This is a genomic window from Roseateles sp. UC29_93 (assembly GCF_042695725.1).
GTDB lineage: Bacteria > Pseudomonadota > Gammaproteobacteria > Burkholderiales > Burkholderiaceae_C > Roseateles > Roseateles noduli_A.
Window position 1 is genome coordinate 4,864,005 of the sequence record NZ_CP170545.1, and the last position, 57,671, is coordinate 4,921,675.

Genomic DNA, 57,671 nt, shown 5'->3' on the forward strand with positions numbered 1-57,671 from the left:
GGACATGTCTCTCGACGAGGTCCGGGTGTTGCTGCGTTTCCGGGATGAGCCCGCCGCCGCGTGTGGCGACGTGAACGCGTTGTTGGACGAGCACATTGGTCACGTCTCAAAACGCATCGCAGAGCTGCGGCTGCTGGAAGAGCAGCTCCTGGATCTGCGCAGACGATGCGACGACGAGCGGACGGTCCAGCACTGCGGCATCCTTGCCGGGCTGAACGAAGCTGCGCAGGAGGCGTCTCCGACGGTCGGTCCCAAGCGACGCGCCGTTCACGGGCACTGAGCTGAATTGGCCGTCACCCGTTCGCTCCAATCTCATCGCCGGCCTGCTCGGGAAAGATGGTCGCCTGCGCCGAAAGCAAGAGGGGCGTAGCCCTCCTCGAACGCCGCGGTCGATGCACAAGATGACCTGTTGACCAGGCGTTAGCAGCCGAAGTCCGAGGTATTCGGGGAGGCCTCTGCGCGAATGCCGCTGAAATCCGATGACCTGAACCCGTACACCGCTCTCCAGCGTTACGAGTGCCATCAAGCAAGGCTGTCGCTTGGACCACACCAAGCCGTCCAACTTGCCCTTGAACTCTCCTTCCCCCAGTGCGTCAAGCGCGTCGCTGCGATATGTGATCGGTTCCAGACCGGCGTCGAGAGCTGCCGCGTACGAGAGTTCGTTCATTGAGGCGAAGGTGATGAAAGAGGGACAGACGGCCCCGCATGGCCGCGCCAATCGAAGCAACAGGGACATGCTACCGAAAGGAGTCCTGTCGAGTGGCACTCGCTCCTCAGCGAGAGGTGCCCTTTTGTCCGATGGAGCTGGCAGCCAGCGCACGTTCAATCTTGGACTTCACCGCGTCTTGCGGGACATCGATATAGCGCATGGCTGAACTCAAGTCGCGCCACCCCACGTGTTCCATGAGTTCCTTCAAGTCCCACCCGTTGGCGCTCGCCCAGCCTGCGAAGCCGCGGCGCAGCGAATGGCTGGAATAGGTGTCGGCTTCTTGAACCTGCGCATCCTTGAGGATCCGTCGCAACAGCGGGAGCACCGCCTGGCTGGCCATGTGCTCATGAGCAATATTCCCCACCTGTCGATAGCTGGGAAGACAGGCCCGGTGGTTTTGCCGCTGAGTTCGAGCCAGTCCAGGTAGGCGTCGACGGGACATAGCCGCGACAGCGCCGGACAACGGAATGCTCGATCGTCTTCCTCGTCTGAAGTCTTCGTTCGTCCTGGCCTGCACGTTAGCCCTTGACCGCGTACGGCTTGGACTTCCTCGATGCGCATCCGCGCTAGCTCGTCCGACCGGAACGCTCGCCAGAATCCGAGCAGCAGCAGGGATCGATCGCGCGCGCGGCGCAGCGCTTCAGCACGGCGACCACTCTCAACCGCTGCGACTTGCGCTTGCAACAGCCATTCGGATGCCTGCTCCAAGACGTCTAGTTGAAGAGGCCGTGCTTGACGCTGCGGAGCAGCGTGTTTAGCCCGGATTCCTCGGAGCACTTTGAGCACGAGCGGCGATCTGGTCGGATCCGCAAAGCCGTTGTCAGCGTGCCACCGCGCCAACGCAGCGAGATGCAGCCGCAAGGTGCTGATCTTGTAGATGGTGGCGTGTTCCGCCAGGTACCTGGCGACGGTATCGATCGTCGCTGGGAGCAGCCCCTTCCACTCCACTTCGAAGTGGCGAAGCGCCGAGGCGTAGCTGCGTGTCGTGTTCTCACGATCGGCGGCATCGATGTACTGCTGGACGTTGGCGTTCATGAAGAAACAACCGTGTTATCGCCTTGCATTGGCTGCTGCATCATCTGCACAACTTGGCGAAGGTCGTATCGGGCGACGCTGTGCGTCTGGTAGTCGACCGCGTAGAAGACGTGAAAGTCAAAGTTCTGCGCCGGCAGGTCTTCAGTGAGTAGAACGATCCGGGAAACGCCGCCATAAAAGCTACAGCCGAAGGCAAGCCCATGCCCGTGCGTCGCTGGGTTAGGCATGGGCGCCAGCATCATCCAGTGCCGCTGAGCGAAGATTCGCCGCAGCATTGGCAACAGGCCTTCGGTCTCCCTCCACTCCGACATGAGAAGTTCAGGGCTGCCCGTGCGAACGGCCGAGCGAAGGACGTCGAACCGCGGGTGTCGGCAGAATTCCGCGCCTTGTTCCAGGGCGAGGAGATTGAAACCGATCTTGGCGATCAACCGGGCCACGTCTTCCTCCAGTGGAGAGTGGCCCGTGACCCTGATCTGCGGCTGCTGGATGTCAGTCTCTCGCGCCACGGACGACAGGGACTTCTGGAGCGTGGGCAAGTTGCGACGGAGGAGCGTCGCCAACGTCGCCGCCGCACCCACATCGCGCTCCTTGACTTGAAAAACGATGGAGCCGTTCTGGCGCTGAAGAGCCCTCGGAAGGCTGCCTGTGTCGGGCTGCGGTGATTCCATCCAGATCGCGTCCTTGCCTGGCTTGCCTTCAGTCCGCGCGCCGACGTGCTCATAGGCGCCGCCGTTCCAGCGCAGATCCTCAAAGGTGAGCGACTTTTCAGACTCCAGGCGCTTAAGCACGAGCTCGACGCGCTCGCCCAACACCCGGTCCAGGCGCTGCAAGAACGCATCCACCTTGGCGCGATCGCTTCCGTTGCCCTCCAACTCCCGGCCGTGAAGGGTGAGCTGCGGCAGGATCTCTGGCGCCAGACCCGTCCCCAGCGCGATCTCCAGCGCGCGCCCATCCTCGGTCAACAGCTTGGCGGAGGACATCTCAAAGGTTGGCGCGCGCGTCTTGCTTCCCCTTGACCGCCCGTGCGGCTGCAGCGCCAGGCGCCCCAGTCCGATATCACCGCGGCGGAGCACTCGCACCTCAAGGTCTCGCGAGAAGAAGTCGTTGCACGCCTTGCACACCAAATCTTCGAGCACGAGCTCGTCACCCGCGCCCAAGCCGGCCGGGATCGCATGCTCGGCGTTGAACGGCCCATCCTGGCCACAGTAAATGCATCCTTGGTGTAGGAGCGTCATCGTGCCTTAGTGCCTTCGTGAGTGATGCGTTGCCGTGTTGACCTACTGACCGCCTTGCCCCATTGCTGCGATGGCGGCGCGGGCGGCGGCGCGCGCCTCGTCCGCAGTGGGGTGCTCGCCTGTAAGAGGGATGCGGATCACATCGTTGTCATCGCCCAAGCGCGTTCTCAATCCCAATACCAACACCGCCCGAAACTGGTCCGGTTCGACAGCCTCGACATCCACTTCGGCCCAGAAGTCTTCATCCATCCCTGTGGTCTCGTCAGCCTCAGAAATTTCAAGGGCGCCCTGTGCGGGGCACTTGCTGAACGGCATACGCGCGCGTAGAGCGCTTCGCCCACTAACTCATGGGCTTGCGATAGGTCCCGCATGGATTATCCGATTTGAGGCCGAGGTCGGCTGGGAGTCGTCGGGTAGCGCATTAGCTGCGCCTCACCGTCGCGAGAGCGCAAGGCGACCACGCATGCGAGTCGATGGCGAAGCTCGGGGTGGATCACGGACTAGTCCCTCTGAATTATGGCGTTTTCCCATAATTTCTCTTCCCTCTGATCCTGTGCTGTTGCAGTCGCTGCCGCAACAGGATGAGAAGCCCGCTCCATAGTGAGAAGTACCAGTTGTTCCTTGAGGAGCTGAACGCCCTCAGGGCTGAGGCCGGCCTCAGCCAGATGGAGTTGGCGGAGCGCATGCAGATCGGCCAGGACATCGTCAGTCGTTGCGAGTCCGGGCGTCGGCGCGTCGACGTGTTCGAGCTGGGCCTATGGACGCATGCCTGCGGAACCACGCTCGAAGCGTTTGTCAAACGTCTTGACGAGCGAATTCAGCGTCATCAATTTCCCAGCCTCCTGTAGCCGCAGACCGGTTATGGAAAGTGTCGGAGCACGACCCGAAGGCTGTATGCGCGTTGCTCGGAGCAGCAGGAACTGGCCAGCACGCGGCTGAATAGCATTCGCACCTGAAAGAGTACGCCGGCGTAGGGATCGAGCTCGCTGGGCTCAGTGGCGTCGAAGTGCCGCAGGAAGTCCAGCGACGGATAACTGGCCAGCAGCACGCCGGCAGCTGCGCGCCAGTCCGACGTCAAGCCGGTGTCCAAGCTGAACTCCTTCAGCATCTCACGCCCCCACAGAAGGTTGCGGCGCCGCTCGTCCGGAGTAGTCATCCCCAGGCCTCATCGGATCGTCGTGCGGGTCGATGGCCGGGGCGATTCATTCGTCGCTCACGGGACCGGCAAGAAGCAGTTGGCTGAGCTGTGTTCGAGCCGTCCGCGCCGCACGCTTGCCCGGCTTCCCCGCCTTGGGACGCATCCTCAGCGCATCCAGTCGGCGCAAGTCTGCGTCGAGTTCCTTGAGGAAGCGCAAGAAGCCATAGTCCAGCGCTTCCAACCAGTCTCGCAGGCCGATGATGTCCAGGCGAGTTTGACCGCTCTCGACGTAGCTCACCGCGCCTTGGCTACGGCCGATCAGAAGCGCGAGATCAGCCTGGCGCAAGCCGCGGGACTCCCGAAGCTTGCGCAGCTTTTCCAGAAATATCTCGTTGTGTCGGCTGTGCAGAGTTTTGGCCATGTATCGCTCTCAGCCTCGCACCGTATCCGAGCCCGCGCCGTATCAAAAATTTGGATATGGACGGGGGCCGCGAACAATTGTCCGCATGTCAACAATCGCGCCGCCCAACCCTCGTTGTTTGCGGCATCAGACTGATGTTTCTCTCGCTTCCGCAGTACGAGTTTCAGATGCCCGCAGGCCTCAACGTCCCGGGTGGCAAGCACTGGCGGGTCGTCGAGATGACGCTGCACGCCCCCTGGTACTTGTTGACCGTAGAACAGGCCGATACCGGCAACCTAGATTCGGGCGACTAGCCACACCCTGTGCATCGCCTGGGAGACCGATTTGGCCGACGCGATCAAGTCCATCGAGGCCTCCCGCATACGAGGACTCGTCGCCATGATTCCGGCCTGGGCATCGCCGACGGGCCAATGGTCGTCGCGGCAGATCAACGAAGTCTGGCTCGACAGCAGCGAGGCCGGCAAGTTCGTCACCCTCTTGGATGCGGCCGGAAAGAAGCTAGAGGCCGGCATCCTGATCGAGCCGCCGAAGGCTGGCCCCAGCGGAGAACTGCTGCTGCGGTTGAACGGCGGCTCCCGAGCGCTACGGCCAAGATCGGCTGGATCGGGACGGACCAGGCGTCGTTCATCCCATGCGAAATAGGCGACCGCTCTCATGTGGGCCGCGGCACGTGCGCTTCATGCCCGGCGCTAGAACGGGCGCCAGTTCACCAACGTCACCGTCCACTTCTCCGAGATGAACGCGGAGCGTTATTTCGAGATCCGTAAAGGGATCATGTTGAACTTCATGACCGCTCGAGACCAGTACGACGAACTGATCGAACCTGGCCAGGGACATCTGATGTTCAACGGGGAGGCCATCCACTGGGTTATCGATGGCGAGCGGCGCATGTCCATCACGATCAACTGGGCCATCCAGTTCTGGCTCAACGATGGCAGCATCGTCGAGAACCAAGCATTGGGCAGCGGGCCGGGCGCAGCTTGATCGCGGGGCTGCAAGGCATCAAGCCATGGCGTCCAATGCCTCAAGGAGGCGACGCACTTCCGGGCTGCTTACCGTGGACGGTGGTGCTTCTTCCTTGATCTCCGGAGGCATGGGCCAGGCCCACAGCACTTGCACATGCGAGGTCTTTTGCTTCCTGTTCCAGAACTCTTCGTGGCCTCCAATCAGGAGGCCGCGTGATTCGATGCGCAGGAGCCGCGCCGAGAACAGCTCGACGATCGGGACGGCACTGCCTGAGGGCGGCATCAGCAGGCAGACCTGCTGACCGCGTCCGTCGCGGCCTTGATATGCGCTTTCCCGCATCAAAAGATGGCCTGCAAGCGGAACTTCCGCCCGCAGCTCTTCAATAGGGAGCCTGATCCCTTGGCGCCGAAGTCGAAGTGCCCGAACCAACATGACGAATACTGTATTTGCATACAGTATAGTGGCACACCACCTTCAAAGGGCTCGCATGCTGCTGGACCTGAACGACGCGTCGACGATCGTCGAGTGGTGGGCTGTCTACCCGCAACGTCATGGTGCGCTTCTTGCGGACTGGGCCCAGCGACGGCCCGAGCACAGGGGGGCCATCCTGGAAGCTCGACGTCGCATCAATGCCGACCCGGCCAAGCGCGGCCTGCTTGAACAAAGCCGGGCCGAGTTGCGGCGCGACGGCGCGGCAGTCGCTCCCCCAACGCACGATGAACTGGCCGCCGGCGAGGTGGGGCTGGCCGCGGCACCATGAGCCACGCGCATTTGGCGGCGGACTTGGCTGCGAAGGCGGTCGCTGAACTTGAGTTCGAGTTCACCCTGCAGGTGGAACTGGCCGAGCACGACCCCGTGCTGGAGTCGCTGATGCAGCGGCTGGACGACGCTGGATGCTTTGACACGCTGGTCGGAGCCGGCGCGACGTGCTCGGTAGAGCTTCAGTTCATCACGCCAGCGCGCACGGCCCAAGAGGCCTTGAACGGAGCCGCTGCAGCGGTTCAGCGGGCGTTCCAGGGCGCCAAGGTCACACGCATCGTCCCGGCGCCGGACACCCCTTCGACGGGATCGGCATAAGCCATTCAGCTCCCGGGCGGCGGCCCCTTGCGATCATCTTCCTCCTTGGATCGACGCGAGCGGCGACGGATGGCGCGTTGCGTCTACTTGTTTTGCCGGAAATCGTTAGTTCGTCGAGTAGGACGGATTTCAGCGGACTTTTCGCGGGGAACCAGGGTTCCAGACGGTTTTGGCCCCTTCGGATGGGGTCCACGTCGCATTCCTGCGCTCAGGTTGAATAACCAGACATTAACCAATCGCAGATTTTGGCTACTCTAGGAGCTTGCGGAGAAATTTCGTATTACGTACCATTGCAATTACGTAACACATACGAAATTGGTGGCAGACATGGCACGACCCGGTGTGAGCAAGGCGGACGTACAGCGAGCCAGGCTCGGGCTGGTGAAGGCGGGAAAACACCCTTCGATTGACGCGATTCGTATCGAACTGGGCAACACCGGCTCGAAGGCGACGATCTATCGCCATCTCAAGGAAATTGAGGCGGACGAAGGTGGCCTCAGCACCCCTAACGCTTCGATCAGCGAAGAGCTACAAGCCTTCGTCGCCAATTTGGCCTCGCGGCTTGAATACGAGAGCAGGGCGCGGATTGACACGCTGCAGGCGGGTCACGCGGCGCAGATCAAGCGCGCGGCCGAGGCGTTAGAGCGATCACAGGCGGATGCTCGCGTAGCGCGCCTCGATGCTGAGCGCTTAGCCGCGGAGCTCGCCGGGGAGCGGACTCGGCGTCATGAAGTCGAGGCCGACATGACCGCAGCGAAGCTGGCGCTTGGCCAGCAAACCGCCCATCTCAGTGCCCAACTCGATGGGGTCCAGGAGCAGTTGAAGGCCGCTCAAGCGCACGCGGTGTCGCTCAAGAAAAGCACAACCATTCCCGGGAGGCGCTGGAGCATTTCCGCCACGCGTCGCGCGAGCAGCGCGACCGAGAGGCGCGCCAGCACGAGCAGCAGATCCAGTATCTGCAGGGGGAACTACGCGGCGCGTCCGACGCGCTGGGCGCAAAGCACGGGGAACTGCGTAGCGCCCTGCAAGAGAAGGCGGACGCCTTGGCTCAGCTGACAGGCGCGCGTGCCGAGAAGCGCCAACTTGATGAACTCTTGCGCGAGCTCCGCCCCGCCGCTCAGCGACTGGCCACGCAGACGCAGATCGTCGAAGATCTGCGGGCGCAGGCGTCTCAGGCGAGCAACCAGTACGAGGCGCTGCACGAGCGAGCAACTGCGCTGGGTGAGCGCAACCTTGAGCTGGAGCGCCAGCTCGCCGCGCTCAGCGCCTCTGCTCACGCACAAGATCAGCTCATGAAGGACGTGCTGGCGCGCATCGGCTCCGCCGGCAACCCGCCGATGCTGGCCCAGACCCCGTCCTGACCGTTCGTCCTTCATCGCGATGACCGCCATGCGCCAACTGTTAGACCGACTTGCCCGCGCCTTGGGCTACCACACACTGCAGGATCTGCGCGCCGCCGAACGCCGAGCGCGCGATGCCGTACTGCCGCCCGCCCAACAGGCCGATCATCCCCACGGAGATGACCACTCCGATACTGCGACCGACGAGGCCAACGAGTCTGCGGGGCCCGTCGGACACCTGAAGTACTTCGTGTCGTACACCTTCTCGGCGGGTCGCGGCACGGGCTTCGGCGCATGCGAGGTCTCGCTAAGCCATCCTGTGCGTTCGCACACAGACACGCAGGCTATCGGTCAAGCGCTGGCCCGAAAATTCGCGAAGGATTCAGGTCCCAAGGCCACGGTCGTGATCCTCAACTGGCGACGATTCGAGGACCCGGAGCCGCCTGGCGGCGGTCGTGAAGGGGTCCCGATGGAGGAGGCGCCTGTAATCCTGAGGCTGGTCGCCTGAGCGGGCTTTCGACGATAGCTCTTCGATAAAGCAACCCTGCGTTGATCAGAGAACTGCATCGCTCCATGGTCGAGCAGCCGAGCGCCTATATCTACGGTGCCGATCTGGCGCATAGGCAAATGCCCATTGGCCGATCGGGTTGGAACGCCTGCTGGCGCGGTTCTTGGCATTCGTCCCAGTCCGGCTCAGTCGAAGTCGTTCCAGGCGCCGGATCCGGCGCCTTCCCAGCTTTTTCGGGGACCGGTCGCACTTGCCGGCATCAATACGCCACTGCGCTGGGAACATGTGTTGTGTGAGCGCAGCTTGCACAGTCCGGTCCATCGACATTACTCCCGCTTTGTTGCAAGATGTATCCATAACGATTCATCAGGGAGGAACGATGGCATACAACGTGGATTTTCTTCCAGTCGGCGACAGTTATGGCGATGCAATCGTCGTGCGGTATGGGAATGAGGAAACTGGTTATCTAGTGCACGTCGTTGACGGCGGACGGATTGATACCGCGCAGACGATCATCGGGCACCTGGAAAAATACTATCCCGGCTACTACATCAATCATATGGTTTTGTCTCACGCCGACAATGACCACGCGTGCGGCCTAGTGGGGGTTCTAAAAAAATTTCGCGTCGCCAACCTTTGGATGAATCGACCATGGTTGTACGCGAATCAGGTATTACACCACTTTCATGGTAATTTCACCCTGCAAGGGTTGATCGACGACATCAAAGGTCGCCATCCGTATTTGGTTGAGATCGAAGAACTCGCCACAGCCCAGGGAACCGTTATCCACGAAGTCTTTCAAGGTGCGCGTATCGGCGAGTTTTCAGTACTGGCGCCTACGCGCCAACGGTACATCGACTCGATCCCTGATTTGGATAAATCCCCGACATCCTATCGCGCGGAAGACGCGGCGGCGCCAATTGGCCTATTAAAGTCGCTCGTGGAAGCTGCGAGAAAATGGCTCGATGAAGATTGGGGCGTCGAACTCTCTCCGAGAACGTCAGCACCTCAGCATCGAACGAAAGCTGCGTCGTTCAATATGCGCTGCTGGACGGCAAGGGCATCCTCTTGACCGCCGACGTTGGGCCTGTCGGACTTTCCGAGGCTGCGGCGTACGCCGCCGCTCTGGGCCTGCCGCAACCGAGCTTCGTGCAGATGCCTCACCATGGTAGCCGGCACAATGTCACTCCCTCAGTGCTGGATGCATGGCTTGGGCCTCGTGTGCCAAAGGGCACCGTCGTCGGCACTGCCTTCTGCTCCATCGGCGCCAACAAGCCTGACTATCCGAGAGGCCAAGTGAAGAATGCCTTTATCCGTCGTGGCTTCAAAGTCTTTTCTACCCGCACTCGGTGGCTCTCTCATTACCATGGCCAAGGTCACGACGGCGCGGTTCCAGCAGTTGCGGAGGATTTCTCCTCGAAAGTCGAGGGGCTGTGATGGAATTCCTCAAGATCTTTGACGCATATTCGATTCGCGCTCGATTGTTCCCTGCCATCATCGCTTCCGCGCCCGCTATGGCTGCACTCGCGTTATTGATCTCATGGAAGTCGTTCGGACTCTCCAATGCGGTTGCCACTATCGGCACCCTTGTCTTGCTGTTTGCCATTGCCGATTTTGCGAGAACTCGTGGACGCGCCATAGAGAAGAAGCTGTACGCGAAAAACGGTGGAATGCCGTCCATCACTTTGCTCCGATATTCGGACAAAACCATCGATGCCGGGTCGAAGGCGCGCTACCGTCAATTCCTTGCCCATCAATTGAATGCGCCGCTGCCGACGCCCGAAGAAGAAGCCGCAAATCCCGCTGCTGGTGACGCCTTCTACGAGCAGAGCGGCGTTTGGATTCGACATAACACCCGAGACGCCAAAAAGTTCTCGCTCTTGTTTAGTGAAAACGTCGCATACGGATTCCGCCGAAATTTGCTCGGTGTGAAGTGGGTAGGCCTGGCCTTGAATCTTCTGGTCGTGGCGGGTTGCATCTTGCTTCTATGGCGTGATTCCTGGGCCTTTGAAACCAGCTACGGCCAGCGCCTATCGGTCGTGTTGATCGTGGCGTGTTTCCATGCGATGTACATGCTCGGCGCTGTCCGGGAGCCCGCAGTGTGGGATGGCGCGGTGGCGTACGGGCGGCAGTTGATCCTGTCCTGTGAAGAACTCATGTCCGGCAAGAAGCCGCCAGTCACAAAGCGGTCCCCCGCTCGGAAGCGGCCGGCGAAAAGCGCAGATGCGAACCTTACCAAGACGGAGTGATCTTCCCCGCCGCGGCCGGTGCAACGAAGGAATGGCCAGTGACTAATCCGTCGATGGGTCGGGCGCTGTTGTGGGCGACCGCGCTCACCGACTGCCGGGACTGTTTGGATCTGGCAGACCGGCTCAGTCGACTTCCTTCGAGCCCTGGATTGCTGGCGGTTGAGGCGTGCAGCGCAAGCCGGCATCTGGTCCGATTGGCGATCGTGTATTTCGGCCAGCTGTACACGCCGGGATACGAGGACGGATCCGCGGTAGCTTCGAACCGGCACATGACGGCCGAGCTTGACCAGTTGGAGGCCGAAGCGTTTCCCCACCACGTCGACCTGGCCAGGTTCCATGCTCTGAAGGCCGTTCTCCTGGATCTGCGTCACGGCACGATCGCTCACGCCGACGGCAGGGCGTTCAGGGTGGAGCACGACTGGAATTCGGCTCGGGCAACAACCCCCATCCTGGACGCCACATTGCAGGCAGAGTTCCGAGGCTGCTGCGCCAAGCTGATCCTGGCCTTGTTGCGCCGGGCAGCGCGGATTGCCGAAGCACCTTGAGGTGCGCAGCCCATCAAGCTGCGCGGCAGGCGGTGGGGGCACTGAGGGTAGGCCACGGGCACCGATTTTGGGAAAACAGCCCTGCGCGCTGGTTCTTGGCCTCCCTAGCATTTTGGGCATGAGCAAGCCGAACCGCGCCTCGCGTACGCCGACCGCCCAACCCTCCGAGTTCAAGCCACCTGAGGGAGAGCACGCCTACCTCTGGTATTTCCGAAATGACCGCGCCATCAACCGCCTGCTGGCGATGACGATCAACAAGGCGGACAAGCTGCCTTGGACGAGGCTTGCCACCGTGCTCGCGGTGTCGCTTGGCATCCAGCCGGGTGTTGAGCTCGTCGACCGAGCCGCGCGGCGCTTCACCAGTCATCCGCTGCAGGTCGCTGCAAATGACGGATCTCCGAATGCACTGCAGAGAGCCACAGCCTGTGCTCGCCCACGATCCGGCTTGACCGCTTCGCCGCCGCGCGGGAGGCAGACCGCGCAGTTTGCCAAGGCCGGGAATGGCGAACAATGTCGGCGCCATGAGGCGGGACCGGTTCCCTCGACAAAGAACACAAGCACCGAAGACTTGCAGGCGGAGGGGGGACTTAGGTCGTGGCACCTGGGCCCAGGGCCACTTGGTCGTTGGCGTCGCGCCGGCGAGTTCCACAACCCCGCCTGCTTTTCGCGCAGAAACTGGGTTAAGGCCAGACGAAGACGGCGTCCCTTCAATGACGACGGTCTCGTGGTTGGCCAGCCGTTACGGCGAGTGGGTCGGCTTGAGAGGCTGCTTGTCCAGCCGCGCACCTGTGACAGCGGAAGGGCGGCCTGCCTTCAAGCCGAGTGCCGCGAGGGATCAATACATCGCGGCCTACGGCCCAAGAAATCCGAACCCAGGGTTGGCTCCCGAGCAACCACATCCGAAGTGTTCAAATCGAAGAATATGTTTCAGATCAGACACTTAGGGCAGCTTCTGCGGATTTTTCAGGAATCACGGCCAACCCTCAACTTCCATCAGGACCTCGCCCAATGGGCCGCGGTGCGAAGCGCGCTCGGCAACCTGCCCATCCTGTTCTGGCAGACGCCGATGGGCGTGCCCTCGTCGACGCCGGGTGGCACGCCGGGGCACTACCGGGACAACCACGTCCAGTACATGCTGACCCATGCGAGCGAGTACACGGCGAGCGGCGTGTTCGCGATCGTGTTCAGCGGCGGCGGCAGCGGCTCGGTCAACATCACGACCGATGGCGGCCAGTTCGCCCGACTGTTCAAGGCCTACCTGGCCAATCCCGCACCGCTGCCACGCTGAGGCCCCTCGCCTCACGCCGCCGCTGGCCCTCGGCAAGTCTGTGGAACCGGGCGGCCCGAGTCACGTCGCGCCGCCCCGCGCCAGGACCGCTCAGAACTTCCCCAGGATGTTCAGGAACACCCCGCGACTGCGATAGCTCAGGTCGGTCAGGTCGTCCGAGAAGTCGGTGAAGTTGTAGCCCACGCCCACCTTGAGGTTCTCGTTCACGTGGTAGTAACCGGCGGTGAGCAGGCCGGTCTTGCGCTCGCTCAGTTCGCCCGCGCGCAGCATGCGCAGTTCCAGCAGCCAGTCGTACTGCCGCACGACCTGCCAGTCCACGCGGGCAATCGCCAGCTGTGCGCTGCTCTTGAACCACGGCGCGCTGTCGTCCCGGCTGGGACGCAGCTCGCCGACGCGCCAGGCCAGCTTGCCGCCGATGGTCCAACGCGCGCTGAGGTCGTAGGTCGCATCCACCGCTGCCACCTGGCTGCGCTGCTGGTAGTCGATGCCGGTGGTGCTGATCGCCGTCTGCGTCACGTCGGTCGTGCTCACCTGCCCCGGCGACGACAGGTCGTACAGGTAGGTGTACTTGAGCAGCAGGTTGAGCTTGTCGTTGCTCACCGGCCGGAAGGCATACCCCAGCACTGCCTCGGTGTACTTTGCCGCGGCCAGCGCACCGGCCGCGCTGTCGCTGTCGGCCCAGTTGAGCTTGCCCAGCCAGCGGGCGTTCGGACCGTCCTGCACGCTGACCGAGTTCTTCAGCAACCAGCTGCGGCGGGTGTCCGTGTTGCTGTGGTCGCGCCGGTACTCGACGCCGCCGGCGTACTTCAGGGACGCATCGACGAAGCCGACGCTGAACCCCGCGGCGTCGCGGTCGGTCTGTCCCGCGTTCTCGGCCTCCAGCCGGCCGGTTTCGGCGCTGACGCCAAAGGTCCAGCGATCGTCCGGCGCGTACTGCACACCGTAGGCATGCGTCAGGCCGCTCAGGGTGCCGGTGCTCTGCTTGTGCTCGGTATAGGCGCTCAGCCCGTCCGCCAGGCGCGACTTGATGCCCCCCACCAGCGTGCCGCCGCGCGCGTTCAGCGTCTCGTCGGTGCGACCGGTGTCCAGCGCATAGGTCACGTAGACGTTGGAGCGGTCGTCGTACTGGTAGTCGACCCCGGCCTTGCCGGCCGCGCCGCCGTCGCCCCCCGAGGCCTCGCCGCGCAGCGTCAGCTTGTCGTTGATCCGGTAGTGCGCGCCCGCGCCCAGGCGGTCGTTGCCCTGCCGCGTGCCGGTGCGCTCCAGCGTCTTCTGACCGAAGCCGTAGACGCCCCAGCCTTCACCGCTGTCGTAGTCGACCTGCGTGGCCGCATCCGACCGCTCGCCGGTGACCACGCCCGAGCCCGGCAGCAAGGGCGAGGTGTTGACCGTGTCGGTGGACTTGCGGTCGGCGCGCACGCCGGCGCTGACGGTCCAGTGCTCGTCGACGCGCGTGACCACCTGGACCTCGCCGGCATCGGTGTTGTAGCCGTTGAGCTCGTCCTTGTGGTCGCCCTTCAGGCGGACCTCGGTGCGCTCGCCCACCGGCGCGTTCACGGTGGCGCCGGCCTGCCGCGTCTCGTTGGACGCGACCTGCCCGGGCGCCGAGAAGCCGGCCTCCCGCAGCTGCGCATAGGCGCCGACATGGCCGCTCTTCGCGACGCCGAGGTCGACCAGATCCGCCTGTCCCTCCACGCGCCAGGCGTTCGCGCCGCGCGTGTCCCCGGCCAGCGTGTTCTGCGAGAACCCGAAGCCGCCGTCCAGCGACGTCGTCGTGCCGATGCCGGGACCGTCGCTGCGCGCGGCCTCGATCTTCAGCGTGGTGTTCTCGCTCTGGCGCAACAGCAGGTCGACGCCGCCCAGACGCTGGTCCCCACCGGTCTGGCGCTGCTTCGCCGCAGTGACGCCGACGCGCACGCCGTCGGTGACCCACCAGGCGGTGCGACCGCCCAGGGCCAGCGTGTCCAGATCGCCCGACAGCGGCGTGTACTCATAGTCCACCACCAGGTAGGCCGGCTGGCCGCTGAGCCCGCCGGCGCGCACCAGCAGCCCGTTGTCGGCCAGGCTGGGCAGCGGCGAGGTCAGCAGCACGCGACCCTGCAGGTAGTCGACGTCGTAGTCGCTGCCCGGGATCAGCGCCCGACGCTGGAGGACGAAGCCGGAGTCGCGGTCGCGGATCTCCAGCCAGACCTTCTCGGCGCCGCGGCTCACGTCCTGGTGGCGCAGGTAGTACAGCGAGCCGCCGGTGCCGCGGAATTCCTCGCGCGCGGCCAGCGTGCCGGGTTCGGCCGCGTAGACGTCCAGGGTCACGCGCGCATCGCCGAAACGGGTCGCGTCCTCGCCGACGTAGTGGCCCTTCAGGCCGTACAACCCGCGGTTGACCTGCGCCAGCGTGTTGTCCGCGCCCAGGTTGAGCTTGAAGTCGCCCCACAGCGCCTGCGAGCGGCCGTCGTCCACGCGCAGGTACACGCGTCCCTGGGTGGGCGCGTCCTCGACGCTGGTGGAGTCGTCGCCGAAGGTGCCCCAGCTGTCCACCGGGTCCATCCGCCGGAACAGCGACGTCGGGTCCTTGCGATCCAGGTTGCGGAACAACTCGCCGAGCGGCCGCTCCTCGGTGTCCAGGCTGGCGGTCAAGGTCCAACGATCGTCCAGCATGCCCTTGCCGTAGAAGGCCAGCCGGCCCTCGGTCCAGGTGTCGTTGTTGTAGCGGTTGCGCTCCTGCGTCACCAGCGCGGCCGGGCCGGCGGTGCGATCGCGGCCGACGGTCAGGTCCGCCTGGCCGACGAAGAAGAAATCGCGCCGCGGCAACTCGAAGTCCCGGCGATAGATGCGCTCGTGGCCATCGGTCCCGCGCACCGCGATCTCACCGGTCTGCACGCGTCGCGGCACCAGCTGCTGCATCACGAACCGGCCTTGCGCATCCACCGGCACCGCGAATCCGAGCGCGCGCACCTGTTCTCCCGGCGCGATGCCCTCCCCGCTGGCCGTCACGGTGCCGCCCGCGATCGGGATGTTGGCGACGGCCAGCCGGCTCTCGCCGTAGCCGGCCAGCAGGCGCTGCGCCGCATCGGGCTCGCGCTCACCGGTCGGCGCATGGCGATCGGCCAGCGCGAGCGGGATGTCCTCGGTCTCGTCGAAGCGCCCCGCCCCGTCGTAGACCCGCACGCGCCAGTAGAGCTTGCGCCGCGCCAGCGGTCCTTGCGCCCACTCGGCGGGAACGGTCCACTGCGCGCGCAGCTCGCCATCCAGCGGCACGGTGGCCAGCAGCTGCGGGCGCATGTCGCCGTCGGTGCCGAACACCCTCAGTTCCGCGCGCATCAGATACGGCCGGTAGTTGCTGTAGCCGCTGAAGCGCACCGTGTCGCCCGGCACCGCGATCGCGGGCCACGCCGTGCCATTGAGGCGCCTGGGCTGCGACAGGTTGTCGTACTGCAGGCGCAGGTGGTCGCGCTCGAGCCGCACGTCGATGCAGCGCTGGCGGTCGGCACTGGCGCTGTCCGCGCCGACCACCGGCTGACCGTCGATGGTCAGGCGCAGCGCGGCGTCGTCGTTCGCGTAGGGCGTGAGCATGCCGCAAGCGGTCGGGTCCACGAGCTTGACGCTCGACGTCGTCTCCACCTGCGCCGGCGCGGTCTCGCGCCAGTACACGCGCACCTCGACGCGCCGGTTGGCGGACCAGTTGGCGCGGTCCTGCGGCGGCGAGGCCAGCGGCTCGTCCGGCCCGCGCGAGTCCGCCGCATAGGCGCTCGCCGGCAATCCCAGCTGCTGCGTCAGGTAGCGGCCGACCTGCTCCGCGCGGGCCAGGCCGAGCGCATGGTTGTCGGGGAAACGCGGACGCAGCTCGGGCTTGATGCGCTGCACGTCGGTGTGGCCGACGATCTCGAAGCGCAGGCCCTCGCGGCCGCGCACCTGCGCCACGATGGCGTCGAGCCTGGCCTTGTCCTCCGGCTTGAGCAGGTCCTCGCCGGAATCGAAATGCGGCGTGTGCGATTCCTCGCGCGGCCGCACGGCGCCGGGGACGCTGCGTGTTTCCTCCTCGAGCCGCTCCTGCAAGGCACGTGGATCGCCCAGGATCACGGTGAGCTTGGGCAGCTCGCGCTCGCTGGACGCGGGGAGATGGTCGCGACCGTCGATCTCGACGGCGCGACGGTCGGCCTGGCATCGGTCGCTGAAGCGGCCGCGCGCGTCGGCGCGGCAGCTGCCGTCGTCGCTGCTCGCGTCGGCGGCCGAGGCCGGCAGCCCGATGGCCAGGCAGGCGGCGGCCGCGGCGCTGGCGAGGGCCGCGCGGGGAAAGGTGGAGCGAGTCATGCGGGTGGCACAGATGAAGGTCGTGGACAAGGACGTGGACAGGGACGTGGTCATGGCGCGCCCCTGCATCAGCGGTTGAGCAAGGCCGGCATGCGCTCGACCTCGATGTCCAGGTTGAACAGCGCCCGGTCCTGCGACCGGCGCATCGACTTCCCGAGCTCGCGCCAGCGGTCGAGCAGCGCGGCCCGCATCGCGGCGACGCGGGCGTCGCCCAGCTCGCGCGCTTCGTCCGGCGCCGGCTGATAGGCCAGGCGCAGGATGGACGGACGCTCCACCAGGGCGGCGATGGTCTGGTCCAGGCGCGTCTCGTACGCCGGCTGCAGCACGACCTGACCCTCGACGAAGGCGGCCGCCTTCAGGTCCAGGCGCACGACGCGGTGCACGGTCGCGCCGAAATTGACCTTCAGCGCCTTGCCGCGCGTGGCGCGCTCGGCGGCCGGGTTCTCGGTCGTCACGCGATAGCCCGAGGGCAGCGTGCGTTCGTCGACCTTGAGCACCAGGTTGCTGCCGGTCCCCTCCTTGGGCACCGCCGCGCAGGCGATGTGATAGCGGCCGTCGGCGTCGGTGCTGACGAGCAGGCCGTTGACCGTGGCCACGCGCACGTTCGGGATGCCGGGTTCGCCCTCATCCTGGACGCCGTTGGCGTTGCGGTCGTCGTAGACCTTGCCGATCACGTCGGTGCAGTCGAACAGCGCGTCCGGCACGACACGGACCGAGGCGCTGGCCGTGTTGGACAACACCCGTCCCGCGATGCCCTGCGTGGCGACCACCGTGTTGACGTACTGGCCCTCGCCCACGCCGACGCCCACCGCCAGCACCATCGAGATGCGCTTGGTCTCGCCGCGCAGGAAGGTCTGGTCGGCCAGCGTCAGCTGCCGTCCGACGACGGTCGGCTTGACCGTCACCACCGGCCCCGCCGGCAGGGTCTGCACCGTCAGCGATCCGTCTAGGTACTTGAAGCCCGGCGGCAGCGTGTCCAGCAACGCGACGTTGCCGATGGGGCCGCTGCTGGCGTTGCGCGCGGTGATCACGTAAGGCACGGGCTCGCCCTTCTTCACGGTCAGCTTGGACGTGGTCTTGCGCAGCTCGATGGCCGTGCCGCTGCCCTCGCGGTCCAGCGGGATGTGGTTGTTGACCACCTGGCGCGCGGCGCCGCCCGACTGCCAGTTCAGGAAGTACGGGGCCGCCGGACCGGCCGCCGGCGACGCGGCCGCGCTGATGACGCAGGCCTCGCTGCCGCGCGTGATGGCGGTGCCCGGCGCGCTGCAGGTCAGCGCGTCGAGCGGACCGGCCGCCGCCGGATAGGTCACCGACGGCAGGTAGCCGGCCGGCGGCGTGACCGTGACGGCATAGGCGCCGGCCGGCGCGCCGGGCAGCAGGAAGAACTGGTACGCGCCGTCCGGACCGGTGGTCAGCGCGGCGTTGCCGCCGAGCAGCTGCGTGGCCGCATCGAACCCCGCGGGACCGACCAGCGTCACCACCGCGCCGGGGATGGGCTCGGCGCTCAGGCTGTCGTACACCACGCCGCCCGGATCGAGCGGCAGGTCCTGGTTGACCACCGCGGCGCCCGCGGTCACGGTCAGCGGGATCCAGCCGCGTGGCGCCATGCCGGAGACGGTCGGGAACGCGCCACCCGCGCCGTTCAGCGTCGGATCGGTGGGCCACGTGCCGCCGACGAGCCGGCCTTGCGCGTCGCGGAAGCGCACCTGGTACGAGCCGGGCACGACGTTGTCGAATCGATAAGCGCCGTCGGCCGCGGTGGTGCGGGTGTCGAGCACCAGCGCGCCGCTGTTGGCACACGTGGTGCCGCCATCGGCGCAGGCCACCAGTTCCACGGTCCATCCGGCCACGGCGGGTTCGCCGCCGTCGGCCTGACGGTCGTGGTCGGTGTCGCGCCAGACCCGGCCGCTGACCGCCGCGGGCGCGGTGGAGCGCTCGAAGAAGTCGTAGGCCGTGCCTTGGGCCGCCACGGCGGGTAGCCTGACCTGGAGCTGGCGCGCGGCCGGCACGCTGCCGCCCAGCGAGCCGGGCATCTCGCCGGCGTGGGTGGAGCTGGGCACCGGCGACTGCACGATCGTGTAGCCCGCGCCGTTGTCCAGCGGCAGATCGGCGAAACGGTAGCTGCCGTCGCGCGCGGTCACCGCGGTGCGGCTCACCGCCTGCCCGGTGGCGTCGGTGCCGGCCAGCGTCACCGTCACGCCCGCCAGCGGCAGATCGCCGGCGTCGCGTCTGCCGTTGCCGTTGGCGTCGTTGAAGACGCTGCCCGCGATCGAGGCGCCCTGCTCGCCGAAGTCGTAGCCGTCGCCGGCGCCTCCGGTGTAGACCAGGCCGCCGATGCGGTCGTTGCCGCTCGTCACGCCGGTGGTCGCGCCGCCCAGGCGGCCGATCGTCTCGCCGCCGTCGGCGTAGGTGACCGGCTGCGTTTCGGCAATCACGTAGCCGGCGGCGTCCGAGGGCAGCACGCCGTCGAAGAGGTACTGGCCGTCCGCGCCGGTGACCGCGGCGATGCTGACGGGCAGCCCGCCCGCGCTGGTGCCGGTGAGCGTCAGCGCGACGCCCGCGATCGGCGGCTCGCCCGCGTCGCGTCGGCCGTTGCCGTTGCTGTCGGCGTAGACGTGGCCGGTGATCTGGCCGCCGCGCTCGCCGAAATCGTAGTCCGTGCCGGCCTCTTCCGAGGCCAGCGCGATGCCGCCGAACCGGTCGTTCGCGCCGCCCGGGTTGGCCGCGCCGCGCGGGGTGCCGCTCACGCCGCCCAGGTGCTCGGGACCGTCGCCGGTGCCGGCGGGCTGGGCCTCGTCGATCTGGTAGTTGCCGGGCAGCAGGCCGGTGGCGGCATAGCCGCCGTCGGCCGCGGTGGTCAGCGCGACGGAGACCGCGCGTCCCAGGAAGTCCGTGCCGGTCACGGTGACCGTGACGCCGGGCATCGGCGGCTCGCCCGCATCACGCTGGCCGTTGGCCGGTGCGATGTCGGCATAGACGTGCCCGGCCAGCGAGGCCGCGCGCACCGACGCGAAGTTGTTGCCGCTCGAGCTCGAGCCCGGAGCGCCGAGGCGGATGTTCTGCACCACCGGCGCGGTGGAGCCGTTCGGACCCACGCTGACGCCGGCGCCGACGGTGGGCACGCTGCCCGCGGTCGATCCGGCGCCCGTCACCGTGCCCGCCCGCGTCAGGCCGGGCAGATAACCCGTCGGACGCGTCTCGCTCACCGTGTAGGTGCCGGGCGCGATGTTGTTGAAGACGTAGTCGCCGCTCGCGTCGGTGGTCGTCGTCGCGGAGACCGGACTGCCGTTCGCGTCGGTGCCGCTCAGCGTGACGCTCACGCCCGGGATGCCGGGCTCGGTGGCCGTCGCGCCCTGGCTGCCGTCGCCATCGCGGTCGTAGAAGCTGCGGCCGCGGATCTGGCTGCTGGTGAGCTCGCCGAAGAGATAGTCGCCCAGTGCGGCGGGTGTGCCGCTGAGCGGGATGAGCACGCCCTGGACGACGTTGCCGCCCGGCTGCGCCGTGCCGGCGTTGCCGTTCGGGTTGGCCTTGCCCGGCGCGTAGGTCGACGGCTGCGTCTCGGTGATCGTGTAGCCGCCGGCCGCCGAGGGCGGCACGTTGAGGAACTCGTAGCGGCCCGGCTGGCCGGCGACCGGCGTGGCGACGATGTCCACCGGCGTGCCGGTGGCGGACGTGCCGGTCAGGTGCAGCGTCACGCCGGTGATGCCGGCGTCGCCCGTGGCGGGCACGCCGTCGTTGTCGGCGTCCTCGAAGAACGCGCACGCTGACGCGCGTCAGGCGCTCGCCGAAGTTGTTGCCGGTCGCGGCGGTGTTGCTGCCCAGCGTGATGCCGCCGATGCGGTCGTTGACGGTGGTGCTGCCGCCGGCCGTGCCGGCCGTTTCGCCGCCGTCGGCGAAGCCGTCGGGCTGCGTCGGCTCGATCACCGTGTAGCTGCCCGGCAGCAGGTTGGCGAAGCCGTAGCTGCCGTCGGCCGCGGTGGTCGTGCTGGTGTTGACGGCGTTGCCCTGCAGGTCGGTGCCGATGAGCTGCAGCGTCACGCCCGCGATGCCGGGCTCGCCCGCGGTGTAGGCCCCGTTGTAGTCGGCGTCCTGGTAGACGCGGCCCGCCAGCGACGCGGCATGCACTTCGCCGAAGAGGTTGCCCGTCGAGCTGCCGCCCGCGCCCAGCACGATGGTCTGGATCACGTTGGCGTTCGAGCCGTTGGGGCCGCTGACCACCCCCGCCCCGCCCGCCGGCACGTTGCCGGCGGTGCTGCCGACGCCGCTGGCGTTGCCGGCGCGCGTGATGCCCGGCAGGTAGCTGGCGGGCTGCGCCTCGGTGACGGTGTAGGCACCCGCGGGAACGGAGAAGCTCCAGTTGCCGTTCGAGTCGGTCGTGGTCGTGCGCGTGACCGGATTGCCCAGGCTGTCGGTGCCGCCGAGCGTCAGCGTCACGCCGGCGATGCCGGGCTCGCCCGCGTCGGCCTGGCCGTTGCCGTTGGCATCTTCATAGACGCGGCCCGACAGCGTCGAGGTCTGCACGGTGATCGTGCCGCTGGCGAAGTTGTTGCCGGCCGCCGGGTCGGCGCCGCCGTTGGTGTCGCCGGAGCCGACCGTCACGATGGAGACGGTGTTGGTCAGCACCGTGCCGTTGGCCGGGTTGCCGGTCAGCTGCACCGGGATGCGCAGCGTGGCCGCACCGCCCGAGGGCATGCTGGCGATGGCGCAGGTCGTGCCCGTGCCGCCGGCCGTGCCGGTGCAGGTCGGCGCCGCGGGCGTGAAGGTCCCGGCGGTCACCGTCAGCGTCGGCGTGCCGGCCAGTTGAAGTCCCGCGGGCAGCGTGTCGCCGACGCTGGTGATCTCGGCCGCCTGCGGGCCGTTGTTGCGCACGTGGATCAGCCAGTCGAAGGCCTGGCCCTGCGCGATGGCGCTCAGCGGCGTGGTGGTGCCGGCGATCACGGCCGCCTTGTCGACGGCCTGCACGTCGGCCTTGTAGCGGAAGGTGGTCGGCTCCGAGACGCTGTTGTTGGCCTGCGGATCGAAGGCGTCCTGCGCCGCGCTGGCGAAGCGCACCGAGGCGGCATTCGAGAAGGTGCCCTTGTCGGCGCCCTGCAGGCGCACGCGGACCTGGACCGAGTTGCTTTCGCCGGTGGACCCGCCGCCGGTGCCGCCCAGGCTGGCGATGGTGCAGCCGATGCTGCCGCCGGCCGCGCCGACGGTGACCCCCGAGGTGTTGCAGCTCACGCCCGCGGGCAGCGGCGTCACCAGGGCCACGAAGGTCGGTGCCCCCGCCGTCGACGGCAGGGTTTCGGTCAGGACCACGTTCTCGGCGGTCGACGCGCCGTTGTTGGTGACGGTGATGGTGTAGGTGACGTTGTCGCCGACGCTGACCGGGTCCACGTCGTCGGTCTTGTTGACGATCAGGTCGTAGGACGGCGCGATCACCGCGGTGCTCTGCGTCGCGGTGTTGTTGGCGGCGCCGCCGGCGATCTCGGGCGTGGACGTCGACACGGTCACCGTGTTGGTGATGGCGCCGCTGCCGCCCAGGGCCGCGGCCAGCGCGGCGGTGGCGCGCACCCGCACGGTCACCGTCTGCTGCGAGCCGCGCGCGATGGAACTCCAGCCGCAGATCAGCGTGTCGTTGCCGGGGCCGGTGGTGGTGCCGGCCACGGGCGTGGTCGTGCAGCTGCCGCCGCCGTTGGCCGTGGCCGACAGGTACACCAGGCCGGCCGGCAGGCTGTCGTCGATGCCGACGTTGAAGGCGCGGCTGCCGCTGGTGGCGGCCGGATTGCTGGCGGTGATCGTGTAGGTCAGCAGCTGGCCGGCGGACACCGGGTCGGGGTTGTCGGTCTTGCTGACCGCCACGTCGGCGCGGGCGATGAAGTAGGCCGTCGCGGGCGTGTTGTTGTTGGCGTTGTTGTTGGCGAGGTCGGGATCGGCCTCGTTCTGGGCCAGCGCGAACGCCGTGTTGGTCGCGGTGAACTGGTTGTCCGAGGCGGTGCCGTCGCCGAAGTGGCGCACCGTGATCTGGAACCGCGGGCAGTCGACGCCGGCGGTGCAGACCGGGAGGCTCGCGATCGTGCAGTTGCTCAGCGACACCGCCGAGGCCGACGGCGCGAGGCTGCAGCTGCCCAGCGTGGCGCTGCCGGCCACCGTGGCCAGCGCATACTGGCTCGAGTTGGCATTGAAGACGTTGTTGACGGTGTCGGTGACCGCGACGCCGGTCGCGGTCTGCGGACCGGCGTTGACGACCTCGATCTCCCAGGTGATCGGGGAGCCGGCCTCCTGGCGGTTGCCCGCGGCGTCGCCCAGCCCGACCACGCGCTTGAGCGCCGACACGTCGGCCTGCGCGGCATTGGTCTGCGGGTTCACGCCGACGCTGGCGCAGTCGTTGGCGGACACGTTGTCCGCCGGCGCGTTGGCCGAGCCCACGCAGACCTGGTTGGTCAGCGTGCCGCCCGCGGCCGTGGCCTGCGCGTTGATGGTGACGTTCGAGGTCGTGGCGTTGACCGCCAGCGCCACGTTGGCGCTGGTGCAGGTGATGGTCACCGGGCCGGCCTGCGGGAAGCTGCCGCCGCCCGAGGACAGGCAGGTGAAGCCCGCCGGCGCCGCGATGCTGTTGACCCGCAGGTTGGCCGGCACCGTGTCGGTCAGCGTGATGGTGCCGCTGGTCGGGATCGCGCTCGGGCCGAGGTTGGTCGTCGAGATCGTGTAGTTGAACGCCTGGTTCACCGGCACCGCGGCCTGCGGCCAGCTCTTGGCCTTGTTGGCGCGCAGGTCCGCGGCGGGGTCGATCACCGTCGTGTTCACCGAGCCGTTGACCGGCGCCACGCCGGTGGCGCTGGCCGTGGCGGTGTTGACGATGCCCACGCCGCTGGTCAGCGCCTGCATCGGCGCGCTGATGGTGCCCAGCGAGACGTTGCTGCCCGCGCTGCCGGTGCCGCCGCGGGTGCAGCTCAGCGTTCCGCCCGCGGAGGGACAGGTGCTGGAAGCCGTACAGGTCCAGCCGCCGCTGCTGAAGGTCGCGGGTGCGACGGCGCAGAAGTTGGCGGGCAGGTTGTCCGTCAGTTGCGCGCCGGACGGGAAGTCCCCGCTGTAGCGCACGTTGAACTGGAAGTTGAAGGCCTGTCCGGTCTGGACGGGGTCCGCGACGGACTTGGTCTTCGTCACCGACAGGCTGCTGCCCGCCGTGACCGCGGTATTGGCGTTGGCGATGTTGTTGCTGGTGTCGCCGTCGGCGACGCCTCCGCCATTGGTGACGTCCGCCGAGTGCGTCAGCGTGGAGTTGCCGCCCACGCCGATCACGCCGGTGACGGTGATGCTGGTGCTGCCGCCGTTGGCGATCGCGCCCAGGCTGCAGGTGAGCGTGTTGCCCGACAGCGAGCAGCCGCCCGGTGTCGCGCTCAAGGCGAAGCCCGGCGGCACGTTGTAGGTCAGCGTCGAGGACGGCGAGGCGTCGGGCCCCGCGTTCGACACCGTGAGTTGCACGTTCTGCGTGCTGCCGGCCGCCACCGACGCCGGTGCGTTGATCGACAGGGCCAGATCCGCGCCGGTGTTGACCGTGGTCGTCTCGCTCTGCGAGGAGCCGCCGACGACGGTGGCCGTGACCGCCATCGTGCCGGCCGCGGTCGACCGCACGCGCATCGGCAGATGCGTCACGTCCAGCGACGGCACGTTGATCCCGGTGCAGGTCACCGTGCCGGGTCCCGCCTGGCCGACCGCCATGCCGCCGCAACTCACGCCCGCCGGCAGGGTGCCCGTGCCGGCGAAGCGCCCGTTGGCCGGCACGGCGACGTTCACCGTCACGCCGCTGCGGGCCACGCCCAGGGCGTCGCCGATGCCGATGTCGTAGGTCACGACGCCACCCGCCGCGACCGGATCGGGCGTGTCCGGCATGCCGGTCACCACCAGCTGCGCCTGGGCGGCACCGGCCAGGCCGAGGCCCAGGCCGACAAGCACGGCGGCTCGTCGGAAGGCGGCCCGGCAACGGGCGAGAGGATTCAACACGCGGGCAGACGTCATCGTTGTTTTACGGGCGGCGCGGGCCGGTCCGTGCTGAGACTGAAAGTCGGAGGAGAGATCCGCGCGAACCCGGGCCTGGCGGCCGTGGTCGGCGGATCGGTGGTCGATCGGTGGTGGTGGCGTCGCGCAACGGATGCGTCGTCGCGAGCGGACGGACTGTCGCGGGCGGACCGCGACAAGTCCTCACGAACGCATCACGCTGGCCTAACGGGCGCGAATGCACCCGGATGTGCACCCGATGTGCACCCGGCTGTGCGCGCGCTCGTGCCGGCGCGACGCTGCGTCAATGCGGCGTCGGCGCGGGAGGATGGGCGGGCCGCGGGTCCTGCCCGGCGAACAGGATCCGGCCGAGCAACGCGCCGCCCACGGCACCGACGATCGGCGCCAGCCAGAACAGCCACAGCTGGCCGAGCGCCCAGTCGCCGGAGAACAGGGCCACGCCGGTGCTGCGCGCCGGATTCACCGAGGTGTTGGTGACGGGAATGCTGATCAGGTGGATGAGCGTGAGCGCCATGCCGATCGCCAGCGGCGCGAAGCCGGCCGCGGCCTGGCGCGACGTCGCCCCTAGGATGACCAGCAGGAAGCCGGCCGTGAGCACGGCCTCCGTCAGCGCGGCCGCCGCCATCGAGTAGCCCCCCGGCGAATGCGCGCCGTAGCCGTTGGCCGCGAAGCCCCCGGCGGCCAGGTCGACACCGGGCTTGCCGCTGGCGATCACGGCCAGCACCGCCGCCGCGACCACCGCCCCCAGCACCTGCACGCCGACGTAGGGCAGCACGGCGCGTGCCTCGGAAACGCCCCGCCACGCACAGTCCGACGGTCACCGCCGGATTGAAGTGGCCCCCCGGAGACCGGCCCGACCGCATGCGCCATCGTCAGCACCGTGAGGCCGAAGGCCAGCGAGACGCCGAGCAGTCCGATGCCCCATTCCGGATAGGTGGCCGACAGCACGGCACTGCCGCAACCGCCCAGAACGAGCCAGAACGTGCCGATGAATTCAGCGATGAGCGCTTTCAATGCCTTCTCCCAATTCGTGCCGCAGGAACAGCGGCGGGCGGACTGTAGGAAGGCACGGCGAGGGGCACCAGCGCCGCTGACGATTGTTGACGTTTGAAGCGTCAGTCCGCGGCGCGCGGCAACTCGATGAAGAACACGTTCCCGTCGTCGTCGGGGCGCCAGCCGGCGTCGCCGCCATGCCGGCGAGCCACCGACCGGACGATGGCCAGGCCCAGTCCCGCGCCCGAGGCCGATGGCGCGCGACCTTCGGGCGCACGCGTGAAACGGTCGAACAGCGTCGCCGCCACGGCGGGCGCCAGCGGCTGGCCCTGACTGCGGACGTCGATGCGCCAGCCCGCGCCGATCGCGTGCAGGTCACAGCGCACGGTGCCGGCCTCGCGGCCGTACTTCAAGGCGTTGTCGAGCAGATTGCCGACGGCGCGCACAAGCAGGGCGGCGTCACCGTCGCAAAGGGCGTCGTCGGCCGGCGCCTCGCCCTCGATCGAGATCCCGCGCTGCCGTGCGTCGGACCAGGCACCGTCCATGGCCTCGACGATCACGTCGCGCAGATCGAGCGGCGTGGTCCGCAGCGCCTCCGGCGCCTCCGCCCGGGCCAGATCGACGAAGCCCTCGGCCAGCGCCAGCGCCCGACGGGTCTGCGCCTCGATCTCCGCGAGCGTGCGCGCGTCCGCCACCGGCCCGGCCATCTCGATCAGCGCGAGCGTCGCGGACAGCGGCGCGCGCAGATCATGGGAGAGGAAATCCACCGCTTGCCGGCGCTGGACTTCCAGTTGACGAAGCCGGCTCGCCGCCGCCGTCAAGGCGGCCATGCGCCGCTCCATCGGGTCCCCGCCCGACGACGCGGTGGCGGCCCCGTCGCGCGGCGGCAGGCGCTCCCGGACGCGATGGAACTCGCGCTCCAGGTAGGCCATCGCGGTCTCCAGCCGTTGCCAGCTCCACAGCGGAATCACCAAGGCCACGCCGATCAGCGCCGCCGACGGCGCCCACAACACGCCGGCCAGGTGATGCAAGGCCCAGGCGAGCGCCACGATCGCCGGCATCAGGCCCAGCGTCACGCCCAGCCCCACGCGCGGCCGTGTCCGCCGCAGCACCGCCAGCGCCAGCAGCAGCGGCGCCACCGCCAGCACGGCGCCCTGCCACCGCGTCGGCACGCGCAGCGAGCGGCCGTCGCGCAGCGCGATCAAGGCCTGCGCGGAGATCTCCACGCCCGGCATGAGCGCCTCGTTGCGCGACACCGGCGTGGGATAGGCGTCGGTCAGGCCCGCCGCCGTGGCGCCGACCAGCACGATCGCGTCCTTGAAGGTCGCCGCGGGCACCCTGCCCTGCAGCACGTCGATGTAGGACACGCGCCGGACGCTGCCGGGCGGCCCGGAGAACGGGATGACGAATCGCGCCGCCCGGCGCCAGCGGCCGTTGTCCGCGCGTGCCGAGGGATCCGGGATCGGCTCGAGGACCTCCTGCGAAGGACGTGCCTGCTTGAGCAGGGCCACGGCGAAATGGTCCCAGGTCACGTCGCCGAAGCCCTCCCTGAGGAACAACGCGCGCACGGCGCCGTCGGCGTCGCGGTCGACATGCAGCTGCCCCAGTCCGGCGGCGGCGGCGGCCAGCACGGGCACCGGCAGCGACACCACGCCGGCATGTGTCTCGGCCGGCGCGAAGTGCAGCGGCAGGCACGATCCGCCCGTGGCGCCGCATGGCGGCGGCGAGCGCTTCATCGTGCGTCGGGTCCGGCTCGGCGAGGATCAGGTCCAGCCCGACCGCGCGGCTTCCCGACTCCGTCAGCACGTCCAGCAGCCGCGCATGGACGTCGCGGGACCAGGGCCACCGCCCGAGCGCCGCCAGGCTGGCGTCGTCCACGGCGACGATGACGACGTCGTCCGGGATCGGTCGCGGGGAGTAGTGCAGGAAGGCGTCCGTGATGAGGGCGTCCAGCCGTCCCAGCCCGCCCGAGACACCCAAGGCGCCGGCACCGGCCACGATGCCCAGGAAGAGCGCCCACCCCAGGGCATGGAGCCGGCGCCGGAAGTTCCCGTCGGCGATCCAGCCGGTCCGCATCAGCGCTCGACGCGCACGCCGCCGCCGCCGCCTTCGACCGCCGCGCCGTCCTCGGTGCACAGGCCGGCATCGCCGCTGATCAGCCGCGGCGCGCCGAAGTCCGATCGGCGCCCCAGCGCGTCGATCGCCTGCAGTCGCACGGCCAGCGTGCGGCACCCCGTGGGCAGCGTCAGGCGGGCTTCCGGCACGTCGACGTCGACGTCGGACAGGACCTGCTCGAACGCGGCATCCGCCGCCACCTGGACCCGGTAGCGGCTGCCCGCCGCGCCGGCCCAATGGAGACGGTCGCCCTGCAGGGACAGGTCGTCGCCCGCGGGCGCCACCGGCAGCGGACGGATCTCCAGACGGCTCCGATCGCTGAACGGCCCGCGCTCGAGACGGCCGTCCGGCTCGGGCGCCAGCGAGGCGACGCGCCAATACAGCGTTCCCACCGGCACCGGGCCGAGCGTGAACGCGCAGGCGTCCGACGGGACTTGCTGCTCCGCCAGCAGGCGCTCGAAGCCGGGCTCCTCCGCGACCTGGAACAGGTAGCCCTGAGCGCCGGGCACTTCCGTGCAGCGGAACACCACCGGCGCGGGCGGCACGACCTGACCCTCAGACGGCGCGCGCGCGATCGGCGCGTGCGGCAGCGTCTTGACGCGCACCCGCGACGCGGTTTCGCGGCCGAACAGGCCCTCCGCGTCCAGCAGGCGGCCGCGGATCCGGTAGTGGCCGTCCGGCAGCGCCGGGACCGTCAACGGCGGCCTGCCTTGCAGCGTCGCGACCACCCGGGTGAAATCGTCGTCCTCCGCGATCTCGACGCGCACCTGTTGTCCGTCGCGCAAGTCGCCCATCGGCAGCACGCCGGGCAACTGCTCCAATCGGAGTTCCTCCGTCCAGGGCGGCGCGGGCGGCAGTGGCCGCAACGCCAGCGCCCGGCCGGGACGCACGACGGCGCCCTGCCCGATCGAGACCTCGGCTTCCTCGGCGCCCGGCGGGGCCGCACCGACCGAACCGACCGCAGCGACCGCGACCAGGCCCTCGATCACGTCGGTGGCGGTGAGCGCGCCGTCCGCCGCCATGGTCACGCCGAAACGCGTGCCGCGCACGCCCGCGGTCGCCAGCGGCGTCTTGACCCGGAAGCGCGAGCCCGGCGTCTGAGGGGACACCCGCAAGTCGATCCGGCCACGATCCAGCTGGATCAGGGTATTGCGCGTCTCGCGCGGCAGATCGCGCAGGCGGACCAGGCGGGCCGTGGAGTCGGACTGCAGTTGCAGCAACGAGCCGTCGGCCAGCGTCACGCTGATGAATCCCTGCGACGGCACCGTCAGCGTCGCGGCCTCCTCGATGCGATCGCCGATGCGCAGCGCCGTGCCGTCGGCGAGCACGCCGCCCCGGACATAGGCGACCGTGGCCTGGCTGGCCTGGCCCTTCATCAACGCCAGCGGCAGCAGCAGACGTTGTCCAGGCTGCAGCTTCGACGGGCGCGCGAGGCGATTGAGCCGCGCGACCTCGGGCCAGCGGGCGGGGTCTTCCAGTTGCTCCTGCGCGATGCGGTACAGCGATTCGCCCGGTCGCACCACATGCGCCACGGTGTCCCCGGCCTGCGCATGCACGGCCACCGCGCCCGCCGTCAGCAGCGCGGCCATCAACACGGTCACCACCGCGTTCGTCGGCGCGCGCCTCATTCGGCGGCCTCGCGCGACGGCGCCTGCGTGTCCTGCCGCTCCTGGGCCTCCAGCGCTTCGAGCCGGTAGCCGTGTCCATACACGGCGCTCAGCCGATACCCGTGTTCCGGGCGAAGACCCAGCTTCAACCGGATCGCGGAGATGTGGGTGTCCAGGGTGCGCGTCGGCACCTCGTCGTCCCGTCCCCAGACGGCCTGCATCAGGTAGTTCCGCGACAGCACCCGCCCGATCTGGCGGAACAGGCAGACGCACAGGTCGAACTCGCGCGGCTTGAGCTCGATCGGCTCGCCGTCCCTGGACCAGGCGCGCGTCGACGCGTTCCACTCGTAGGGCCCGTGGCGTTGCAGGGTCGCCTGCTCCGGATATGCGCGGCGGAGCAAGGCCAGCAGCCGCGCCTTCAACTCGGCACCGCGCACCGGCTTGACGACGTAGTCGTCGGCGCCCTTGGTCAGGCCCTGCACCACGTCGCGCTCGCCGTCGCGATGGGTCACCATCACGATCGGCATGGCGGCTCCCTCGGCGCGCAAGGTCTGCACGATGTCGACGCCGGACAGGTCCGGCAGCTCCCAGTCCACGAGCAGCAGGTCGAAGGTGCTGCGTCGCATGGCTTGCAACAAGCCCTGGCCATCGGTGAATCGGTGGCTCACATGCCCCATGGTTTCCACAGTTCGCGAGAGCAGCTCCAGCTGATGGAGGTCATCGTCCACAACCGCGATTTGCATGAGTGCCATCCCCTAAACCTGCTAGTGGCGGCGGATTGTGCACAAGAACGTGGGAGTGGCAGCCCGATTGGGCGATTCACGAACAGCACGGTGCGCGCAACGGACGCACCGACTTCAACTGAAGAGGCCGACGCTCCGGTAGGTGTCGATGATCCGATCGAAGGCACCGACGTCCTTGCGTCCGCGTGCGATCAATTGCGCGCCTTCGATGGCGGCAAAGATGGCCACCGCGCGCTGTTCCAGCTCCGCGGGCGGCGCCTTGCGGTGGCGCGGCCTCAGCGTGGCGGCGAGCCACTCCGCATTGATCTGCGCAAAGCGGTCCACCTCCGTGCGGGCCTGCGCGGGCAGATCGTCGTACTCGGCGGTCATGATCCCGCACAGGCACATGCGGTTGTCGTTCTCCAGCGCCACGCGGAAGGCCCCTGCGTAAGCGCGCATCAGATCGTCATGCGGCATGCCGCTGGCGCCGAGCTCGCCGAGGAAGGCCTCCGCCTCGTCCGCGTAGCGGCCGGCGAGTGCCGCGGCCAGGTCGCCCTTGGTGGGGAAGTAGTAATGGACGCTGGCGCTCTTGATGCCGACCTCCTTGGCCAGCTCCCGGAAGCTCAGCGCGTTGTAGCCGTGGGCCTGCACCGCCAAGCGGGCGGCGGCCAGGAGTTCCTCCCGGGTATCCGTCTTGGCGGCACCTGCGTCCGCCGCTTGCGTGTGGCTCTTCGAGGACATCGGCGCCCTTTCACAGTTGAATCTATCTATCGATAGATTAGTTTGACACAAAGTCAGGCGAGCCCTTAGAGTCCGCTCCCATGCTCATCTATCTATCGATAGATAGGCATCTCGACCCACAATGTCAACCAACACTGTCAACCGACAAGGATGAACCATGAAGATCTATGACCGCCCCGGCTTCCCCAACCCCGCCCGCATCCGCATCGTGCTGGCCGAAAAGGGTCTGGACGACCAGGTGGAATTCGTGTCCGTGGACCTGATGGCCGCCGAGCACAAGCAGCCGGCCTTCCTGGCCAAGAACCCGGCCGGCATCGTGCCCGTGCTGGAACTGGACGACGGCACGCTGATCTCGGAATCGACGGCCATCACGGAATACCTCGACAACCTCGACGGCCACCCCTCGCTCACCGGCCGCACCCCCAGGGAGAAGGCGCTGATCCACATGATGCAGCGGCGCGCCGAGTCCTTCGTGCTCGATCCCGTCGGCCTCTACTTCCACCACGCGACGCCTGGCCTCGGCGCGGCCTTGCAGGTCTACAAGAGCCCCGACTGGTCGGCCCGCAAGGAAATGGGCCTGCAGGAGGCCCAAAAGGTGGTGCAGGGCTACCGGTATTTCGACGACCTGCTCCAGCACCGCCCGTTCCTGGCCGGCGATCACTTCTCCATGGCGGACATCACGCTCTTCGCCGGCTTGATGTTTGCCGACGCGGCGGGGATCCCGGCACCTGAAGACCACCAGACCCTTCAGGCGTGGCGTCGGCGCGTGGCGGCGCTGCCCAGCGTGCGAGAACGCAGCGGCCAGCAGTTCGTGCAGGAGGATCTGACCCGCATGGGCTTCTGATCCGTCCTCAGCCGTTGGCCCCACCTGCGCGCTCATTCAACGGTCTGCGGCAGTGAAAATCGAAACGTGGCGCCTTCCCCGGGCGCGGAGGTGGCCCAGACCCGTCCACCGTGACGCTGCACGATCCGCTGCACGATCGACAGGCCGAGGCCGTGGCCTTCGACCTTCTCCGCGCCCTGCAGGCGGATGAACGGTTCGAACAAGCGCTGCGCGTCGGCTGAATCGAAGCCAGGGCCGTCGTCGCTGACAGAGAAGACGATGGCGGCGCCGTCCCGTTCGCCCCCGATCGAAACCGTCGCTTCGTGTCCTGTCGCCTGCTGAACGGAGAACTTCGCAGCGTTGGAGATGAGGTTGGCGAACACCTGCCGAAGCATCGGCGCGTCCGCCACCACGCGAGGCATTGCGCCAACGTCGAACCGCGGCACCACGCCGGATCCTGAGGCCAGGAGTTCCCCGATCACGCTGCGCACCAGCGCCTCCACATCGACCTCGGTGAGTGTCAGCGCGCGCCGGCCCATGTGGGACAAGCGCATCAACGCGTCGATCAGATCCGTCATGCGTTGTGCCGCCAGCTGCATGTCCGCCAGCCAGCCGCGCTGGCGTGGCGACAGCACCGGGCCCGCCTGCGCCGCCAGCAGCGTCGAGAACCCGACGAGGGCGTTCAGCGGCGTGCGGAGGTCATGCGACACGGTGCGCGCAAAGGCGTCCAGCTCCCGGTTGGTGGCCTCCAGTTCATCGGCACGGCGTTGCAGGCTGAGGTGGAGTCGGGTGTTCTCACGCCGCAGGCGGCCGATCTCCACCGCACGGCCCAGCACCGGCAGGATGGATGCCAACCGGAACGGCTTGAGCACGTAGTCGGTGGCCCCGCTGCGCATGGCCTCCACTGCGGTGGCAATGCTGCCCTCCCCGGTCATGACGACGCCCACCAGCTGAGGATCGATCTCGAGCGCGGCGCGCAGCAGTTCGATGCCGGTCTTCCCGGGCATCACCAGGTCGGTCAGCAGAACGTCGAAGACGCCGCGCCGCAGTTCGTTCAAGGCGCCCTCGGCGTCGGCGTGGCCCACGACCGCGTAGCCGTGCCCGGCCAGCGTGTCGCACAGGGCCTCCATGTGCCGCGCCTCGTCGTCGACGACCAGCAGCCGGGCGGGCTCGGCCCCGGAGGACCCGGATGACAGGACGGAGCCGGTCGACCCGGCGGGGCTGTGGGTGTTCACGCGTGTTCTCCCTTCGGGACCGCGAGCAGCCGGGCCAGCGCCGTTCGCACCTCCCGGAGCTTGGGCGGCTTGCTCAACACAAGATCGACCGCGGGCGGCATCTCGCCGTCCGCGATCATCCGCTGGCCCCATCCGGTCAGCAGGATGACCGGCGTGCCGGGCGCGCGCGCCTTGGCCTCGGCGGCCACGCGCCGTCCGTCGACATCGGGCATGCCGAGGTCCGTGATGACGGCGTCGAAGGCGGCCGTGTCGTCGGACAGCGCGGCGATGCCGGCCTGCCCGCCGTTGGCGGCCGTCACCGCGTGCCCGTCGCCCTCGAGCGCTTCCTGCATCGACCGCAGGATCAGCGGATCGTCGTCGACCAGCAGGATCCGCAACGGCCCGGCGGGCACCAGGCCCGGGGCGTCCGCCGCCGTGGCTGCGGACACCGTCCGCCGCACCGGGAAACGCAGTCGGAAGGCGGTGCCCTTCCCGACCACGCTGTCGATCTCCAGGGCCGCGTCATGGCGCTGGACGGCGCCGTAGACCATGGCCAGGCCCAGGCCGGTGCCGCGCTCGCCCTTGGTCGTGAAGAACGGCTCCAGGCAGCGCCGACGCGTGGATTCATCCATGCCGACGCCGGTGTCCGAGACCTCGATCACGACCTCCTGGCGGTCCGGATGTCCGTCGTCCGCTCCGACGTCGCGCAAGGCCGTCCGCAGCGTCAGCAGGCCGCCCTCCGGCATCGCGTCGACGGCGTTGAAGACCAGGTTGATCAGGGCTTCGCGGATCTCGCTCTCGCCTCCGAGGACTTCGGGCAGGGCCGGCGTCAGGTCGACCGCGAGCCGGATCACCACGCCCCGCTGCTGGGGCATGTCGCTCCAGCGCGCGCGCGTGAGGTCGACGACCTGCGGCACCAGGTCGTTCAGCTGCAGCGGCAGATGCTGGGCGCACGATGCCCGTTGCCGGTAGAACTCGCGCATGCGGGCGACGGTCGCCGCCACATCGTCGATCGCGCGGGCGATGACCGCGAGCCGCGAGCGCGTCTTCTCGCTCAGCCCGGGCGTGCGTTCGAGCAACTCGTCGGTGTACAGCACGATGGGCGAGATCGCGTTGTTGATGTCATGCGCGATGCCGCTCGCCATCTGCCCGAGCGCCCGCAGCCGCTCCTGCTGCATGACCGTCTGCTGGGATTGCGTCAGCTCGTCATAGGCACGCTGCAGGTCCGCGTGCAACTGCGCCTGACGCGCCGCCAGCGCCACGTGGGCACTCAGCTGGCGCAGGAACTCGCAGTCGCCGCTGCCGAATCCGTTCGTCGCGCGTCGCGCCACCAGCAGCAGCCCGAACACGATGTCGCCGGCCCGCAGCGGCGCCAGCACCATCGAGCGCAGGCCTCGCTGCGAGAGCCGCCGCGCCAGGGGCAGCGACAGGCCGGTGAGATCCGGCTCGTACACCAGCGTCCCCTGCAGCACGCGCGTGACGTCCGTGCCATGAAGCGCGGGGACGGTGTCGGCGCCCTCCGCGTCAGGGCCGTCGGCGCCGCTGTCCCGGCCGGCCAGGATCTCGAAGCTCTCGCCGATCCGGACCGGCGTCAGCGTGCGTCCCGCCGGGTCCAGGATCAGGACGCCGGCCACGGGCGCCGGCAGCCGGTCCTCCAGGGTGCCGACCACGACCTGGTAGATGCTCGGCAGATCCTGCCGCTCGGCGATCGCGGCGGTGATGTGGTCGAGCAGCTGCAGCCGCTCCAGCTGCGACTGCAGTCGGCGCTCGACGCCTTCGCGCTCGGCCACCTCGGCGCTCAGCGTCGCGGTGCGCTCGCGCACGCGCGCCTCGAGGGCGTCGTTGGCGCGCTCGAGGTGGCCGGCCTTGGCCTGCAAGTCCTCGGCCATCGCGTTGAACGCCCGGATCAGGTCACCGATCTCATCGTCGCGCCGGCTCTCCACACGGACGGACATCTCGCCGCCCGCCATGGTCCGGGCGGCGCGCGCGAGCGAACGCAACGGACGCAGGATCGTGCCCGCCAGCAACAGCCCGGCAAGCCCCGCGCCAAGGATGATGGCCGCGGCCAGCCCGAAGCGCTGCCACGTCATGCGGTCGATGTCCGCGACGAAGGCCCGCTCGGGAATCATGTAGAACACGGTCCAGTCCACCGCATGGAAGCGGCGTGCCACGCCATAGTTCCATTGCGCGTTGACCGGCGCCCAGCCTCGGAAGACCGCCGGATCCGGCGACGCCGCCCGCGCGCGTTCGAACTGCTCCGGGAACGAACGGATGTCCGCCAGCAACTCCCGCGTGCGTTCGCCGAAGCGTTGATTCGCGACCAGTCGCTCGACGACCTCGGGCGGCAACTTCCCGGCCGGGCGGAAGACGATGTCCTCGCTGTAGGTGTGGGCGATGCGGATCCCCTCCCGGTCGAACACCACGGCGAAGCTGCCCTTGCCCGCCTGCTCGTTGGAGCTCCGGACCGCGGTCCAGAAGGCTTCGGCCCGCACCCAGATCACGCCCACGCAGCGCAGGCCGTCGGCCTCCGACAGGGGCGCGAAGTAACCCAGCGATGGCTGGGCGCTACCGCGTCGGGACGCGACGTAAGGATCGGAGACCACCGGGACACCGCCCAGCGCGGCCTTCACGTTCGGATCCTCGCCCAGGTCCACGCCGACCATGGCGTGCTCGGTCGCCGCGACGACCCGCCCGCGCGGGTCGATGAGCGCCACGCCGCGCACGGCCGCGTCGCTGTCGGGAAAGCTCGCGAGCGCGCCCTGGAGGTCCGCCTGCAGCGCCGCCCGCCGTTGCGGCGTCGCACTGCAGAACTCGCGGGACGAGGGGAGCCGCACCAGGCGCTCCGAGGCATTGCGGTAGCCGCGATGGAAGGCGTCGATCTCCCGGACGATCTGGTCGGCACGCGCCTCCAGCAGGCTCCTGAGGCCGTCGAGCATCCGCTCCCGGTCGTCGCGCAGGTCGACATAGGCCCACAGCGCCAGCGGCAGCGAGGACACCAGCACCAGCATCGCGACCACCTGCAGGCGCAGAGGCCAGCGGCCTGGGTGCCAGAACGCGCGCATCAGGACGGCTCCTTCATCCCGGAGCGCCGCGGCCCCCCGGGATCCCCGGGATCCCCGGGATCAGGCGCCGCGCCGGGCGGGTCCGCCGGCGCGGTCGCGCGTCGCAGGGCGCGACGCAACTCGCGCAGCTTCGGCGGCTTGCCGAGCACCTGGTCGACATGCGGCGGCTTCTCGTCCTCGTCCACCAGTCGCTGCCCCCAGCCCGTGAGCAGGATCACCGGCGTGGCCGGCGAGGCCGCCTTCACCGCCGCCGCCACCTGCCGTCCGTCGACGTGCGGCATGCCCAGGTCGGTCACGACGACCTCGAAGCCGTGCCCGTGCCGGTCCGCGCCGCGAAGGGCGTCCCGGAACGCGTCGATCCCGGCCTGTCCCGCATGGGCGCTGGTGACCGCGTGGCCGTCCGCCTCCAGCGTCTCCTGCAGCGAACGCAGCAGCAGCGGGTCATCGTCGACGAGCAGGATCCGCAGCGGCGGCGGCTTCTCGTCCGGGTCGCTGCGGAGCGACGTACCGGCCCCCTCGTCCGGCGCCGGCACGGTGAAGCGCAGCGACACGCGGGTGCCCTGCCCCGGCGCGCTGTGCACCTCCAGGTCGGCGCCGTGGCGCTGCGCGATGCCGTACACCATCGCCAGCCCGAGGCCGGTGCCGCGCTCGCCCTTGGTGGTGAAGAACGGCTCGAGGCAGCGGCGGCGCGTCGCCTCGTCCATGCCCATGCCGTCGTCGGCGACCTCCAGCATCACGGCCGCGTGGGCGCCCTCGCCTTGCTGGCCCGTGCGGATCGTCACCGTCCCGCCGTCCGGCATCGCGTCGACCGCATTGAAGACCAGGTTGATCAGCGCCTCCCGGATCTCGTTGTCGGTGCCCAGCACCACCGGGTCATCGGTCGCCAGGTCCGTGCGCAGACGGATCACGACGCCGCGCTGCAGCGGCATGTCGCTCCAGCGCGCGCGCGTGAGCTCCACCACCTGCCGCACCAGTTCGTTCAACGACACCCGCGTCAGCGCCGATCCACTCTCGCGCTGGCGGTAGAACTCGCGCATGCGCGCCACGGTCGCGGCCACGTCGTCGATGGCGCGGGCGATGTTGCCCAACGCGCTGCGCGCCGACGGGCTCAGCCCAGGCTCGCGCTCCAGGAGGCTCTCCGTGTAGAGCATGGCCGGCGAAATCGCATTGTTGATGTCGTGCGCGATGCCGCTGGCCATCTGCCCCAGCGCCCGCAGCCGCTCCTGCTGCAGGATCGCCTGCTGCGTCTGGCGCAGGTCCTCGTAGGCCTGCTGCAGCGCGCCGTAGAGCTGCGCCTGGTGGCTGGCCAGGCTGACGTGCTCGCTGAGCTGTCGCAGGAATTCGCAGTCGCTGCTGCTGAAGGCCTGAGGGGCCAGACGCGCGGCGACGAGGATGCCGAACACACGGTTCTCCGACTGCAGCGGCGCGATCACCAGCGATCGCAGGCCGCCGCGCGCCAGCCGCTGCGGGAAAGGGAACGGGACCGTCGTCAGGTCCGGCTCGTAGACCAGGTGTCCGGCCAGGCATTGCGACAGGCCGTCGCCGTCGATCGACAGGTCGGCCTGTTCGGACAACGCGAGCTCCAGGGCCAGCGGCGCGCTCTTCACGCCGACGCCCGTCACCCGCAGCGTGTCGCCGGCGGCGTCGCGCAGGCAGACACAACTGAAGTCCACCGGCGCGTTGTCCTCCAGGCCGCGGATCACGGCCTGGAAGATGCTGTGCAGGTCCTGGCGTTCACCGACGGCGCGGGTGATCTGGTTCAGCAGGTCCAGCCGCGCCAGCTGCTCCTTGAGCCGGGACTCGCCGAGCTTGCGGCTGGTGATGTCGCGCAGGAAGGCGTTGAAGCTCACCACGCCGTTGGACCGGATCGCGGTGATGGCGAGCTCGATCGGGAACTCGGTCCCGTCGCGTCGCGTCGCCCGCAATTCGACGCGCCGGTCGAGCACGGTCGCCACCCCGGTGTCGAGGTAGCGCCGCAAGCCGGCCCGGTGCGCCTCGCGGAAGCGCTCGGGCACGACGAGCGCTGTCAGGAGCCGCCCGACGGCTTCGTCGGCGGACCAGCCGAACACCGCCTCCGCCTGCGGATTCCAATGCGTGACGCGTCCCTCGCCGTCCATGCCCACGACGGCATCCAACGCGGCATCGAGGATGAGTCGGGTGCGCGCCTCGCTTTCCGCAAGCCGGTCGCGGGACACGGTCGTGCTCCTGAGCAGCGTGCTCATGCCGTCGAACTCGCGCGCCAGCTCGGCGATCTCGTCGGCACCGGTACCGCCGACGGCGTGCTCCAGGTCGCCCGCCCCCACGCGCCGCATGCCCTCGCGCAGTCGGGCCAGCGGACGGGCGATGCCGCGGAAGATGAAGAACATGCTGGCCGCCACCGCGACGGCCAGCATGGCCGACAAGCTCAGGACGATCGCGACCGCGCGCCGCTGGGCGGTCGCCACCTGCTCGCGGCTGATGTCCTGCAGCCGGAACGACTCGCTCATCATGATCAGCGTCTTGCGCGCCATGGCGGCCGTCAGGCGCCCGGCCCACTCGTCGAGGACCTGCCGTTGGCCGTCACCGGCCAGGCGGGCCTGCTGGGCCCGGACCAGCTCCGCGAAGACGGCGGGCGCCTTGTCATGGGCTGCGCGGATCTGCGAGATGCCCTCCTGCTCGTCGCGCGATTCGAAGCCCTGGGCGCGGTCCAGCGCATGGCCCAGCGTGCGGTAGGCGCTGGCCCATTGCACCTCGACCCGCGCCTCGGGCTGGCGTGCGTACTCCAGCGTCAGGTAACGCAGGCCGGCCGCCGACTCGACCAGGTCCGCGGCGGCGCGGTTCTTGCGCATGCTCTCGGCGACCTGCCGGCCGGACACGCCCAGCGACACCGCGATGGCCAGCGTGACCAGCACGCAGGCCGAGCCGATGATCGCGAGGCGGGTCGATATCTTCATGGCCTAGCGGATGATCGTGACCGCACGCGGCTTGACCGCGGCCAAGCCGTCCAGATAGACGGCATCCAGGAAGTTCGGCGCACGCGGCGCGTCCACGACCCGGTTCTTCATCGCCCAGCGGCCCTCGTCCTCGAGGACCACCAGCAGGTGTTGTTCCAGCGACAGGGAGAAACGGCTGCGCGAGAGCAGTTCATGGATCTCCTCGGGCGGTTTGCGCAGCGCCTGCGCGACGATGGACTCGCTGGCGGCCAGGTCGTGTTTCAGCAGATCCTCGGCCTGCAGCAGCGCGACGAGCAGGTGACGCACCACCTCGCCGCGTTGAAGCGCGAAAGCGCGCTGCGAGGCCAGATTGAAGCTGGAGTCGTACACCCCCTCGCTGGGGAACACCGCCGCCCGGTCGCCCAGGCGCCGTCGTGCGTCGGCGACATACGGTTCCCAGGTCACGATGGCATCGACATCGCCGCGCACGAGCGCATCGGCCAGGTCGCGCGGCTTGTGGTCGACGACCTGGACATCCGCGCGCGACAGGCGCGATCGGACCAGCAGCACGTCGAGCACGAAGTCGCCGCTCGTGCCCACGCTGGCGCCGATGCGCTTGCCTCGCAGCGCGTCGGCGGACCAGATGCCGCGGTCGGTACGGCCGACGATGGCATGGTCGCTTTGAGTGGACAAGGTCGCGAGGATGGTGACCGGATGCCCTTTGACCACGGCCAGCGCGACGGGCAGTTCGGCGACCGTCGCGACGTCGGCCTTGCCCGCCAGCACGGCGTCCAGGGCCTCCTTGCCGGAACCGTGGTGCTGCACGGTCACGGACAGGCCTTCGCGTTCGAAGTAGCCCCTGGCAACGGCCACAAAGGCGGGCGCCGCGCCGGCATAGGGCGTCACCGCCAGCACGACGGCCTCCCGCGAGGCCGCGGCCTGCGGCGGGTCCGGTCTGCCGCAGCCGGACAGCGCCGAGCCGAGCGCGGTGAGCAGCCAGAGGCGGCGCGTGGCGCTCAGGCGCCACGACCCCGCGAAGACATTCGCCCTGTTTGCGTCAGACATCGCAGCCCCCCTGCGTCTCGAAGGTCCGGGGGGACTCGACGTTCCCTCTCCGGCTCGCACCTCGCGCTACCCGCCCCTGCGCAACGACGGTCGAAGGGTGACCCGGCCTGCGCGCTGCCACATCGGCGCACTCACCGGATTCCTGGGTAGTCTTTCTGAATGACAGCGACCATTAGAGGCCGAAGCCCGCGCCATGTCCAGGGTCGGCAGCCTGGCGGTCTCGCGGCCAGTTCGCCGGGGACGCGGGCCCTCGCACTCAGCTGGGAACGGGCTCGGACAACAAGGCTTCGATGTGGGAGACGCTCTCGGGTCTGCACAGGCCGAAGCCCTGCATCAGGTCGCATCCCATGGCCACGAGCGCCGCCTCGTCCGCCTCGAGTTCAACGCCCTCCGCAACGACCGTCATGTGCATCGCATGCGCGACCCGCACCATCGACTCCACGAGCATTCGGGAATCGTCGCTGGCGGCAAGCCCGTGCACGAAGAGCCGGTCGATCTTGATCTTCTTGCAGCGCAGCCGGCGCAGGTAGGCCAGCGAGCTGTAACCCGTGCCGAAGTCGTCGATGGCCAGCCCGTAGCCCAGGCCCTGCAGCGTGAACACGAAGGAATCCGGCTTGTCGATGTCCTCGAAGTTCAGACTCTCCGTCAGCTCGAATTCGACCTCCAGCGGCGTGAGCTGCAGGGTCTTGAGCTGCTGCAGGAAACGTTCGCGATGCTGCGGCTTGCGGCACTGTTCCCAGGACAGGTTGATCGCCACCGGCGGGCACCGGAGTCCGCGGGCCTTCCATCGGTCCAGGTCTTCGCGCAGCCGGGCAAGCATCGCCAGTCCGAGGTCCACGATCATTCCCGACGACTCGGCCACCGGAATGAACGCCGCGGGCGACACCGGGCCGCGCTCCGGGTGCTGCCAGCGTGCCAGGGCCTCCAGGCCTCGGATTCGACGCTGCGCGTCGTATTGCGGCTGGTAGGCCAGGTGGAACTGACCCTCGATCAGCCCGGCTCGCAGGTCGTTCTCCAGCGCGATCCGCGACTGCAGCTGCTCGCCGAGTTGAGGCGTGAACATCTGGAAGCCGTCCTTGCCCAGGAGCTTGGCCTGGCGCATCGCCGCATCGGCGCAGCGCAGTGCGTCGCTCGCGGTGCCGGCTTGCTCCGGCAGCAACACCGCGCCGGTGCTGGCGCGCAGGTGCAGCCAATGACCATCGAAGAACAGCGGTTGGGTCAGTCCGATCTGCAACTGGACTGCAAAGGCCTGCAGCGAGGCGGCGTCCGGCCGCGGCGTCAGCAGCACGGCGAACTCGTCCGCCGACAGCCGCGCGGCGGCATCGCCCGGGCGGCAGAGCTGGCGCAACCGTTGACCGGTGGCCTGCAAGGCCGCGTCGCCCGCCGCGTGTCCGAACTGGTCGTTGATCTGCGTGAAGTTGTCCAGGTCCAGCAACAGCAGCGCTGCGCCGCCTTCGTCAGTGATCGCCTGGTCCAGCAACAGGCGCAGATGCTCACGGTTGGGGAGATCGGTCAACGCGTCGAACCGCGCCAGGTATCGAGTGCGCCGCTGTGCCTCCTGCATCCGCACGCGCAGGCGTTTGGACAGCAACCAGGCAAGCGCGGCCGTGGCCGTCAGCGTGGCCAGCGTCGCTCCGATGAATTGCGCCAGGTCGCCCCACATGGGCAGGCGGCTCGCGCTCAAGACCAGGGTACCCACCACCTGTCCGTTGGCGGACACCGGCTCCACCAAGGTGATCTGGCCGGCCCAGTCCTCGAGCCGGGACCGCTGCGCCGGCGGACGCACGTAGATCGTGAACACGCTGCCGTCCCGCTTGAGCAACTGCGCGCGCAGCGTGGCCGGGTTCTGTTGCAACGCCTGCAGGATCTCCGCGGCGTCCTCGCGGCTGTCGAAGACCAGCGCGGCGGACGCCGTCTGTCCCACGATGCCGGCCTGCAGGCGCAGATCCTCCCGCTGCCGGTCCTGCAGGCGCCAGAACTGCATGGCACTGAGCAGCAAGGCAAAGACGAGCAGCACGGTCAGCGACACGGCGAGTTCGCGCCAGCGCTCCACGGTGTCGAAGATCTTGGCGTTCATGGCGAAGTCGATTGATGCCGCACGAAACGCGCCAGTCGCAGCAACTTGGCGCTCACCGTCAGCCCGGCGCTCCGCGCCGCATCCAGGTCGACGTCGAAAACGATACGCCCATCCTCCACCTGCAGGTTCACCATCGCCCCGAAGTCCAGCATGCCGGCCTCGTCGGCCAGCACCAGGACGTGGGCGCGCTCGAGTGCCGAGTGCCAGGCCGGCTGCGGCTCCCCGACGTAGAGGACGTGGCAGCCGACGAGCTGCTCCGGGCGCGAGACGCGGCGCACCTCGATCGTGAACTGCCGGATTGGCCGGGCCGCCAGCGCTTGCAGGAAAGGTCCAAGCCGACTGTCCCCCGCGATGCACAGGTGCAACACGCGGCCGGCTTCCCGCTCCGCGGGCCAGGTGATGAACATCAGCGTCCGGTAGATCACCTCGGCCTTCAGGACCTCGGGGCCAGAGGCTTGCGCGAGCGCGGGAGCACCGACCGCAACACCCAGGAACGCCAGCATTCCGGACATCGCGAGGCGCCGGAAGCGGCCGCGGTCACCCGATGCCGGCGCACTGGCGCGCCCGATCGAAAGCGGGGACATGAGCATCCGCACCACGGTCAGAAGGCGATCCGCCAATCCAGACGCCAGGTTCGGCGTGGCTGGGGAATCGCGTCAAGTGAGGCGTCGGGTGACGACGGGTCCTGGTTGGCGCGATCGAGCAGGTTGTCGACGTGCATCGCGACGGTCTGGCGCTCGTCGACGCGGAAGCGCAAATGCGCGTTGAGGAAGGCCGACGGCGAGACCCGCACGCGGCCCAGTCGCGCGCCAAGTGCGGTGCCTTCCACGCCGAACTGCCATTGATGCCATTCGGACGTGACGAGATGGCCCTTGACCATCCAGGTCGGCGCGTTGCTCAGCCGCGCGCCCCGGTCGTCGCGGGCATCCATCCACGAGGCGCTCGCGCGCCAGAGCCAGCCGTCCTGCCGCCGATGCTCGACGGAGAGGTCCACGCCCCGCATCCGCGCGCGGCCACGATTGACGAATTGCACCACCGCGTCCGACTCGGCGCTCAGCGGTACCTGCTCGATCAGGCGATCCAGGCGCGTGTCGTAGGCGTTCACGCCCAGCGCCTGTCCCGACGGCAGCAGATACTCCCACGCGATCTCCGCGGAGCTCAGCCGCTCGGGCCGCAGCGCCGGATTGGCCAGCTGCGATTGACCGCCGTCGTCGTAGAAGCGCTCATAGAGATTGGGCGAACGGAAGGAGCGCGCCCACATCAGCTTGAGGGTTTGACGCTCGCTGGGTCGGTAGACCAGCACCGCCCGCGGCGACAGCGCCGGCGAGAAGCCTCGCGCGTGGTCCACCCGCAGCCCGGTCGTGAGCTGCCAGGCCTGCGACAACCGCCATTGGTCCTGCGCGAACAGTGCCGCCGAATCCTGCGTCACATGCGAGTCCAATCGCGATGCGTAGGGCTCGACCCGGTAGTTGCGTTGCACGCCGTAGGGCGAAGTCCTCACCTCGGCGCCGGTCATCAACTCGTGGTTGAGCAGGCCGCGCCACAGCACGCGTGCATCGACGGTGATCCATTGGGCATAGGCCTTGTCCTTGTCGATGACCGCGGGGGATTCGCCGAAGACGTAGCGGCCGCGAAAATCGTATTGAGACAGGTTGAATCGCAGGCTGCGGCGCAGGTCCCCTTGCCAGCCCTCGTCGTAACCGGCCTCGACCATCAACTCGCGGTCCGTGTAGCGGGTCCCCGATGCGCCGGGCAAGGTGCCGTAGGGCGCGGTGGGCACCTCCTTGTCGCGTTGCACCGCGGACAGCGACAGCCGCCAGCGGCCAACGCGGTACTTCGTCAGCACGGCCACCTGGCGCTCGCCGTCCAGTCCGCGGACCCAGCCGTCGGCGGTGCCCAGCGAGGGCAGGAACAGGTCCTCGCCGCCCGTGCGTTGAAGGTTCACGCCAAGGAACAGGTCGCCGCCCGCGACGTCGGCGGCGCCGTAATGCAACTCCGCGCGGCGCATGCCGTCGCCGCCGGCGCTGGCGAGCGCGGACAGGCCCGGCGCATCGATGCCGTCCAGCGTCACCACGTTGACCACGCCCAGCAGCGCGTTGCTGCCGTAGATCGAGGAGCCCGGGCCCTGCACCAGCTCAACCCGCTTGACCCAATCGGCGACGACGGGGAACTCGAGTTGCGGCAGTCCCTGGTCGTAGATGGCGTCATTGACACGCTGACCGTCGATGGACATCAGCACGCGGGAGTTGTAGTCGCCCGGCCGGTTGAAGCCGCGAACGCCCAGGTTGCTGTAGCTGCGCGTGTTGCCCAGATAGACGCCGGGCAGCCGGCCGAGCATGTCGCCGATGGTCACGTGGCCGAGCGCGGCCGCCTCCTGGCGAGTGATCACGCTGACGGCGGCGGGCGCATCCATCAGGCTCTGCGCGTAGCGTGAGGGTCCCTGCACTTCGCGCTTCAGCAGCGCTTCCAGCTGGTCCTCATCCTCGCCGACCGGTGCTGCGGTCGCGCCCAGACTGACCAGCGGTCCGAGCAGGCCACAAACGGCCCAGGCAATTGCGTGTTTCACGGGGAAACGCCGTAGGGCGGCGACGGCGGGTACAACAAAGGGGGGCCAGCTTATCGGGCAGCGTTGACCGGATGGAAGTCAAACTTCACATCATTGAAAACTTGCTGCGAGACCCCTATAAGCAAACCGTCGCCCCGGACTTAGTGCACGCTCCCGCAGGCGCCGGACTCAGATCGGCGCGTTGGCCGACGGGAAGTCCGGGAAGGCGCCGTCACAGCCGAGCGGCGCCCGGGATCCCGCGCGCACGTCGTTGAGCTTGAAGGTCGACGACGTGGCGAACGGGATCGTCACCGGTCCCGGTCCGAGCGTCAGCGTCGCATAGTCCGGCTGCGTCGGCCCGCCCTTCTTGCCGTCGGAGGTCAGGAAGTTCGTCGAGTCGAAGACCACGTTGTCCAGCGTCATCGTCAGCGTGTTGGTGACGCTGCCGTTGTGATAACCGCGGAAGACCAGCTTGCCGGCGCCGAACTTCGCGCTGCTCAGCACGTGGATGTTCTGCAGCAGGATGTCGGTGATGTTGGGCGCGGTGCTGTGATTGCCGCTGCTGTAGTACGGCGTGAAGATCAGCGGCTGCTTGACGTTGCGCATGCAGGCGTTGGCGAAGATCACGTTGCTGACCGGACCGCCCACGCTGTCGTAGGTCTTGATGCGCAAGCCGTTGACCTGGGCGTCGTCGAAGCCGTCGATGCTGACGTCGTCGACCCGCACCTGGCTGACGCCCCGGGTGGTCTCGCTGCCGATCGACACGCCGTGGCCGTAGTACAGGTGGTTGTGCGCGATGTAGATGTCGGAGCTCGGCGCATCGGCGGCCTTGATGGCGATGTGGTCGTCCCCGGTGCTGATGGACGCGTGCGCGATCCTCACGTTGCTGCTCTCCACCACGTCGATGCCGTCGGTGTTGGCCGCCGTGTCCGGCGTGAAGCAGGTGCTGGGCCTGGTGGCCGCGACGTCGGGATTGGGCGTCGTGCCGGCGGCACACGCGTAGTGGGCCACCGAGTAGGCCAGCGACGGCGCCAGGACCTTCGTGTTCCAGGCGACGAAACCGGTCAGCCCGCTGACCACGACGTGCGCGTTCGGTGAGTTCTGCAGCGTGACGCGATACAGCGTGAAGTTGCTGCCGCCGATCAGGTTGATCAGGCGCGGGTTGTTCTGCTTCTTGCCCGTCGCCTCCAGGAGATTGGCGACGTCCCACCAGGTCATCTTGCCGGCATTCGCGCCGGAGGTCAGCACGCTGCCGCCGCGGCCGTCGATGATGCCGTCGCCGACCACGCGGCTGTCGGCCGCATTCTTCAGGCGGATCAGCGCGTAGCAGGACTTGCCGTCGCCGCCCGCGGTGCCGCAGTTGCCGCCGCCGTTGTCGAAGTCTTTCGGACTGCGCGACGCGAAGAGGGTCACGCCGTTGTCGACCCACAGCGTGACGCCGCCCTTCAGCACCAGCGGCCCCGACAGGAAGGCGTTGGCGTTCCCGCTGATGACCAGGCGCACCGCCTGGCCGCTCGGGCAGGCATCGATCGCATCCTGGATCTGGCGCGTGTCCGGTTGCGAGTGCGCGGGGTCCGCGTCGACCGCGTCCGGCAGCAGACCGCCCGACTGCGTCAGGGATGCGTGCAGGGTCTTGCAGACCGCCGTCGCGGCGGGCAAGGCCGGCTCCGCGGGCAGCGTCGGGTTGTAGGACGCCGCTTGCGCGGCGGAGGCGGTGATCGCGCCGAGCGCGGCCACCACGGCGAGGTGGCGTCTGGAAAGAACGGGAGTCATCAGGATCCTTGGCGGGAGAGGCTCGCCGGACCGGCGGAGAACACGGACCGGGAGCGGGTGGACAGGCCGTGCTGTGTACCGTGGTGCCAGGTCTTGCGGTTGCGTTCGACGCGAGTCCAGACGTAAGCCAAGGATTGCGATTGCAGCGGAATGCAAGAAGGGCGAAAGCCGTTCCGTTTTGCAACCGGGAGATCACGCCAAGCCAACCAGGCCCCAACCCGCGCAAGCGCCCCTCGAGGATCCGGGACCCACGCGGACACCGCGCCCTCGCCTCACTGCGCCGCGTCCAGACTCGCCTGCGTGAACGCGGGATAACCCGCCGGGCGGTAGTTGTTGAGATTGTTCAGGAAGTTGCTGTCCTTGACCGGGACGTTCGCCGAGTCGTAGTCGAAGGTGTTGAGCAGGCTGCGCATCGTGGCGTTGCTCACGCCGTCACCGGTCATCGATGTCCAGCTGACGATGGCGGGTGTCAGCCATTGGCCGTACGGGTTCTCCGCGGCGACCTCGGTGGCGCCGGCGAAGCGCATCGCATGCGTGAGCGCGCCGTCCTTGTGATAGACGAAACGCACGTGCCCGTTCTGCACCGCCAGCGTGTCCACCGCCGCGTTGTTCAGGTCGCCGTGGGCGCTGTAGCCGCCGTGGGTGACCGCGCCGTTGGTCGTCCAGATGGCCACGTGCTCCCAGTCGTGGCGGTGCCCGCCGCCGAGCCCCGTCGTCTGGTCCTTCAGGAAGTACAGGGCGTAGAAGTGCCCGCAGTACACGTTGCCGCCGCTGGTCACGCAGGCATGGCGATGCAGCGTGTTGGCGTAGTCCAGGAAGTCGGTGCGACGGCAGCCGCCGGTGATGCTGCCCGAAGTCTTGAGGCCGCCGTTCTGCTGGCCGCCGCGGCTGATGCCGGCGCTGGGCAGGCAGCCGTCGGTGTCGAAGTCGAACAGCGGATAGGTGGCCGCGATCTGGACGTTGACCGGCCAGGCGGCACTCAGCGCGGGGAAGTCGTCGGCGCGCGCGGACGTGGTCGCGAGCGCGGCCAGGAGCGCCAGGGCGGCGATGCGGATGCGATGCATGGTGGACGTCCTCGGGTCAGTTGATGCGGATCTGGAGACCGGTGGCGGTGTAGGTCGGCGTGGCCGCGAAGCCGTCCACGACGACCTTGTCGAACCTGCCCTGCAACGCGGCGGCCTGGATCACCGTGAAGGTGTCGCCGCTGCGCGGCGTCGTGCCGGACTGGAACTTCACGGCCAGCGTGCCGCCCGCGATCACGACCTTGCCCTGCGCGGCCAGGCTGCCGGCGTTGCTCGCGCCGAGGTGCAGCTCCAGCGTGCCGGTGGCCAGTTGGGTGTAGTTCGTGACCGCGACCGGCACCGGCGCCTGCGTCGTCAGCGTGCCGGTGTCGACATAGACGTCCCCGGTGCCCAGCGCCTTGGCGCTGTCGGCGCGCAGGACGCCGGCGGAGACCTGCGTGCCGCCGCTGTAGCTGTTGCCGCCGGCGAGGGCGAGCGTGCCGCTGCCCAGCTTGGTCAGCTTGCCCGCGCCGCGGATGTCGTTGCGCCAGACGTCCAGCGCCTGGAAGCCGCCCTTGGCCGCGTCCATCGTGACGCCCACATCGCCGTCGAAGGCGGCGTACCCGTCCGCCGCGGCGAAGAGGTTCAGACGGCCCCAGCCTTCGGCGTCGTCCATCACCGGATAGCCGGAGCTCAGCGCGGTCGTCTTCAACACGACCCGACGCTGGTCGGCGCTCAGGTAAGGGAGGCGCGTCTCGAGCAGCACTTCCGCACCCTTGGGCACGACGGCGCCCTGGGTGGTCGCGCCGATTGGGCTCAGGCCGAAGGTCATCAGGCGCTGCACCGTCGCCTTGTTGGTCGCGTAGTCGGCGTAGGCGTCCTGCGCCGCCGGCAGCGAGTGCGCATAGGCCTGCAGCGCCGCGGCGTCCTTGGCACCGACGGCCGCCATCAGGGACGTGCGGGCCTGGTCGTAGGCCGCCTGGCGGTTGGTCTTGTTGGGATCGTTGACGAGGTTGGCCGCCGCGGCCGCCACGCCCTGGATGCGTCCGCCCACCACGTCCAGCGGCGAATGCATGCCGGCGAGGATGCGGTTCTCGCCCAGCACGAGGGCGCGGGTCACCATCTCCTGGTAGCGCTCGGGCACCAGGTAGGCCATGGCCAGCGCCTTGCGGACACCTTCCGCCGTGTGGCCGCTGACGAAGCCGCCGTCGGTCGTCGGCGTGGCGCTCTTGGCGGGCTCCAGCGCCGGCACGACCTTGACGCTGGCGCTCCAGCGCCATGGCCGCGCGTACTTGTAGAAGCGCTTGGCCGGCTCGGTCGATGCGTTGGCGCCGATGGCATTGACCAGGTCGATCGCCGCGCCAAAGCCGTGGCTGTTGGCGGCGCCGGCATTGCCGATGTCATTGCCCTGGTCGTTGTAGAGCACGGTGGTCGCATCGGGCGCGATGCCCGTGATGGTCGTCGTCTGCTCGCTGAGGGTGCGCCACGCCGAGGTCAGCGGGCCCATGCCGTCGCTGACGCTGTAGCCCTTGCCCCGTCGATCGTCGAGGTAGGCGGCCAGCTCCTGGGCCGCGGTCCGACGGCCCGTCGCGTCGACGACGTACTGCACGTTGGCGGCGTGGACGGCGGCGTTGAGCACCTTGCCGTCGGTCGCATCGCCGGGAATGCCGCTCCACGTGGAGGCCGCCACGGCCGCGAAACCATCGCGGGCCGGCGCGCTTGATCCGGCGTCGACCAACTGCGTGCTCGGCTGCCAGATGTCGAGGAAGCCGGCGACCACGCGCACGCCCGCATTGGTTTGCAACGTGGCGTAGCGCGCGTCACCGCGCTGGTTGGTCGCGATGGTGTCGACGAAGGGCGGTGTCTTCGCCTCGTCCTGCACCGCCGCGGTGTCGGTGGTGCCCAGCCCCTTCGGTGCCGCGGGCACCACCAGGGGCGTGTCCTGTTCGTCGTCGTCGGACGAGGAGCAGGCGCCGAGCAGAAGCGCCGGCACCAGCACGGGAAGAATGGCCAGGAGCAGTCGGTTGCGTTTCGGTTGGGAATTCATCATGGGAGTCGTCGACAAGGAATGGTCGCGGGCGACTCTAGAAAGGCGCGATGTCGAGGTCATGACAGCGTAGTCATTCGTTACCCATTTTTGCGAGACACGCGCATCGGAACTTCGGACACTGCATGCGCTCACCCGCCCATGCACTTCGTTCACGGACCGCCATGCATCCAGTTCCACGTCGATTCGTCCAACGAGCCAGCCTCGTCGCCCTCGCCTTCGGCGCCATCGCGCCCGCCTATGCGGCGCTCAGCCTGAACGTCACCCAGGACCTCTGGTCCGGCGGCTTCTGCTCCCGGGTCAACATCCGCAATCCCGGCACCACGGCCAGCGGCGTCTGGACCTTGCGCTTCGAGCTGCCCAACGGGCAACTGAACGGCAGCTGGAACGGCCAGTTCAAGAACGAGTCCGCGACCACCGTGGCGGTCACCGGCACGAGTTGGAACTCGCCGGTCGCCCCGAGCCAGAGCTTCGAGGTCGGTTTCTGCGGCACCGGCACGGCCCCCAGCGCCGCCTCCTTCCGCATCGCCGAGGCCAGTGCCCCCGCCCCCGCACCAGCACCAGCACCAGCACCAGCACCAGCACCAGCACCAGCGCCAGCACCAGCGCCAGCACCAGCGCCAGCACCAGCGCCAGCGCCAGCACCAGCACCAGCACCAGCACCAGCGCCAGCGCCAGCACCAGCACCAGCACCAGCGCCAGCACCAGCACCAGCACCAGCCGGCGATCTGTCCGTTCCGGCCACGGGGCAATTCAAGCTGCCGTTCAGCGTCGCCGCCGACGGTCGCATCCTGGACAACCAGGGCACGGCGGTCTCGATCCGGGGCGTCAACTGGTTCGGCTTCGAGACACCGGACCTGGTCGCGCACGGCCTCTGGCAGCGCAACTACAAGGACATGATTGCCCAGATGAAGGACCTGGGATTCAACGCGGTGCGCCTGCCCTTCTGCCCGACGACGCTGCGTTCCACGGGCCGCCCCAGCGGCGCGCTGAACACCAGCGTGAACCCCGACCTGGCCAACAAGACGCCGCTCCAGGTGATGGACCGCATCGTGGCCGAGTTCGCGACGCGCGGCTTCTACATCCTGCTCGACCACCATCGGCCGGACTGCAACGCGATCTCCACGACGCCGCAGATTCCCGGCTATTCGCTGGACCAGTGGGTCGCCGACCTGCAGTTCGTCGCCGACCGTTACCGCAACGTGCCCAACGTCTTCGCGATCGACCTGAAGAACGAGCCGCACAGCACCGGCGGCTCCGGCGCTTTCTGGGGCACGGGCAACATCGACAACGACTGGAAGCTCGCCGCCGAGCGCGCCGGCAGCGCGGTGCTGGGCATCAACAGCAAGCTGCTGGTGTTCGTCGAGGGGGTGTCCGACAACCAGGGCCGTTGCGAGAACCCCGACCCGCACTGGTGGGGCGGCAACATCGAGCCGGCGGCCTGCTATCCGATCGACGCCACCCGGATCCCGCGCAACCGCCTGGTGCTGTCGCCGCACATCTACGGGCCGTCGGTGAGCGCGCAGCCCTACTTCGGCGACGGCACGGGCTTCCCGAACAACATGCCGGCCATCTGGCAGAACCAGTTCGGCCGGTTCATGGGGACGCATGCCGTGGTGCTCGGCGAGTTCGGCGGCCGCTTCACCGACAAGGATCGCCAGTGGCAGATCAAGATGGTGGACTGGATGAAGTGCAAGGGCGTGCGCAACTTCTTCTACTGGTCGTGGAACCCCAACTCCGGCGACACCGGCGGCATCCTGCTGGATGACTGGCAGAGCGTGTCGCTCGACAAGTACAACAACCTCAAGCGCCTGTGGGACGGGTCGGCGGTCGACGCCAACGTCTGCAAGTAGGCGCCTTTGAGGCGGCGCTCGGCATCGCCCGTGTCAGCGCGCGCGGGCGGCCAGGAATCGTTGCAAGGCCTCCTCGCGAAGGCGGGCCACGATGCCCTGCCGCTTCATGTTCTGGAGCGTGTCGGACAGCGTCGGCACGAAGGCCTCGTGCCGGCGATGCAGATAGGCATGGCCGGTCGTGGACTCGACGATGCGCAGCAGACTCGGCGCCGGACCGGCCCGGACCTGCGGACTGGCATCACCGAACGCGAGGTAGTCCTGGACGGCTTCCTGCACGTCGAAGTAGAGCGCGACACGCTTGAGCTGCAGCCGCCGGACGCCTTGTTCGATGGTGGTCACGGTCGACACATGCCCGGGTGCGGCCTCGCGAGCCAGCAGGGCAGCGAGCTTCCTGGATGCCTCGCCGGTGCTCGCACGTCAACCCCTGGGCCCGCACCGCGGACCACCCGGGAAAGTCGACCAGGCCGGAATCGCCCGCCGCATACACGGCGAACTCGACGGTGTTGTTCGCTTCCGGCACGCGCACCAGCGACGGATAGAGGTCGCCGTAAGCCCGGGTCCGGCCGAGCTCGCCGTCCGCCTCGCCGGCCTCGATGGCGAGCGGCGCCCGCCCCGCGGGCACGTCCAGGAACTCGAACCCCACGCCGAGTGAAGCGAGCGCCTCGCGGTAGACCGCAATGAGCCACTGCGTCCGCGGATCATCGAATCGTCGCGAGAAGGTGAAGCGCAGGAGGCGGGGTCGCGCCGCCAGCGCCGGAACGGAAACACACAGGGGCGCCGCCAGCGATGCCAACGCGCGCAGGCAGTCCCTTCGCCCCAGCAATCGAGTCGTGCTCGCGCTCATGGATCAAGGCGCTGGTCGGCTTGCCCCCCGCCGTGCACGCCAGGCTCTGCGGTGGTCGTGCGCCCAGGAACGACTGTAGTCCAAGGCATGGGGCTCCGGTAGCCGCCCGGCCTGGAGGACACGCGGGCGAGCGGCCTCACGGGGCCTCAAGCCTCTCGGTCAACTGCGCCCGGTCATCGGCCCGTGGGCTGTCACACGGGACGTCCTCGTGGAAGGCCACCCGGTTGCGTCCGCTGTTCTTGGCGCGATACAGCGCCTGGTCGGCGGCCTCGAGCAGCGTCTCGCCCGTCGTCAGCGCTCCACCGAACATCGCCGCGCCGAAGGAACTCGTCACCCGGCCGATGGCGGTCGGCTCGCGGTTGACCTCGACCTGCATGCGGCACAGCCGCTCGCGGTCCGCCGCTTCGTTCAGATCCATGCCCGGCAGTACCAGCATGAACTCCTCGCCGCCCAGACGCCCGACCGCGTCGTACGGACGAATCTCGCCGCTCAGCCGCTCGGCGAAGGTCCTCAACACCGCATCGCCAGCCGGATGTCCGTACGTGTCATTGACGCGCTTGAAGTGATCGATGTCGATGATCACGACGCTCAACGGCAAACGCTCGCGCCCCGCCCGCGTCACCTCGCGGTCGAGCACCTCCAGGAGCGCACGGCGGTTCCACACGCCGGTCAGCGCATCGCGACTCGCCAGCACTTCGAGCTGGGCACGGGAATCCTCCAAGGCCTGCGTCCGCTCGCGGACCACGGCCTCCAGCCGTAGCTGCTGATGTTTCCACTGCCGCCGGCGCCATCGATGGATGCCGTAGATCAGCCCGAGCAGCAGCAGCAGCCCCAGCGCGCGGGCCCTGCCCGTGGCCCACCAGGGCGGATCGAGCGTGAAGGAAAAGGAAATCGGCTGCGACCGCACACCGCTGTCGGGATCGGCGCTGCGAGCCTCGATCTGGTACGACCCGGGCGCCAGCCCGGTCAGTTCGATCTCCGCATGTGGCGCCGGAAACCAGAGTTCATCGCGCCCCGCCAGGCGGTACTCGATGCGCAGGCTGGGGTCCGAGAACTGCGCGGGGGCCAGCAGCAGGTGGAAGCGGTCCTGCGACCAGGGGAGCGCCTCGCCATCCCGCACGGGGCGGGGATCGCTGCCATGCAGGGCCGACAGCAGCAGCGGCGGACGGATCGCCTTGGCGAACACCGCGGAGGGATCCACCAGGTGAGACAGCCCCCGGCTGGTGCCCACCCACAGCGAGCTGTCCGAGTCCTCGTACAGCGCGAAGCCGGAGGTGTCGTTCCCGATGAGCCCATGGGACTGATCCAGCACCTTCCATTGCGTGCCGTTCCAGACGACCAGGCCGGCATCGGTCCCGAACCAGAGCCAGCGCCGGCTGTCCGCGAGGATCGACATCACCTGCCGACCTTCGAGCGCCGGACTGGCGATGCGTTCAGCCTTGGGGGTCGAGCCGTCGCGTCGGAGATGCCAGAGTTCGCCGTATCCGCTGACGGCCATCACGGTGCCGTCCGCCAGGCAGGCGAGCATGCCGGCGCCTTCCTTCATGGGCACCTGAGGTGACCAGACATCGTCGCGCTGGCTGGCGACGCCCTGCCAGCCGGCCATCCACACGGTGCGATCGTCCGTGTCGCAGAGGTCCTCGAAGCTCTTGGCCTGCCCGCGGGGCCCCGGCAGGACTTGCGGCTGGCCCACCGGACCTTGTGGCCATCTCAAGGTCTGTTGCGTCGTCATCAGCCAGAAGGCACCGTCCCGGGCCCGCATCGCCCGCAGAAAACCGTCCTCCGGACCGCGCGGGGCGATGGGGACGCCCTGCGCACGACGATCCCGTATCCGATGCAGCGCGCCGCCCGGCGTGATGCCCCAGAGCCCGCCCTCCCCGTCCGGCACCAGTTGCGAGATGTCGCGCTTGTGCCGGAGGGCGACCTGGCGGAAGCGTTCCGCCTTCGGATCGAAGACGCCCACGCCGCGTCCGGTGCTCACATACAGGTCCCCCGCCCCGGTGCGGCCACCGCCGCCGCCGACCCGCAGGATCGACCAGACCACATCGTTGGGCAGACCATCGGCGGCGCTCCAGTTGACCCAGCGGCCATAGCCCTGCCAGTGCAGGAGACCCGTCCCGCGCAACCCCATCCAGAGTTCGCCTTCGCGGTCGCTCATCAGCGCGATGAGACGCCCGTCCCCGGGCAAGCCCTGGTGCCGGCCGAACAGCGCCCAGCCCTGCCCGTTCCACCGCAACAGTCCCTCCTGGGACGCGGTGAGGACGCGGCCTGAGGCGTCCTGCACCAGCGGATACTGATTCATCGCATCGTCCCGCGTGCCAGGCGGCGTCCTGTCCGCGAAATTGCCCGCTGGATCCACGAGCTGGATCAGCGCCCCCCGCGCGCGGGCCCAGATGCTGCCGTCCTCCGCCTGCAGCAGCGAGGACCATTCCCGCCGGTCCGGAACGCCGCGATCGACGGCCCACTGGGTGAGGACATCGCCCCGGAGTCGGCAGATCGCTTCGCCGCAGCCCAGCCAGAGGCTGCCGTCGCAATCACGCAGGGCGCTGAAGACCTGCAGCGGCCGGTTCAGCCGGACGCCGAGCTGCTCGGGCGTGCGGGCGACGGTCGTCTGCAATGTCCCGGCCGTCGGGTCGAAGGACACGTGCAGCAGCCCCTTGTCGGTGGTCAGCCAGGCCTCGTCGTCGACCGCCGCCAGGGACTGCGCGTAGACGCCGATCTCCGTGTCCTTGGGCAATGGGGCGGATCGCAGCCGCCCTTCCCGCCAGAGCCACAGTCGGGACTGGGAGCTGATCCAGAGATTGGCGCCGCCGGCCGCCAACGAGGTGACGCTGCGGATCTCGCTCGAGCCCACGCGGACGATGCGAGCGCCGTCATGGCGATACAGGCCGTTGTCCGTTCCCGCCCACAGCAGCCCCGGCGCGTCCTGCGCCAGCGCGTTGATGGACAGGTTCTGCAGTCCGTCCGCCTGGCCGAATTCGCGCAGGTTCATCTGCTCCGCAGAAGCGCTCCCCACGCCGAGCGCTGCGAACAACGCGATCGCGCCCTGCATCGCTCGGTGGCGCCAGGCATTCACCATCTGTCCTCCTGTCGGGCTCCTCGGATCCTTGCTCGCGTCGTCAACGACGCCGCACCGTCAGCCCGGAAGACTAGCCGCCTGTGCGGCTGGCGCCCGGTGAGGGTCGTCCGGGCAGTGATCAATTCCACGCCTTCTCCACCCGGATGTCGTGGCGAGCGGCGAAGCATCGGGAGGCGACAAGGACGAATGCCAGTGGCGGCCCGCCTAGGCCGGACTGTCGTCGAGGCGGTAGCCGAGTCCTCGCACCGTCTTGAGCAGCGGCAGCGGGTTCCCTTCGTCGATCTTGGCGCGCAGCCGGCGCACGTAGACGTCCACGATGTTGGTCAGCGGATCGATGTTCACGCCCCACACGTTGGACAAGATGCGCTCGCGGCTGAAGAGCCGCCCCGGGGCGCTCATCAACAGCTCCAGGAAAGCGAGCTCCTTGGCCGTCAACGCGACCGGCCGGCCGGCGCGGCTGACCTGCATCTTCTCCCGGTCGAAGACCAGGTCGGCGACCTGCAGCGTGGTCGCATCGATGCGCTGCTCGCGCCCGCGACGCTGGAGGGCGACCAGGCGCGCGAGCAGCTCCTCGAAGTCGAAGGGCTTGGTCAGGTAGTCGTCGGCGCCCAGGCGCAGGCCGCGCACCTTGTTCTCCGCGCCGTCCATGGCGGTGAGCATCAGGATCGGCACCTGGCATCCTTCCGCGCGCAGCGTCTGACAAAGTTCCAGGCCGCCCAGGCCCGGCAGCATCAGGTCGAGGATGACGAGCCTGAAGTCCCCGGCGCGCACGCGGGCCAGACCGTCGGGACCGGTGGTGGCGATGTCCACGGCGTAGCCCTCCGCGGTCAGGCCGCGCGAGAGGAAATCGGCGATGCGAGGGTCGTCCTCGATGACGAGCAGATGGCGGTTCATGGTCGATGGGTGCGGGGAATCGGGGCGGACAGGGGAAGGTGGGGAAACAGGGAACCGGACGGAAGGACCCGGCGGGGAACGAGGGTGTCAGACGGGCCGTGAGAAAGGAAGCACCAGCCGGACCGTGGTGCCGACGTCGACCCGGCTGTCGATGTCGATGCGCCCGCCGTGGGCATCCAGGATGGCTTTGGCGATGGACAGGCCGATGCCGGTGCCGTCGGCCCGATGGCGCCGTGCGCGCGCGCGCCGCGGACAAAGCGCTCGAACACCTGCCCCAGCTCTTCGGCGGCGATGCCGATGCCCTCGTCGCGCACGCTCAGCACGATGTCGTCGTCGCGCAATGCCCAGTCCACGCGCACCGTGCCATCAGGGCGGGAGTAGCGGACCGCGTTGTCGATGACGATCATGAGCGCCTGCCGCAGCCGGACCGGGTCGACGTGCACGACGATGTCGGCCTGCACCGGGCTCGTCTCGATGCGCTGCCGATGCGTCGCGGCCAGCGTGCGCGCCTGCGCGACGGCATCGTCCATCAGCGGCGCGAGCGCGATGCGTTCCAGCACGAGATCGAGCTCGTCCGCCTCGGCGCGAGCGACCAGCATCAGATCGTCGACCAGACCGGTGAGCTGCTTGACCGCCGAGACGATGCGGCCGAATGCGACGCGGTAGTCGGCCGCCGGCAGCGTCGCGGCGCGCAAGGCGAGGTCGGCCTCGCCGCGGATGACGGTGGCCGGGGTGCGCAGTTCATGGCCCAGGTCGGCGAAGAGCTGACGCCGGCGTTGATCGAGGCCCTGGAGACGTTGATGCGCCTCCTCGAGCTCGTGGGTACGGGCGCGGACCTGGTCCTCGAGGCGCTGCCGCACGGCCTCGGCCGCTTCACGATGCAGCTGGAGCTCGTGCGCCATCGCGTTGAAATGCGCGGAGACGCGACCGAACTCGTCGCTGGATTCCACCGGGATGCGGTGGTGGAGGTGCCCGGCCTGCAGCGCCTGCGTGCCGGCCAGCAGCGCGTCCAGCGGGCGCTTGAGACGGCGGCTCAGATGCACGTACAGCGCGAGCGCCAGCGCGAAGGTCACGCCGATCATGAGCACGGCCTGGCCGCGCAGCCGCGCGATCCCGTCCTCCGTCGCGGCCCGCGCGATGGGCACCGCGCGGCGCTGGTGCTCGATCGCCCGGTTGAGCAGATCGCGCAGGTCCCGACCGTGGGTCATGTCGAAGACCTGGTTCAGCTGGTGCCAGACCGCGTCGAACGCCGTGCGGTCGCGCTGCGGCTGCAGGTCGTGCAGTTGGCTGTGCAACTGCGCGATGTTGTCACCCAGCAGTCGGCTGATCTCCACCAGTTGCGTGACCTCTTCCGGAATCGTGCCGCCGTCCGTGGCGGCAATGCGCTGCCAGGACGCCAGATGGCGGCGCGACATCTCGGCCAGCCGTTCCGCGCCGGCTTCCATGTCCCCGAGCAGCTTCTCGCGCGTCGCGGGCAAGGCGCC

The 57,671-nt window shown here is 68.8% G+C and carries 42 protein-coding genes and 4 pseudogenes (2 of these 46 cut by a window edge); 16 read left to right on the top strand and 30 right to left on the bottom strand.

The features are described 5' to 3' along the window. Positions 1-280: the 3' portion of a Cd(II)/Pb(II)-responsive transcriptional regulator gene (gene cadR / locus ACFJIX_RS22695; protein WP_377154956.1), read on the top strand. The gene continues 167 nt to the left of window position 1, outside the view; the window shows 280 of its 447 coding nt (coding positions 168-447); the start codon falls outside the window, past its left edge; the stop codon is at positions 278-280. A 493-nt stretch (positions 281-773) separates the two neighbouring features. Here the strand turns inward: cadR and ACFJIX_RS22700 are convergent, their stop codons facing one another. The 3 genes from ACFJIX_RS22700 to ACFJIX_RS22710 all read right to left on the bottom strand — a co-directional run bounded on the left by ACFJIX_RS22700 (position 774) and on the right by ACFJIX_RS22710 (position 3,228). Beyond that, the gene (locus tag ACFJIX_RS22700; RefSeq protein WP_377154957.1) at positions 774-1,226 is read right to left on the bottom strand and encodes a tyrosine-type recombinase/integrase; all 453 of its coding nucleotides are present in this window, start codon (positions 1,224-1,226) and stop codon (positions 774-776) included. Positions 1,227-1,740: 514 nt separating this feature from the next. After that, positions 1,741-2,979, bottom strand: coding sequence for a hypothetical protein (locus tag ACFJIX_RS22705; protein ID WP_377154958.1), 1,239 nt, complete (start codon positions 2,977-2,979; stop codon positions 1,741-1,743). A 42-nt stretch (positions 2,980-3,021) separates the two neighbouring features. Then, complete coding sequence (locus ACFJIX_RS22710; protein ID WP_377154959.1) at positions 3,022-3,228, bottom strand: hypothetical protein; 207 nt, start codon at positions 3,226-3,228, stop codon at positions 3,022-3,024. 365 nt (positions 3,229-3,593) lie between these two features. Here ACFJIX_RS22710 and ACFJIX_RS22715 point away from each other — a divergent pair, with 365 nt between their 5' ends. Then, positions 3,594-3,827, top strand: a complete 234-nt coding sequence (locus ACFJIX_RS22715) for a helix-turn-helix domain-containing protein (RefSeq protein WP_377154960.1) — start codon at positions 3,594-3,596, stop codon at positions 3,825-3,827. An 11-nt stretch (positions 3,828-3,838) separates the two neighbouring features. On the opposite strand, the gene ACFJIX_RS22720 is transcribed toward ACFJIX_RS22715, so the two are convergent. Together ACFJIX_RS22720 and ACFJIX_RS22725 are read right to left on the bottom strand one after the other, a co-directional pair. Then, complete coding sequence (locus tag ACFJIX_RS22720; protein WP_377154961.1) at positions 3,839-4,135, bottom strand: BPSL0761 family protein; 297 nt, start codon at positions 4,133-4,135, stop codon at positions 3,839-3,841. Between the two features lie 46 nt (positions 4,136-4,181). Then, complete coding sequence (locus tag ACFJIX_RS22725) at positions 4,182-4,538, bottom strand: helix-turn-helix domain-containing protein (RefSeq protein WP_088404272.1); 357 nt, start codon at positions 4,536-4,538, stop codon at positions 4,182-4,184. 324 nt (positions 4,539-4,862) lie between these two features. On the opposite strand from ACFJIX_RS22725, the gene ACFJIX_RS22730 reads away from it, so the two are divergent. Then, positions 4,863-5,180 (top strand): hypothetical protein, encoded by a 318-nt coding sequence (locus ACFJIX_RS22730; protein ID WP_377154962.1) that lies wholly within the window; start codon positions 4,863-4,865, stop codon positions 5,178-5,180. A 93-nt stretch (positions 5,181-5,273) separates the two neighbouring features. Then, on the top strand, positions 5,274-5,522 hold the full coding sequence (locus tag ACFJIX_RS22735; protein ID WP_377154963.1) for a hypothetical protein: 249 nt from the start codon (positions 5,274-5,276) through the stop codon (positions 5,520-5,522). 18 nt (positions 5,523-5,540) lie between these two features. On the opposite strand, the gene ACFJIX_RS22740 is transcribed toward ACFJIX_RS22735, so the two are convergent. Beyond that, a complete protein-coding gene (locus tag ACFJIX_RS22740; RefSeq protein WP_377154964.1) occupies positions 5,541-5,936 on the bottom strand; it encodes a hypothetical protein in 396 nt (131 codons plus the stop codon). A gap of 55 nt (positions 5,937-5,991) precedes the next feature. On the opposite strand from ACFJIX_RS22740, the gene ACFJIX_RS22745 reads away from it, so the two are divergent. The 10 genes from ACFJIX_RS22745 (at position 5,992) to ACFJIX_RS22790 (ending at position 12,511) form a co-directional block, all read left to right on the top strand. Further along, positions 5,992-6,264 (top strand): hypothetical protein, encoded by a 273-nt coding sequence (locus tag ACFJIX_RS22745; protein WP_377154965.1) that lies wholly within the window; start codon positions 5,992-5,994, stop codon positions 6,262-6,264. Continuing rightward, positions 6,261-6,581 (top strand): hypothetical protein, encoded by a 321-nt coding sequence (locus ACFJIX_RS22750; protein WP_377154966.1) that lies wholly within the window; start codon positions 6,261-6,263, stop codon positions 6,579-6,581. Before ACFJIX_RS22745 ends, ACFJIX_RS22750 begins: the two co-directional genes overlap by 4 nt. A 342-nt stretch (positions 6,582-6,923) precedes the next feature. Next, the gene (locus tag ACFJIX_RS22755; protein WP_377154967.1) at positions 6,924-7,637 is read left to right on the top strand and encodes a DNA-binding protein; all 714 of its coding nucleotides are present in this window, start codon (positions 6,924-6,926) and stop codon (positions 7,635-7,637) included. After that, entirely contained in the window at positions 7,625-7,942 is a 318-nt protein-coding gene (locus ACFJIX_RS22760; RefSeq protein WP_377154968.1) for a hypothetical protein, read from the top strand. Before ACFJIX_RS22755 ends, ACFJIX_RS22760 begins: the two co-directional genes overlap by 13 nt. A gap of 19 nt (positions 7,943-7,961) precedes the next feature. Continuing rightward, positions 7,962-8,429, top strand: coding sequence for a hypothetical protein (locus ACFJIX_RS22765; RefSeq protein WP_377154969.1), 468 nt, complete (start codon positions 7,962-7,964; stop codon positions 8,427-8,429). A gap of 379 nt (positions 8,430-8,808) precedes the next feature. After that, positions 8,809-9,501 carry a hypothetical protein gene (locus tag ACFJIX_RS22770; RefSeq protein WP_377154970.1) on the top strand — a complete coding sequence of 231 codons (693 nt, stop codon included), beginning with the start codon at positions 8,809-8,811 and terminating at the stop codon, positions 9,499-9,501. After that, positions 9,498-9,866, top strand: a complete 369-nt coding sequence (locus ACFJIX_RS22775) for a hypothetical protein (RefSeq protein WP_377154971.1) — start codon at positions 9,498-9,500, stop codon at positions 9,864-9,866. The genes ACFJIX_RS22770 and ACFJIX_RS22775 overlap by 4 nt, the downstream gene beginning before the upstream one ends. After that, a complete protein-coding gene (locus tag ACFJIX_RS22780) occupies positions 9,866-10,678 on the top strand; it encodes a hypothetical protein (RefSeq protein ID WP_377154972.1) in 813 nt (270 codons plus the stop codon). The genes ACFJIX_RS22775 and ACFJIX_RS22780 overlap by 1 nt, the downstream gene beginning before the upstream one ends. Next, positions 10,675-11,223: a hypothetical protein gene (locus tag ACFJIX_RS22785; RefSeq protein ID WP_377154973.1), complete on the top strand. Its 549-nt coding sequence runs from the start codon at positions 10,675-10,677 to the stop codon at positions 11,221-11,223. The genes ACFJIX_RS22780 and ACFJIX_RS22785 overlap by 4 nt, the downstream gene beginning before the upstream one ends. Positions 11,224-12,241: 1,018 nt before the next feature. Further along, positions 12,242-12,511, top strand: a complete 270-nt coding sequence (locus ACFJIX_RS22790) for a hypothetical protein (RefSeq protein ID WP_377154974.1) — start codon at positions 12,242-12,244, stop codon at positions 12,509-12,511. A 90-nt stretch (positions 12,512-12,601) separates the two neighbouring features. Here ACFJIX_RS22790 and ACFJIX_RS22795 read toward each other — a convergent pair whose 3' ends face one another. From ACFJIX_RS22795 to ACFJIX_RS22835, 9 genes and pseudogenes are all read right to left on the bottom strand, one after another. Continuing rightward, on the bottom strand, positions 12,602-16,819 hold the full coding sequence (locus ACFJIX_RS22795) for an OmpA family protein (protein ID WP_377154975.1): 4,218 nt from the start codon (positions 16,817-16,819) through the stop codon (positions 12,602-12,604). Positions 16,820-16,887: 68 nt separating this feature from the next. After that, positions 16,888-20,547 (bottom strand): SdrD B-like domain-containing protein, encoded by a 3,660-nt coding sequence (locus tag ACFJIX_RS22800; protein WP_377154976.1) that lies wholly within the window; start codon positions 20,545-20,547, stop codon positions 16,888-16,890. Between the two features lie 148 nt (positions 20,548-20,695). Beyond that, positions 20,696-24,820: pseudogene (locus tag ACFJIX_RS22805) on the bottom strand (beta strand repeat-containing protein); the annotation flags it as partial. Between the two features lie 283 nt (positions 24,821-25,103). Beyond that, a pseudogene (gene aqpZ / locus ACFJIX_RS22810) lies at positions 25,104-25,834 on the bottom strand (aquaporin Z). Positions 25,835-25,935: 101 nt separating this feature from the next. Beyond that, positions 25,936-27,549 carry a CHASE2 domain-containing protein gene (locus ACFJIX_RS22815; RefSeq protein ID WP_377154977.1) on the bottom strand — a complete coding sequence of 538 codons (1,614 nt, stop codon included), beginning with the start codon at positions 27,547-27,549 and terminating at the stop codon, positions 25,936-25,938. A gap of 4 nt (positions 27,550-27,553) precedes the next feature. Then, positions 27,554-27,889: pseudogene (locus tag ACFJIX_RS22820) on the bottom strand (CHASE2 domain-containing protein); the annotation flags it as partial. Beyond that, positions 27,889-29,556 carry a FecR domain-containing protein gene (locus tag ACFJIX_RS22825; protein ID WP_377154978.1) on the bottom strand — a complete coding sequence of 556 codons (1,668 nt, stop codon included), beginning with the start codon at positions 29,554-29,556 and terminating at the stop codon, positions 27,889-27,891. The pseudogene ACFJIX_RS22820 and the gene ACFJIX_RS22825, both read right to left, overlap by 1 nt. Next, positions 29,553-30,287, bottom strand: a complete 735-nt coding sequence (locus tag ACFJIX_RS22830; protein ID WP_377154979.1) for a response regulator transcription factor — start codon at positions 30,285-30,287, stop codon at positions 29,553-29,555. Before ACFJIX_RS22830 ends, ACFJIX_RS22825 begins: the two co-directional genes overlap by 4 nt. 105 nt (positions 30,288-30,392) lie before the next feature. After that, positions 30,393-30,998: a TetR/AcrR family transcriptional regulator gene (locus ACFJIX_RS22835; RefSeq protein WP_377154980.1), complete on the bottom strand. Its 606-nt coding sequence runs from the start codon at positions 30,996-30,998 to the stop codon at positions 30,393-30,395. A 157-nt stretch (positions 30,999-31,155) separates the two neighbouring features. Here ACFJIX_RS22835 and ACFJIX_RS22840 point away from each other — a divergent pair, with 157 nt between their 5' ends. Continuing rightward, positions 31,156-31,842 (top strand): glutathione S-transferase family protein, encoded by a 687-nt coding sequence (locus tag ACFJIX_RS22840; protein ID WP_377154981.1) that lies wholly within the window; start codon positions 31,156-31,158, stop codon positions 31,840-31,842. Positions 31,843-31,874: 32 nt separating this feature from the next. On the opposite strand, the gene ACFJIX_RS22845 is transcribed toward ACFJIX_RS22840, so the two are convergent. From ACFJIX_RS22845 to ACFJIX_RS22890, 10 genes are all read right to left on the bottom strand, one after another. Then, a complete protein-coding gene (locus tag ACFJIX_RS22845; RefSeq protein WP_377154982.1) occupies positions 31,875-33,056 on the bottom strand; it encodes an ATP-binding protein in 1,182 nt (393 codons plus the stop codon). Continuing rightward, positions 33,053-36,097 carry an ATP-binding protein gene (locus ACFJIX_RS22850; protein ID WP_377154983.1) on the bottom strand — a complete coding sequence of 1,015 codons (3,045 nt, stop codon included), beginning with the start codon at positions 36,095-36,097 and terminating at the stop codon, positions 33,053-33,055. The genes ACFJIX_RS22845 and ACFJIX_RS22850 overlap by 4 nt, the downstream gene beginning before the upstream one ends. After that, the gene (locus ACFJIX_RS22855; RefSeq protein ID WP_377154984.1) at positions 36,097-39,030 is read right to left on the bottom strand and encodes a PAS domain S-box protein; all 2,934 of its coding nucleotides are present in this window, start codon (positions 39,028-39,030) and stop codon (positions 36,097-36,099) included. The genes ACFJIX_RS22850 and ACFJIX_RS22855 overlap by 1 nt, the downstream gene beginning before the upstream one ends. Positions 39,031-39,033: 3 nt before the next feature. Further along, complete coding sequence (locus ACFJIX_RS22860) at positions 39,034-40,074, bottom strand: ABC transporter substrate-binding protein (RefSeq protein WP_377154985.1); 1,041 nt, start codon at positions 40,072-40,074, stop codon at positions 39,034-39,036. A gap of 256 nt (positions 40,075-40,330) precedes the next feature. Further along, positions 40,331-42,151: a putative bifunctional diguanylate cyclase/phosphodiesterase gene (locus tag ACFJIX_RS22865; protein WP_377154986.1), complete on the bottom strand. Its 1,821-nt coding sequence runs from the start codon at positions 42,149-42,151 to the stop codon at positions 40,331-40,333. Beyond that, positions 42,148-42,771 (bottom strand): YfiR family protein, encoded by a 624-nt coding sequence (locus tag ACFJIX_RS22870; RefSeq protein ID WP_377154987.1) that lies wholly within the window; start codon positions 42,769-42,771, stop codon positions 42,148-42,150. The genes ACFJIX_RS22865 and ACFJIX_RS22870 overlap by 4 nt, the downstream gene beginning before the upstream one ends. Continuing rightward, on the bottom strand, positions 42,753-44,717 hold the full coding sequence (locus ACFJIX_RS22875; protein ID WP_377154988.1) for a TonB-dependent receptor plug domain-containing protein: 1,965 nt from the start codon (positions 44,715-44,717) through the stop codon (positions 42,753-42,755). Before ACFJIX_RS22875 ends, ACFJIX_RS22870 begins: the two co-directional genes overlap by 19 nt. Positions 44,718-44,885: 168 nt before the next feature. Continuing rightward, positions 44,886-46,469 (bottom strand): glycoside hydrolase family 28 protein, encoded by a 1,584-nt coding sequence (locus tag ACFJIX_RS22880; RefSeq protein ID WP_377154989.1) that lies wholly within the window; start codon positions 46,467-46,469, stop codon positions 44,886-44,888. A gap of 272 nt (positions 46,470-46,741) precedes the next feature. Further along, positions 46,742-47,533 carry an NPP1 family protein gene (locus ACFJIX_RS22885; protein ID WP_377154990.1) on the bottom strand — a complete coding sequence of 264 codons (792 nt, stop codon included), beginning with the start codon at positions 47,531-47,533 and terminating at the stop codon, positions 46,742-46,744. A gap of 16 nt (positions 47,534-47,549) precedes the next feature. Further along, the gene (locus tag ACFJIX_RS22890; RefSeq protein ID WP_377161898.1) at positions 47,550-49,517 is read right to left on the bottom strand and encodes a phosphatase PAP2 family protein; all 1,968 of its coding nucleotides are present in this window, start codon (positions 49,515-49,517) and stop codon (positions 47,550-47,552) included. Between the two features lie 164 nt (positions 49,518-49,681). Between ACFJIX_RS22890 and ACFJIX_RS22895 the strand changes: the two genes are divergently transcribed. Continuing rightward, entirely contained in the window at positions 49,682-51,370 is a 1,689-nt protein-coding gene (locus tag ACFJIX_RS22895) for a cellulase family glycosylhydrolase (RefSeq protein WP_377154991.1), read from the top strand. Positions 51,371-51,403: 33 nt separating this feature from the next. Here the strand turns inward: ACFJIX_RS22895 and ACFJIX_RS22900 are convergent, their stop codons facing one another. From ACFJIX_RS22900 to ACFJIX_RS22920, 5 genes and pseudogenes are all read right to left on the bottom strand, one after another. Beyond that, entirely contained in the window at positions 51,404-51,709 is a 306-nt protein-coding gene (locus tag ACFJIX_RS22900; RefSeq protein ID WP_377154992.1) for a hypothetical protein, read from the bottom strand. Between the two features lie 641 nt (positions 51,710-52,350). Then, a complete protein-coding gene (locus ACFJIX_RS22905; RefSeq protein WP_377154993.1) occupies positions 52,351-55,293 on the bottom strand; it encodes a diguanylate cyclase in 2,943 nt (980 codons plus the stop codon). A 204-nt stretch (positions 55,294-55,497) separates the two neighbouring features. Beyond that, positions 55,498-56,187: a response regulator transcription factor gene (locus ACFJIX_RS22910; RefSeq protein ID WP_377154994.1), complete on the bottom strand. Its 690-nt coding sequence runs from the start codon at positions 56,185-56,187 to the stop codon at positions 55,498-55,500. Between the two features lie 87 nt (positions 56,188-56,274). Beyond that, positions 56,275-56,535 (bottom strand): ATP-binding protein, encoded by a 261-nt coding sequence (locus ACFJIX_RS22915; protein ID WP_377161900.1) that lies wholly within the window; start codon positions 56,533-56,535, stop codon positions 56,275-56,277. Continuing rightward, a pseudogene (locus ACFJIX_RS22920) lies at positions 56,484-57,671 on the bottom strand (sensor histidine kinase); its annotated part runs 234 nt beyond the window's last position; the annotation flags it as partial. The gene ACFJIX_RS22915 and the pseudogene ACFJIX_RS22920, both read right to left, overlap by 52 nt.

Bases quoted from the DNA above. Each gene is read 5' to 3' on its own strand.
- ACFJIX_RS22830 (WP_377154979.1), bottom strand. From the start codon at position 30,287: ATGGCACTCATGCAAATCGCGGTTGTGGACGATGACCTCCATCAGCTG.
- ACFJIX_RS22835 (WP_377154980.1), bottom strand. From the start codon at position 30,998: ATGTCCTCGAAGAGCCACACGCAAGCGGCGGACGCAGGTGCCGCCAAG.
- ACFJIX_RS22735 (WP_377154963.1), top strand. From the start codon at position 5,274: ATGAACGCGGAGCGTTATTTCGAGATCCGTAAAGGGATCATGTTGAAC.
- ACFJIX_RS22705 (WP_377154958.1), bottom strand. From the start codon at position 2,979: ATGACGCTCCTACACCAAGGATGCATTTACTGTGGCCAGGATGGGCCG.
- ACFJIX_RS22725 (WP_088404272.1), bottom strand. From the start codon at position 4,538: ATGGCCAAAACTCTGCACAGCCGACACAACGAGATATTTCTGGAAAAG.
- ACFJIX_RS22770 (WP_377154970.1), top strand. From the start codon at position 8,809: ATGGCATACAACGTGGATTTTCTTCCAGTCGGCGACAGTTATGGCGAT.
- ACFJIX_RS22815 (WP_377154977.1), bottom strand. From the start codon at position 27,549: ATGAAGCGCTCGCCGCCGCCATGCGGCGCCACGGGCGGATCGTGCCTG.
- ACFJIX_RS22750 (WP_377154966.1), top strand. From the start codon at position 6,261: ATGAGCCACGCGCATTTGGCGGCGGACTTGGCTGCGAAGGCGGTCGCT.
- ACFJIX_RS22890 (WP_377161898.1), bottom strand. From the start codon at position 49,517: ATGAATTCCCAACCGAAACGCAACCGACTGCTCCTGGCCATTCTTCCC.
- ACFJIX_RS22795 (WP_377154975.1), bottom strand. From the start codon at position 16,819: ATGACTCGCTCCACCTTTCCCCGCGCGGCCCTCGCCAGCGCCGCGGCC.
- ACFJIX_RS22765 (WP_377154969.1), top strand. From the start codon at position 7,962: ATGACCGCCATGCGCCAACTGTTAGACCGACTTGCCCGCGCCTTGGGC.
- ACFJIX_RS22880 (WP_377154989.1), bottom strand. From the start codon at position 46,469: ATGACTCCCGTTCTTTCCAGACGCCACCTCGCCGTGGTGGCCGCGCTC.
- ACFJIX_RS22865 (WP_377154986.1), bottom strand. From the start codon at position 42,151: ATGAACGCCAAGATCTTCGACACCGTGGAGCGCTGGCGCGAACTCGCC.
- ACFJIX_RS22710 (WP_377154959.1), bottom strand. From the start codon at position 3,228: ATGGATGAAGACTTCTGGGCCGAAGTGGATGTCGAGGCTGTCGAACCG.
- ACFJIX_RS22720 (WP_377154961.1), bottom strand. From the start codon at position 4,135: ATGACTACTCCGGACGAGCGGCGCCGCAACCTTCTGTGGGGGCGTGAG.
- ACFJIX_RS22825 (WP_377154978.1), bottom strand. From the start codon at position 29,556: ATGAGGCGCGCGCCGACGAACGCGGTGGTGACCGTGTTGATGGCCGCG.
- ACFJIX_RS22850 (WP_377154983.1), bottom strand. From the start codon at position 36,097: ATGCGCGCGTTCTGGCACCCAGGCCGCTGGCCTCTGCGCCTGCAGGTG.
- ACFJIX_RS22840 (WP_377154981.1), top strand. From the start codon at position 31,156: ATGAAGATCTATGACCGCCCCGGCTTCCCCAACCCCGCCCGCATCCGC.
- ACFJIX_RS22910 (WP_377154994.1), bottom strand. From the start codon at position 56,187: ATGAACCGCCATCTGCTCGTCATCGAGGACGACCCTCGCATCGCCGAT.
- ACFJIX_RS22780 (WP_377154972.1), top strand. From the start codon at position 9,866: ATGGAATTCCTCAAGATCTTTGACGCATATTCGATTCGCGCTCGATTG.
- ACFJIX_RS22905 (WP_377154993.1), bottom strand. From the start codon at position 55,293: ATGGTGAATGCCTGGCGCCACCGAGCGATGCAGGGCGCGATCGCGTTG.
- ACFJIX_RS22855 (WP_377154984.1), bottom strand. From the start codon at position 39,030: ATGAAGATATCGACCCGCCTCGCGATCATCGGCTCGGCCTGCGTGCTG.
- ACFJIX_RS22745 (WP_377154965.1), top strand. From the start codon at position 5,992: ATGCTGCTGGACCTGAACGACGCGTCGACGATCGTCGAGTGGTGGGCT.
- ACFJIX_RS22860 (WP_377154985.1), bottom strand. From the start codon at position 40,074: ATGTCTGACGCAAACAGGGCGAATGTCTTCGCGGGGTCGTGGCGCCTG.
- ACFJIX_RS22740 (WP_377154964.1), bottom strand. From the start codon at position 5,936: ATGTTGGTTCGGGCACTTCGACTTCGGCGCCAAGGGATCAGGCTCCCT.
- ACFJIX_RS22895 (WP_377154991.1), top strand. From the start codon at position 49,682: ATGCATCCAGTTCCACGTCGATTCGTCCAACGAGCCAGCCTCGTCGCC.
- ACFJIX_RS22885 (WP_377154990.1), bottom strand. From the start codon at position 47,533: ATGCATCGCATCCGCATCGCCGCCCTGGCGCTCCTGGCCGCGCTCGCG.